Source organism: Solwaraspora sp. WMMD792 (assembly GCF_029626105.1).
Taxonomy (GTDB): domain Bacteria; phylum Actinomycetota; class Actinomycetes; order Mycobacteriales; family Micromonosporaceae; genus Micromonospora_E.
Window position 1 is genome coordinate 7,017,704 of the sequence record NZ_JARUBH010000009.1, and the last position, 56,584, is coordinate 7,074,287.

Sequence of the window (56,584 nt, forward strand, 5' to 3'; positions counted from 1 at the left end):
GTAGGCACCGATGTCCCGGGCGAAGCCGTACTGGATGTGCGGCGCGTGTTCGGGCAGTTCAAGTAGGTACGCGTAGCCCGGCGCGACCGGCAGCTCCGCGATGGTCAGCTGTTCGCCGCGGGCGGGGTCGAAGGTCGGCCGGATCTCCCGCAGCCGTAGCCCGGTGCCGTGCAGCAGCCGCAGCGCGGCCGTGTACCGCCCGGTCCCGGGGCCGCCGACCAGGATCACCCCGCCGCTGCGGCGGATCCGGGCGACCGCAGTCTCGGCGGTCAGCCGGTCGCCTGCGAGGGTGCGGTAGCCGGGGTCGACGAATCCGGCGAGCCGGTCCCGTACGTACTCCGCGCTGAGCTCGTGGTAGTCCCGTACCCGCTGGACGTACTGGTGCAGACCGCCGTAGACGACGTTGGCGACCTGCCCGTCGTTGTGGTCGATGGTCACGGCGGCACCGGTGCCGCCGGCCGGCAGGTCGGGACCGCCGCCGTCGAGGTCGTCCAGCGCGTCGAGGTCGTCGAGGTCGGCCAGCTCCGGCAGGTCCCGGTCGGCGAGCTCCGACCGGGCGGGCTCGGCGAGGTCCGGCAGGTCTTGGTCGGTACGGATCATCCGTGACGTCCGCCCCGGGACTGCCACATCCCACCGTTGACCTGGTTGGCCGCCTGCCCGGAGTTGCTGCGGATCCGCAGCTCGCCGGTCTGCGCGGGCAGTCGGCCGCCAGCGTTGCCGGTGGGTGTGCGCCCGCTGTCCGGTGCCGCCGGGCCGGCCGCTGACTCGGCAGCCGGTTCGGCCGTCGTCGGCTGCGGCGCGAACCGTGGCACCGCCAGTAGGCTGCCGGACGGCTCCGGCACGTACAGCCAGGCCTGCTGGCTGAAGCTCTTGCCCGGCACGGCCGCCGCGACCTCGATGAAGTGGTCCGGATGCCGGCTGGTGTAGCCGGCCCGGACGACGTCGGTGAAGACCCGGTCGGACAGGATCGCCGCGACGTGGGTGATCGTCGGCTGGGCCGAGTCGAGCATGATCCGGACCGCGTCGGAGTCGAGCAGCCGGTGCGTCTCGTTGCGGGCGGTGCCGTTGCCGGCCCGCTCCGGCCGGTCCGGGTCGACCGGCAGCGGCCCGACATGCAGGCTGGCGCGCAGCCGGATGACCGGCTGGCCACGTGGGACACCGGCGTTGTGCTCGGCCAGCACGTGCTGCAGCACCGTCAGGAACGGGTGCACCAGGGCGGGGAGCAGCCGGGTCGGTACGCCGATCGCGAGCCCGTCGCCGCTGTCGCCGTAGAACAGTGGGTCCTGCCAGGCTTCGCCGATCGCCGCCGCCTCGAAGGCCTGCCGGACCAATTGGGGAATGAGCTGGTTGATGTCCTGATGGGTGCCGCCGGGCTCGGCGGTGAAACCTTTGGCGTCGACGGCGAGGATGCCGGTGTACGGCGGCAACTCCCGGGTCACGGTGAATGGCGGAGGTGAGACGACCACCGGTGCTCCTGTCGAGGTCGAGTTTCGTCGGCTCCGCATCGTGCCCTGGTTACCCGGCGTTTTCTGCCAACCAGTGGGCAACACGGCCATCAATGGACCAAGGCGGTCGTCGGATGGCCGGTCCGCGACCCGGACCGAACTGATCGCGGTCCCGGCCCGACAATCGGTTTCCCGCCGTCTGCTGTTCGGTCGACAGGCATTCAGGCCGGCGGATACTCAGGTCGACGAGTGGCTGCCGGACCGTGGTCCGCTGTATCCGATCCGGGCGAGCCGGCCGAGGTCGAGCAGCACGAACCGGCGGGGTGCGGTTGCGATCAACCGGTCGTCGCGGAACCGGGTGATCGCGGTCACCACCGCGTTGCGGGACGCCCCGATCAGCTGGGCCAGGCCGTCCTGAGAGAGGCCGAGGTCGAGCGAGGCCTGGTTCGGGCCGTCCGGGGTGGCCTTGGCGAGCCGGAGCAGCGCCCGGGCGAGCCGTTGCGGCACCGGCAGCGAGGCGATCTCCACCCGCTGTTCGTCGGATTCGCGCAGCCGGGCATTGGTGTAGCGGCGCAGCGCGGGGTGCAGGTCGCGGTCGTCGACCAGCTTGAGGAACTGTTCGGTGGTCAGCTTCCGGGCGGTGACCGGGCGCAGCACCGAGACGCTGGCCGACCGGGGCGTGCCGTCCAGCGCCGCGATGTCACCGAGCAGATCCCCAGTAGACCGTACGGTCAGCATTGTTTCGCTGCCGTTGGCCTCGGTCCGGTACACCTTGACCGCACCGTGGAGCAGCACGAACACGTCGCGGCTCTGCTCGTCCTGAAGGAAGAGCCCATGTTTGCGGCCCAGCTGGACCGGCTGTCCGGCCTGTTGCAGTGCCTGCCAGTCGGCGGCGGTGACGTGATTGGTGAAGCTGACCCGGACCGGGTACGCGGCGGTCATGGGGACAATGTACCGATGTGGACCGTGCGGTGGGAATCACGGTGACGGATGTCCCGATGCGCCGGACGGTCAATGCCACCGGACGGTCAATCCCGCTGGACGGTCAATGCCGCCGGACGGTCAATCCCGCTGGACGGCGTCCGGGTTGGCCAACAGGTAGTCGTCCAGTGTGCCGGTCCGTACCGCGTCGAACATCTCCAGGCTCTCCGGCGTGAGCCGTTCGGCCGCCGTACTGCTGAATCCGGCCGGATTGAACTCGCCGCCGTTGGTCTTCACCATGATGAGGTCGTTCGAGGTGATCCCGCGCAGGGTGAATACGAAATCGGCGATCGGGACGCCCCCGGTGTCCAGTACGAAGGCCTTGCCGGCTGCGGTGATCACCCGGTCGATCTTCGCCGGGTTGGTCAGTACGCCGGTACTGCTCGCCTCCTGCACCATGGCCTTCAGCAGCTGCCGCTGGTGACGCTGCCGGTCGTAGTCCCCGTTCGGCAGGCCGTAGCGCTGGCGGGAGTAGTCCAGCGCCTCCCAGCCGGCCATCCGCTTGCAGCCCTCCTCGTGCCACAGTTCCTCGCCGCCACCGACCTCGCGGGCCTCGGCCAGCCAGGTGGGCTCGCCGTCGACCAGCCGCATGTGCTGCGACTTCACCCGCTGGTCGACGCAAATCCGGACCCCGCCGAGCGCGTCGATGACGTCCCGGAAACCGCCGAAGTCGATGATCGCCGCGCCATCGAACTCGATGCCGGTCAGGTCGTTGAGGGTGAGTGCGACGAGTTGCGCGCCGCCGGACCGGCCGACTCCGTTGCGCGAGCCGGCCCGGAACACGTCGGTGATCTTCGACTCGCCGCCGGGGTATCCGCTCGGCTCGAACGCCGGTGCCTCGACCCAGGTGTCCCGGGGGACCGACACCAGGTACGCCTGGTCGTGGGTGGCCGGCACGTGCAGGATGATGATCGTGTCGGAACGCATCTCGCCAGGCCGGCTGCCCCGTTCGTCCACGCCGAGCAGCAGCATGGTGATCGGGCCGTCCAGCGCCTCGCCCCCCTGCTCCTGCGGGACCTTCGCGGCACCGGCCAGCAGGTCCTGCTGCTGGATTCGACTCGTGTACCGGTCGATCAGCAGCTTGCCGCCGACAACCGCGGTCGCGCTGGTGGCCATCAGCAGCGCGCCGACGGCGATGGTCAGCACCGCCCAGATCGGGGTGCGGCGGCCCGGTCGGGAGGCTGTCGTGGCGGGTGCGTCCGGTGCCGACATGCCGATGCTCCAGTCGAGGGGTGACGAAGGGAGGACAGCTTTGTCTTACCCGAGAGATTATCGCGTCATGCTGCGAATCTGCTGAGAAGATCCAGCTCAGCGCGACTATCTACTGTGATTCATCGATGGCTGTCCGGTGCTTGACGCGATGGGCGTCGTTGCCCGGTTCTGGCATGGTGGTGGCAGAGGGTCGACAGTGCGGTAGGGCGGCCGACCGACCGGAACAGGGGGTATACGGTGGAAATCGACGGAATCTTCTCGGCGCTGATCATCGGTCTCATCGTCGGAGCGCTCGGGCGGCTGGTCGTCCCGGGCAAGCAGAAGTTGAAAATCTGGGTCACCCTGCTGATCGGTGTGGTGGCGGCGTTGCTCGGCACTCTGGTCGCCAGCCTGTTCGGGGTGGCCGAGACCCGGGGTGTCGACTGGATCGAGCTCGCATTGCAGGTGGCGCTCGCCGCACTCGGCGTGGCGGCCATCTCCGGCGCGGCCGGCAAGCAGGGGTAGCAGTCGGCAGGCCGCAAGGCGGCAGGCAGAAAGTCAGCAGGGCCGGCCGGTCAGCCAGGTGCGTTCGATGGCCCCGAGATAGCGGTCCCGGTGCTCCTCGCGAGCCAGTGACCGCAACAGGAAGTCCATGTGGTCGCAGATCTCCCGCGCCCGCCGACTCGACTGGCAGGTCTGGTAGAGCACCGCGGCGTGCAGGTCGGCCTCGGCGTAGTTGCCGCGCAGCACCTCGTCGGTCCACCGGATCAACGACGCCCACATGGGCTTGATCTTGGCCCGTCGTTCGCTGGAGTCGAGCCGGCTGATGGCTTCGGCGGAACGGTCCCGGGCATGTGGCAGCGCCTGGCCGTGGGCGGCGAGCAGCGCCAGGAAGAACGGGGTGGAGACGAGTTCCTGGTCCAACCGGTTGGCCTGCTGGTGGGCGTCCCGGGCGGCGGTGAAGTCACCATTGTCGCGCAGCAGCAGCCCGAGACAGTTCCAGTTCTGCGCGTCGTGCGGGCCGTGCTTGGTCGAGTTGCGGGCGTAGGCCAGCGCCCGGTCCGGCCGCGCGTAGCGGTGCAGCAGGGCCAACGCCCGGTCGGCGGCGTCGGCCGGCAACCGGTGCGACATGGCGGTGGTCAGCTCCTGCTCGGCGGCGGCGTCCTCGCCGAGGTTGGTCAGCGATCGGCCCAGCCGGTAGCGCACCCGGGGGTTACGCGGATCGAGTTCGACCGCCCGGCGCAGGCATTCCACCGCCTTCTCGTAGTAGCCCTCCCAGTACGCGGCCTCTCCCTGGTTGAACAGGTAGGAGACCTCGACCTGGGTGGTCAGCCGGTGATCGAAGTCGCTGAGCCGGGACCGCATGTCCTCGATCAGCAGGTGTACCTGCTCGGACTGGCGTTCGGCTCGGCCGACCGCCGTCTCCACCCGGCCGACCAGCGTGTCGGCCTGCTCGGAGAGGGTCTCCGCCTGGTCTATGGCCCGGTCGGCCTGTGCGACGATCTCCTCGGCGACCACCCGTTGGCGGTCGAGTTCCAGCCGGGCGCGGGCACCGGTGCGCCGGATGGTGCGCAGTTCACGGACACCGACGAAACCCGCGAAGACGAAGACCACCGTCAACGCAGTGACCAAAAGGGCAAAAGCCGCGATTATTCCACCGGACCAGGCGATCACCAGTTCGGCGATCTGGATCGGGTCGGGGGAGTCCGGCTCCATGTACCCAGAGTAACCACCTTGTGCGCCCATTTGACTACCCTGAGTGGTGGAAATCTGTTTCGGTCGGGTGGCGCGGGCGTGGCGATCGGGTCACCCTGGCCATAAGCTGATCATTATGAATATGAGAGATCCTCGATCTTTTGTGTTGGCTGGTTGGCGGGTCGTCGCGACGACACTCGCCGCTACCGCGCTGGTGCTTTCCGCAACCATGGCCCATGCCGCGCCGTACACCGACCCACACGCCGAGCCCGCCGACCTCGCCTCGGCGGCGACCTCGGCGGCCGCCGAGGTGCCGCTCGACCAACTCTCCGTCACCAGCACCCAGGTCGCCTTCGGGCTGCAACGACCGACCGCGATGGTGGCTCCGGACGACGGCAGCGGCCGGCTGTTCATCACCGAGAAGGCCGGCCGGGTGCGGGTCTACCATCCGGCCTCCGGCCTGGCCGAGACGGCTCTGCTGGACATCGGCGACCGGGTCGACACCTCCGGCAACGAACGTGGCCTGCTGGGCATCGCCACGACCCCCGGATTCGCCGCCGACCCGGCGATCTACCTGGCGTACACCGCGCTGCCCGACGGCGCGGTCACCCTGTCCCGGCTGCCGCTGGACGCCGCCGACCAGCAGCCGGTGCCGGCCGACCGGGAGGAGATCCTGCTCAGCCAGCCGCACGCCGAGTACGCCAACCACAACGGCGGGCAGCTCGCCTTCGGCCCGGACGGCCACCTCTACTGGAGCATCGGCGACGGCGGCGGCGCCGACGACGTGCTCGGCACCGGACAGGACCTCGGCACCCTGCTCGGCAAGATCCTCCGGCTGGACGTTTCGGCCGCCTGCGGCGACCTTGCGTACTGCGTACCGGCGGACAACCCGTTCGTCGGCGAAGCCGGCGCCCGCGCCGAGATCTGGGCGTACGGCCTGCGCAACCCGTGGCGGTTCTCGTTCGACCCGGCGGACGGCTCGCTGTGGATCGCCGACGTCGGACAGGGCAGCTACGAGGAGGTCAACCATCTGCGCGGGGTGGCCGGGGCCAACCTCGGCTGGTCCTGTCGGGAAGGTCCGGTCGAGTTCGACCCGCAGCGGTGCGACCCGGCGGCCGAGTACGTCGACCCGGTGTTCCACTACCAGACCTCGGTCGGCGGCTGCGCGGTGATCGGCGGCCACGTCTACCGGGGCAGCGAATCCGCCGCTACCGGCACCTACCTGGCCACCGACTACTGCTCGGCGACCGCGTACGCGATCCGGCCCGACGCGGACGGTGGGTACGACACTGCGGTCATCGGCGAGCTGCCGATCCAGCCGACCACCCTCGCGGTGGCCGCGGACGGCGAGTTCTACCTCGCCAACGACCTGCCCGGCCAGCTGCACCGGATCACCTTCGAGGCCGACGAACCGGATCCGGTCGCCGAGTGCCTGGTCGACTACCGGGTGGACAGCGACTGGGGGTCGGGTTTCACCGTGACGGTCGGCGTCACCAACACCGGTGACGAGCCGATCGACGGCTGGTCGCTCGGTTGGTCGTTCGCCGGCGCACAGCAGGTAGCGGTCGCCTGGAACGCGGTGATCACCCAGGACGCGGCGACGGTGACCGCCACCAACGCCGCCTGGAACGCGTCACTGCCGGCTGGCGGCCGGGTCGAGTTCGGCTTCCTCGGCGGCGGCGGGGCAGGCGCCGGACCGGTGCCGGCCGGGTTCACCCTCAACGGCCTGCCCTGCGACCCGGCGCCGGCGGTGACCACCGGCTAGAACCGGCTGACTGCCGGTCGTAACCGGTTGGAGCCGATTGAAGCCGATTGGAGGCCAACACCGTCCCGGGGTGGGGGTACCGGTCGAGCTTGATGCCGCAGGTGCATTCTGATGCACCTGCGGCATCAGCCCTGGCAGGTGCGGTCAGTTCAGTGGCCGGGCGACCACCGGCTCGCCGGGCGGGAACTCCTCCGGGTCGACCACGGCGATCGCCCCGCCGCCGAAGAAACCGTGGTTGACCAGGACCAGCCGGTGACAGTCCGGGTCACCGGTGCGGTCCGGCAACTGGCCGGCCAACGCCCGTACCTTGGTCGCGGACGTCTCGTCGAGGGTGAAGCCGTCCGGCCCCCACACCCCACGCACCTGGAAGAACTCCTGCTCGCTGCGCTGCACGTCGCCGTTGAGGACGATCATCCGGTCGGAGCCGGTCAGCGCGCTGGACGCCTCGTTCAGCCCCCACGCCGAGTAGGTCGCGCTGCCGGATTCGGGTGCTTCGCCGATCCCGATCCCGGTGCACCCGGCGATCGACAGCACGGCGACGGCCGTCGCCAGCCAGGCGGCGAGCCGCACCGCGACGGCGCCATGCGCGATATGCCCGTGATGCCGTTTGGCAACCATTTCGCGATCGTCGCACACGCCAGCGGGCCCCCGCTCGCTTGCCGGTCTACCGCGTCTCCGCCGGCCGGGGCGTAACGCCCAGTTGGGCACAGGCCTCCTGGTACATCCGGACCACCTCGTGGCGAACCTGGACCCGTTCGGTGAGCCGGTACGCGAACGGCACCCGGACCGGCACCTCGACGCCGGCCACGGTGGCGGTGAACTCGATGCCGTCGGCGTCCAGGCCGGTCATCCGGGCCGCCGTCGCCTGCGGGGTGCCACCTAGCGACCGGCAGATCAGCAACGAGTCGGCCGCGTGGTCGTCGTTCATGTGCCGAGCCACCTGGGCGACCACCTCGGCGGTGAACGGGCCGGTCACGCCGCCGACTCCATCGACTCCGGCGCCACCGGCTTCGGCTCCTGCTCCTGGCCCAGCTCGGCGAGGACCGCGGAGTTGTGCCGGTAGGCCACCGCCACCTCGCCGACCAGAGCCGCCTCGGCGGTGACGTCCAGCGGCAGGGCGTCCAGCCGGGCCCGGTACGCGTTCTTGTATCCACGCGGATCGTCGATGCCGGCGAAGTGGTAGAACGCCACGCCGCTCTCCTCGGTCAGCTCGTACGTCTGCGCCACCTGACGGCCGATGAACAACCCGCCGGACAGGTCACCGAGGTACCGGGTGTAGTGGTGGGCGATGAACGCTGGCGCGAAGGTGAAACAGACCTCCTGCATCCGGGCGACGTAGCGGCGGGTCGCCAGGCTCGGGGCGATCCGGCCGGCCCAGTCCGGGCCGAGCAGGTACGCCAGGTCGGCCTCCAACGCCGGCAACCGGGTCAACCGGTCGTCGACGAAACCGCCGGCCAGCGGATCGTCGCGCATCGCGTCGGCCGCCTCCTCCAGCACCTGGTAGATGAAGTAGTGCTGGGCGACCAGGTCGGCGTACCGCTGCCGGGGCAGCTCCCCGGCGACCAGCGCGGAGACGTACCGCTGGGACTCGGCCGCCTGGTGGTCCTGCCAACTTGCCGCCCGCAGCCGGGCGGAGAAGGTGTCACTCATGTCGGGGGTTCCTTTCCTTGCCGGGTGGGGTGCTGCCGTCGCGGAACAACCAGCGGGAGTCGGGTCTCGGGGTGCGGCAACACCTCGATGTCGTGCCGGTACACCTCACTGAGCAGTGCACCGGTGAGGACCTGGTCGGGTGGTCCGACGGCCCGCAGCCGGCCGGCCGACAGCAACGCGATCCGGTCCGCGTACGCACCGGCCAGACCGAGGTCGTGCAGCACCACCACGACGGCGTCACCGGCGGCGGCCCGCTGCCGGGCGAGCCGCAGCACCAGCTCCTGGTGGTGCAGGTCGAGGGCGGCGGTCGGTTCGTCGAGCAGCAGCGCGGCGGCCCGCTGGGCGAGCACCCGGGCCAGCGCCGCGCGGGCCTGCTCGCCGCCCGACAGCGAGGTGAAGGTACGGTCCGCGAACCGCGCCACGTCGGTGGCCGTCAGACACTCCTCGACGATCGGGTCGTCGGACTCCTCGGCGGGCAACCCGGCCCACGGTGCCCGGCCCATCCGGACCACCTCGGCGACGGCGAACGGGAAGGACAGCACGCTGCGCTGGGTCAGCACCGCCCGACGCAGCGCCAGCTCGGTCGAGGTCCAGGCGGACTGCGGCGCGCCGTCGATCCGGATCGCGCCAGCGGCCGCCGCGACGTCGCCGCCGATGGCGGCGAGCAGCGTCGACTTGCCGGCACCGTTGGGACCGACCAGGGCGACCACCTCGCCAGTGTGAACCACCAGGTCGACCTGGTCGAGCACCGCCCGCCCGCCGAGTTCGACCCGCAGCCGGTCGATCTCGATCAGCGCGTTGCCGGCCGGCCGGGCGGCCGGCACCCGGACGGGCCTGCGCCGGCCGAGCAGCCGCCCCGGACGCCCGCCGAGCAGCCGCCCCGGCGGGCTCATCCCCAACCTCCGGCCCGGCGCCGGGTACGGCGCAGCAGCCAGAAGAAGGCGGGTCCGCCGACCACCGCGGTGAGCACCCCGAGCGGCAGTTCCTGGTACTCGACCAGGGTCCGGGCGGCCAGATCGGCGGCGATCACCACTACCGCCCCGCCGAGCGCGCTGGCCGGTAGCAGCACCCGGTGCCCGGGTCCGGCGACCATCCGGACCAGGTGCGGCACCACCAGACCGATGAAGCTGATCACGCCGGTGAAGGCCACCGCGGCGGCACCGAGCAGCGCGGTGACGATGATCATGCGTACCCGGAGCCGTTCCACGTCCACCCCGAGGTGACGTGCGGAGCGTTCGCCGAGGGCGAGCAGGTCCAGCTTGCCGGCCGAGGCGAGTGCGGCGGCCAACCCGACGACCAGGCAGGGCAGGGCGACCGCCACCGCGTTCCAGTTGGCCTGGGCCAGGCTGCCGAGGTTCCAGAAGGCGATCGCCTGCACCCCGGCCGCGTCGGTGACGAACATCAGCAGACCGATCGCGGCACCGGCGACCGCGTTGACCGCGATGCCGGTGAGCACCAGGGTGACCACCTCGGTACGTCCGTCGGCGCGGGACAACGCGTACACCAGGTAGGTGGTGGCCAGCCCGCCGGCGAACGCGGCAGCGGCCAGCGTCCAGCCGCCGAGCGTGGAGATTCCGGTGACGATGGCCAGGGCGGCGCCGACCGCCGCACCGGAGGAGACCCCGATGACCCCGGGTTCGGCCAGCGGGTTGCCGAAGACGCCCTGCATGACGGCGCCGGCGCAGCCGAGCGACGCGCCGACGATTCCGGCCAGGACGACCCGGGGGAACCGGACGATCCACAGCGCGTTCTCGCCGTGCGGTGCGGCCGGCAGCGCGCCGATCTCCAGACCGAGCCGGTGCAGCACCGAGGCGACCACCTCGGCCGGGGCGATCTGCACCTGTCCGGAGCCGGCGGCGACCACGCCGACGACGAGCAGCGTGCCGGCGAGGCCGGTGAGCAGCAGCGGACGGCGGTTGGCGAGTACGGGAGCGGTCACGCCGTCACCGGCATTCGTGGATGGCGCGGGCGAGAGCCTGGATCGCCTTCCCGGTACGGGTGCCGAAGTTGAGCAGCACGGTGTCGTCCATGTCGATGATCCGTCGCTGCTGGCCGGCCGGGGTCTGGGCGACGCCGGGCATGGCGACCAGGCCGTCCACCCCGCCGACCGATTCGAGGCCCTTGGTCATCACCAGGATGACGTCCGGTGCGGCGTTGATCAGACCCTCGCTGGTCAGTGGCCGGAACCGGGCCAGTCCGATGGCGGTGCCGGCGTCCTCGCCGCCGGCTGCGGCGATCATCGCGTCCGAGCCGGCACCTTCGCCGCCCATCAGGTAGACGCCGGCGGTGCCGCGCAGGTAGAGGAAGGCGACCCGGGGTCGCTCGGCGTCGTCCGCGATGCCGTCGCGGGCGGCGGCGATCTCGCCTTCGACCCGGGCGACGAGTGCCTCGCCGGCGTCGGCGACGCCGAGCGCGGCGGCCACCTCACGGATGTGCACCGGTACGGCGGCCAGGCTCTGTTCGTCGCCGATCCGTACCACCGGAATGCCGGCGGCGCGGAGCTGGTCGAGCACCTCGGGCGGGCCGATGCTGTCGTCGAGCAGCACCACGCTGGGGTCCAGCGCCATGACCGCCTCGGTGGACAGATCGTGTCCGCCGGGGGTGACCAGCGGCAGGTCGGCGGCGGCCGGGAAGTCGGTGGAGGTGTCCCGCCCGACGACCCGGTCACCGAGGCCGAGGCTGAAGACGATCTCGGCGATGGAGCCGTACAGGTTCACCGCGAGGATGCGGTCGGCGTCGGTCACCGTGACCCGGTCGCCGGCGGCGTCGGTGACGGTGACCGGCAACGCCGGCTGCGGCGCCGGGTCCAGCGGGGTCACCGCGTCGTCGGCGACGACGGCGGTGACCGGCCCGCAGGTCGCCGGTTCCGGTGCCGCGCCTGGGTTGGCGGCGCTGTCGGCGCAGCCGGCCACCGGGCCGACGAGCAGCGCGGCGGCGAGCAGCCCGACCAGGGTCGGGCGGTTCACGACCAGCGTCGGGCGGTTCACGACCGGCTCCGGCGGTGCCGGCGGCGGACAGCGGACAGCCCGGCCAGCGCCAGTACGCCGAGCGCCAGCAGGATCAGCGTGCTGCTCCACCACCGGCCGGCCGGGCCGACGGTGCTGACCCGGGTGACCGCCAACCCGGTCGGTTCGGTGCCGGCGACGGCGGTCGGGCCGGCGGTGTCGTCGGTCGGTTGGCCGGTGGTGGCACCGGCGGCTGGTGCGGAGCCGCTGGGGTCACCGGCCGTACCGTCGGTGTCGGACGGGCCTGCGGCGTCGCCGGTTGCCGGGGCCGGTGGCGCGGTGGTCCGGTCCGGGCTGCCGGCAGCCGGGGCGGCGCTGGTGCGGGCGGGCGCGGCGGCGGCCGCGAAGCTGATCGGGACGCGTACGTCCTGACTGCGGTCGCTGGTCCGGGTGTGGTCGGCGCGGGTGACCACCGAGCAGGTGCGTACGGTGCAGTCGACGTCGCCGATCCTCGCGGTCAGCGGGACCCGGACCTGGAACGAGCCGCCGTCGCCGTACGGCACGGCCAGTCCTTCGCCGTACGACGGAGGGTTGCTGGAGATCCAGTGCGAGCTGCCGCTGCCGCCGGAGGTGTCCACCCCGCCGCCGCACGGTGTCGGCAGCGCCCCGTCGCCGTTGTCCACACAGAACCCGACGTAGATGCCCTTGTTGGTGTCGTACCCGGTGCCGGTAACCGTGACGGTCGCGCCGGAGCGACTGATGCCGGTGGAGTCGGAGACGGTGAGTCGCTGGCCGCCGGATCCGGTCGCGGAGGTGTCCGCGTGGGCCGGCGACGCCAACGGTGGTGCGGCGAGTACGGCGGCGGTCGCGACGACGGCGGTCGCGGCGGTGGCGGTTACGACCGCCAAGGTCGCGGTGACCCGGCCGCTGAGCAGCGGCGTTGGCATGGGTGATCCCTCCGACGATCGTCGGTTGAGTTCTCAATGAAGGTTTGCCTAACCTAAGTCACCGTCGCAGTTCGGGACAAGGGTCCGACCGGGTCGAAGATCAGGTACCCCTGCCGGAACCGCTTCTGGTTAGGCATGGCTAACCTAACCTCGATCGCATGCCGTGTCCACAGCAGAAGTGGAACACGGTGAGTAACTATCCGGAAAGGACCAGTCGATGATCACATCCAGAGCTGGTGCTCTGGGGCGACGGTCGGCGACCTGGGCGGCTGCGGCCGTGCTCGGCGCCGCGACCGCACTCGTCGGCGCCGCACCCGCAGTGGCTGCCCCTGCCGACATCACCGAGGGAAGCCTGAACTGGGGCTTCAAGGAGTCGTTCCGCAACTACGTGTCGTCCGGCGACGGCAACCCGCCGATCGCGGTGAGTGACGGTGCGTCGATCAACGCCGATGGCACGTTCGCCTTTCCGTCCACCGGTGGCAGCTACGACGCCGAGACCGGTGAGACGAACGCCACGTACGGCGGCACGGTCGTCTTCTCGTTCCCGGCGCACACGTTCACCATCACCCTGGCCAACCCGACGGTGGCCATCTCCGGCGGCACCGCCGTCCTCAAGGCAGACGTCGAACTGGAAAGCACCGCGTTCCCGTCGGTCGACGTCACCCAGGCGGTCATCGCCGACCTCACCACCACCGACGCCAACCTGGCGGCTGGTGCGGACGGCATCACCGGCACCGACCTGACCGCCATTCTGACCGCTGAGGGCGCCACCGCCTTCGCCGGCTTCTACCCGGCCGGCCAGGTCCTCGATCCGCTGTCGTTCGAGGCGGTCACCTCCGGCGGCGGTGGACCGACCGCTCCGTCGGTCGACGTCACCCCGGACACCGACGTCGACCCGGCCGGCGCCACCATCACCGTCGACGGCAGCGGCTTCGACCCGCAGGCCAATGACGCCGCCGGGATCTACGTGTCGTTCGGCCCGAAGGTCGACGAACACTGGACCAACGCCAGCGTCCTGCAGGTCACCAAGTGGGTGAGCAGCACCAACGAGCCGACCGATGCCCGGGACACGATGAACCCGGACGGCTCGTTCAGCACCACGCTGCCGATCAGTGCCCAGTACACCGACCGCAACGGCAACGCGGTCGACTGCACCGTCACCCAGTGCTATGTGATCACCTTCGCTGCGCGCGGGTCCGCCGACCGCAGCCAGGACACCTTCACTCCGATCAGCTTCGCGGCCCCGGCCGGCGGCGGCGACGCCAGCCAGCAGATCGCCGCGACCGTGCTGGGCGGCGGCCCGCTCACGCTCAGCGTGGCCGGTTCCTCGGTCACCCTGCCGCCGACCGGCAACGGCGCCGTCACCAGCGGCGAACTGAACACCGCCACCGTGTCCGACCTGCGCGGCACCAACGCCGGCTGGAGTCTGGTCGGTCAGGTGGGTGACTTCGTCGCCGCCGGCGGCGCGGTCATCGCGGCGGACAACCTCGGCTGGGCGCCCACCGCATCGGTGGTGGACGACCCGCTGGTCGGGCAGAGCGGCACGGTCACCCCGGGCGCGGTGGCCGACCCGGGTGCCGGACTCGGCACCGCCCGGGCATTGTGCACCTCGGCGGCCGGCGCCAGCGCCGGCAGCTTCACCTGCGGCGCGCAGCTCAACCTCGGCGTACCCGCTGCGGCGGCGCCGGGCGACTACACCGCGACCCTGACGCTGACCCTGTCCTGAGGATCAGCCCCACCGGCCGGTGCGGGGCCGCGACGGTCCCGCACCGGCCACCGGCCCGACTGGAGCGCCCGATGTCCGCCCCGCCCACCCGTCGCCCGCACCGCCGCCGCGCCGCCACCGGCCTGCTGGTGGCCGGACTGCTCGCGTTGCCCGGCGCCACCCCGGCCGCCGCTCAGCCGGCCGGTCCGGCTCCGGCCGACGCGGTCACCTGGGCGGTGCAGCCGTCCAGCGTGGACGGGCCGACCGGACGCAACTACTTCGTCTACGACCTCGCCCCAGGCGCGGAGATCACCGACCACGTCGCGGTGCGCAACCTCGGCGACCAGGACCGGACGTTCACCGTGTACGGCACCGACGGGTTCCTCACCGACGACGGCGCGTTCGCCCTGCTCCCGGCCGACGAACCGGCCACCGACGTCGGCACCTGGATCCACTTCGACCAGCGGGAGTACGCGGTGCCGGCCGGGGAACGGCTGGACATCCCGTTCCGCCTGACGGTGCCGGCCAACGCGACACCCGGTGACCACGCCGGCGGGGTGATCGGCTCCATCGCCCAGCTCCGTACCGACGCCAGTGGCCAGCAGGTCAACGTCGACCAGCGGGTCGCCGCCCGGGTCTACCTGCGGGTCGACGGCCCGGTCCGGCCGGCGGTCAACGTCGAATCGATGAGCATCAGCTACGACGACCCGGTCAACCCATTGGGCGACGGTGACGTGGAGGTCACCTACCAGGTGCGCAACACCGGAAACATCCGCGTCGGTGGTACGGGTGCGGTGCTGCTGGACGGCCCGCTGGGCTGGGAGCTGGCCCGCACCGATCCGGTCGACCTGCCCGAACTGCTGCCCGGCAGCACCTTCACGGTGACCGAGCGGATCACCGGCGTACCGCCGGCGCTGCGGCTGACCGCCACCGTCGACCTGGCCCCGACCACGGTGGACGAGGCGTTGCCACCGGTCACCCGTACCGCCGGTGTCTGGGCACCGCCGTGGTTGCTGCTCGCCGCGATCGCCGTCCTCGCCGGGTGGTTCGGGGTACGCCGCTGGCGTACCCGCCGCACGGTCTCCGGCACCGCCCCGACCAGCACCGCGCCGTGACCGGCCGGCGAACCTCGGTGTGCGCCCTGGCCCTGGTCCTGGTCGCCGGGGCCGGCGGCCTGCGGTCGGCACCCGCGACCGCCACCGCGCCCCAGGTCGCCGTCGCACCGGCCGACGCCCCCGTCGGTGCGCCGGTGAGCGTCACCCTGACCGGCTGGCCGACCGGCACCGTGCAGCTGGAGGTCTGCGGCAACCAGGCCCGCCGGGGCGCGCTCGACTGCGCCACCGGATCGGCCCGACAGCTGTACGTCGCCGACCCGCAGCCGGTCGCCGCCCAGCTCACCGTTGCCGCACCGCCGGTGGCCTGCCCCTGCGTGGTTCGCGCCCGGGCCCTCGCCCCGGACACGGAGGACGCGGTGGCGGTACCGGTGACCGGCACCGCCGCGATCGACGTCACCGACCTGACCGCGCCGGTTGCCCCGGCCGGGCTCGATCGGGCCGGGCTCCGGCTGGCCGGGGTGAGCGTGGCACCGGCCGAGCGGAACTGGTCGGCCCTGTTCGCCCTACGCGGCGAGATCGCCATCGACGTCGACCTGCGCAACGACGGCACCGCCGAGGTCGGTGCGGCGCAGCTGTCCCTGCTGACCGGCCGGCCCGGTCGCGCGACATCAGTGGTCGAGGCGACCGACATCGCGCCGCTGCCGGCGGGGCAGGCCACCACCGTCCGGATCGTGGTGCCGGTCGACGGACCGCTGTACGGCCGGTACGCCGTACTGGGGCGGTTGACCACGGCGGAGATGGTTGGCGGCTCCGCCGCGGTGGAGTTCGAGGTGCAGACCGAGCGGTACCCGTGGGGCTGGGTCGCCCTGGCCGGCCTGCTGATCCTGGTGCTGCTGGTACGGCAGTTCGTCGGGTGGCGGCGCGACGGTCACCTGAGCGGCTGAGCCGGCCCGGCGGCCAGCTGGCGGGGTGAGCCGGCGCGGCGGCACCCGCCGGTGCCGCCGCGCCGGCCGGCCGGTCAACAGCGGTTGATGGTCGAGTTGTTCAGCGCGATGTTGCGGATCACGATGTTCTGCCCGCACGGGTTTTCGTTGATCTGCGAATTGGTCAGCGTCAGGTTCTGCAGGGTGATGTCGCGCGACACCGGGAACTCGGTGCGCGAGGCGATCCGCACGTCCGAGCCGTTGACCGAACCGGAGACCGCCGCGATGTTCACGTTGTAGCAGTTCTCCAGCAGGATCGAGTTGCTGCCGGTGCCGGAGATGTCGATCCGGTCGATGACCGCGCCGCCGGACTCCGACACGCAGAAGATGCCCCGGCCGCCGCCCCGGGCGATCACCGTGCCGACCCGGATGTTCGTCGGGTAGCTGTCGCCGACCCGGCCGTTGCGGTTGGCCATCCGGAACCCGGCGTAGCCGGTGCCGGTGCCGGCGCCCTGCGCGTCGACGGTGCCGACGGTCGCGTTGATGGTGTCGTTGAGTATCAGGCCGGAGTAGCCGGTGTTGCGGGCGGTGACGGTGCCGACCGTCAGCCCGTCGACCCCGTACGTCTCGACGCCGTGCGCGCTGGTGCCCTGCACGTACACGTTGTCGATCCGCACGTTGCGGGACCGCTGGCTGCGGTCGCCGTGGTTGTCGATCCGGATGCCCAGGCCGGCGGTGACCCGGATGTCGATCTGGCCGAGGGTGATGTTGTTGCCGTTGCGGATGAAGATCCCGTACAGCGGGTTGCCGGTGATGTTGAGCCGGGTCACCTCGACGTCGGTGACGCCGCGGGCGTATACCACCGCCTGGTCACCGGAGCCGGAACCGGTCACGTTGACCGTGCCGCAGACCTCCAGGACGGTGTACGACGGCAGCGACAGCCGGGAGCCGGCGCTGATCGACCCGGAGCCACGCACGATCACCTTCTGCTTGCTGTTGCGCCCGGCGGACAGGCTGTTCACCGCCGCCTGCATGGCCGACAGCATGCTGGAGCCGGTGTAGACGGTGCTGCCGCCGTTGCGCGCCGTCCAGGTCGAGCCGTTCTGTACGGCCTCGGCGTTGAACGAGCCGGACCCGCAGCCGCCGGACGGCGGCGGGGTGGTCGGCGGCGGGCCGCCGCTGTCGACCCGGACCATCTGCCACTGCTGGTTCCAGCCGTTGAGGTCCTGGTACTGGGAGATGATCCCGCCGTCGGCGGTGGACCACTCCCACACGTCCAGCACCTTGCTGGTGTGCCGGTTGACGAACCGGACGTAACCGCTGTCCGAGTCCAGCACCCCGAAATGCTGGCGGGTGCTGCCGTTGTCGGGGTTCTGGACGAGCTGGGTGCCGTCGTTGGCGTTGGGCAGTTCCAGGTACTTGCCGCTGTGCCGGGACCGGATCTTGTAGTAGCCGTTGCCGGCCGCGACGAACTGCCACTGCTGAACGGTCTGGTCGTTGCGCGCCCACTGGACGATCGGCGCGCCGTCGTTGGTCGCCCAGTTGTACAGGTCGATCGCCTTGCCGCTGTGCCGGTTGACCAGCACGTACCAGGCGTTGGTGTCGACGGTGGCAGCGGCCGCGTGCTGGATGCCGACCGCTGCGCCGGTGGCGACCATGGCGGTCGTGGCGAGCGCCACGACGCCGGTACGCCAGCGCCGCCATCTGGTGGCTGTCATGGAACCTCCTGGGTTGTCGGAGACTGCTTCTGCCTGGTCGCGCCCCCACGGCGACGCGGGGAAAGGGTTTTCCCATTGTTACGGCAATGTATCGATCGCATTCAATAGAGTCAACAACGTCGATATTTTCCATGCCACGGCAAGCTGCTCCGGTGATCCCCCGAAGGGTTCCGCCGGGAGGTTTGCCGGGAGGGTCTGGGTCTGCAGGGAGGGCCCGTCGGGAGAAACCGTCGAGAGGATCTGGAAAAGCTGACGTCGGATGTCAGGTTTTGCTGGCACCGTCAGCGGCATGACCACACCACTGAACGGCAGGACAGCACTGGTCGCCGGGGCGACCCGGGGCGCCGGCCGGCGGATCGCCATCGAACTCGGCGCCGCCGGCGCCACCGTCTACGTCACCGGCCGCAGCACCCGACGGCAACGTTCCGAGATGGACCGCCCGGAAACCATCGAGGAGACCGCCGAACTGGTCGACGCCGCCGGCGGCACCGGAGTCGCGGTGCCGACCGACCACCTGGAACCGGACCAGGTCCGCACCCTGGTGCAGCGGATCGACCGTGAACAGGGCCGGCTCGACGTGCTGGTCAACGACATCTGGGGGGCCGACCATCTGACCGACTTCGAGTCGCCGATCTGGGAGCAGCCGCTGGACCGCGGCCTGCGGACGCTGCGGCTCGCCATCGACACCCACCTGATCACCAGCCACTACGCGCTGCCGCTGCTGATCCGCCAGCCGGGCGGGCTGGTGGTGGAGATGACCGACGGCACCGCCGACTACAACGGCACCCACTACCGCGAGTCGGTCTTCTACGACACGGCCAAGAACGCCGTCATCCGGCTGGCCTTCGCCCAGGCCGAGGAGCTGCGGCCGTACGGCGCGACGGCGGTGGCGCTCAGCCCGGGCTGGATCCGGTCCGAGGCGATGCTGGACCACTTCGGGGTGACCGAGGCGAACTGGCGCGACGGCACCGCCAAGGACCCGCACTTCGCCATCTCCGAGACACCGGCGATGGTCGGCCGGGCAGTGGTCGCGCTCGCCGCCGATCCGCAGGTGTCCCGGTTCACCGGGCGGTCACTGTCCAGTGGGCAGCTGGCCCGCGAGTACGGCTTCACCGACGTCGACGGCAGCAGCCCGGACGCGTACCGCTACATCGTCGAGGTCGTCGAGACCGGCCGGCCGGCGGACACCACCGGTTACCGCTGACCGGCGTTGTCGCCGTACAGCGCGGCGAGCCGGCGGGCGGCGTCGCGCATCCGCTCCCGTAGCGCGGGCGGGGCGAGCACCTCCACCTCCGGACCGAGCGCCTGCAGTTGGCTGTACGCCACGTCGGGCGACTCGACCGGCAGCCGGGTGTGCACCCAGCCCTGACCGTCGGGTGGCCCGGCCGCCTCGTGCGCTGCCTGGGCGGCCGGTGCCTCCACCGCCCAGCGCAGCGCCCGCAGCCCGGCCGGACTCAGCCGTACGACGATCTCGTCGACCAGGATGCTGCGGACGAAGTCGGCGGTGCCGGCCGCCCACACGTCGGCCAGGTCGAAGCGGTGGTCGCGGTCGAAGACGTCGCCGGTGGCCTCGACTGCGGCGATCCGGTCCACCCGGTAGATCCGGTAGCCGTCGTTGACCTGGCCGACGCTGTTGACCTGGCCGACCTCGGGGACTCTGCCGACCAGGTACCAGGTGCCGTTCTTGAGCACCAGACCGTACGGCTGCACCGTTCTGACCACCTCGGTGCCGCTCCGAAGGTAGTTGAGTCGGACCACCTGGTCCTGCCAGGTGGCGCGGGCCAGGTCGGCCAGGGCAGGCGGCGGATCGGCCTGCCGGAACCAGCCGGGCGCGTCCAGATGGAACCGCTGCCGGGCTCGGCCGGCGGCGTCGCGCAGCCCGACCGGCAGCGCGGCGGTCACCTTGAGCTGGGCTACCCCGAGTACGTCGGCGAGGCCCATCTCATCGGCCGGTCCGGGCAGCCCGGACAGGAACAGCGTCTCCGCCTCGGCCCGGCTCAGCCCGGTCAGCCGGGTCCGGTAGCCGTCCAGCAGCCGGTACCCGCCGGCCCGGCCCTGGTCGGCGTAGACCGGCACCCCGGCGGCGGACAGCGCCAGCACGTCGCGGTAGATGGTGCGCTCGGAAACCTCCAGCTCGCGGGCCAGCTCCGCGGCGGTCATCGTCTCCCGGGACTGCAGCAACAGGACCAGGGAGATCAACCGGGCGACCCGCACGGTCAGCGCCCGGCGGGTGAGCGCAGCGGGGATCCGTCAGCCACCCGCAACTGGTACGCCCGGTGCGGTGCCCAGCCGGCGACCAGGCTGAACCGGTCACCACGGACGAAGGTCTCCCGCCATTCGACGGGCCGCCCGTCGGCCCGGCCGATCCGTTCGACGGCGAGCAGACCGACGCCCCGGCCGATGCCCAGCCGCCGGCGCTGCTCGGCGGTGGGCACGATGGCATGGATGCGTTCCTCGCCGTCGGTGACCCGGACCCCGTGCCTGGCCAGCTCACTGTAGATGCCGGTACCGGTCAGGTCGGTGGTGAGCAGCGGCCGGGCCAGCTCGGCCAGCAGCCAGACCCGGTCGGTGGCCAACGGTTCGTCGTCGGCGAACCGGAGCCGCTCCAGATGTACGAAGCGGGTGTCCGCGTCCAGCCCGAGCCGGGCCGCGACGGCGACGTCGACCCGCAGGTCGCGGGCGAGTACCTCGCTGCGCTGGCGCATTCCCCGCGCCTGCACCTCGTGGAAGAGCGAGTAGAGGGCACCGAGCGGCTGCTCGATCCGCTGTTGATGGACGGCGGTACGTCGGCCCCGGGCCGAGTCCAGCACCCCGGCCTGGCGTAGCCGGCGCAACGCCTCCCGTACCGTGTGCCGGCTGACGCCGTACTCGTCGACCAGCTCGTGCTCGCCGGGGAAGCCGGCGGCGAACCCGCCGGCGGTCAACCGGCGGACCAGGTCGTCGTGCAGCTGGGCCCACAGCGGCATCGGGCTGTCCCGGTCGACCGGCCGGGCCTGGTCAGTCATCGTCTGCCCGATCGTCTCGCGTCTGGTGTCCGGTCTTCTGGTGCTGTCCGGTTGTCTGGACAAGGGTACGCCGCAGCAGGTACGTGTCCATGATCCAGCCCTTGTGCCGCCGGGCCTCGGCGCGTGCGGTGACGATCCGGTCGGCGGTCTCATGCACCGGGCCGGCGATCAGGATCTCGTCCGGGGTGCCGAGGTACGCGCCCCAGTAGATGTCGATGCCGTCGGCGGCGGTGAATTGGGTGAAGGCGCACTGCGCGTCGAGCATCACCACCAGGTCGTCCACGCCGGTCGGGAAGCCCTCGTCGGCGAGCCGACGGCCGGTGGTGATCTGCACCGGGCGGCCGATCCGGTTCAGCGCGATCCGGTGCCGGGCGGTCAGCACGGCGACGCTGCTGATCCCCGGGATCACCTGGTGGTCGAACTCGACGACGTCGCGTTCCCGCAGGTCGTCGAGGATGGCGAGGGTGCTGTCGTACAGCGCGGGGTCGCCCCAGACCAGGAAGGCGCCGCAGCCGCCGTCGGGTAGTTCGTCGCGGATCAGCTGGGCGAAGCGGTCGGCGCGGCGGCGGCGCCAGTCCTCGACCGCGGCCTGGTAGTCCGCCGCGGTCCGGTCCCGCTCCGGGTCGGCGATCTCGACCGCCCGGTACGCCCCGGTGGTGTGCCGGCGCAGGATCTCCTGCCGCAACGCCGCCAGGTCCTGCTTGACCGCGCCCTTGTCGAGCAGGAAGAACACGTCGACCCGACGCAGCGCCTCGATCGCCTGCACGGTCAGGTGGTCGGGATCGCCGGCCCCGATCCCGATGATCAGTATCTCTCGCACCCGGGGGAGTGTGCCGCACCTCCATCGGGCGGCGGTAGTCGCGGGCAGCAGCGAGCAGCGCAACGCGTGCCGGTGGGACTTTCGCCAAGATCTGCCCGTCTTAACCGTTTTCTTACGCCTCTTACGTATTTATTACCGATCATCACTGTCTGTGGGCTAATGACCACTTGTGCGGTTCGATGGAGGGGAAGCGCACCGTCCTTCTTGGCCGGTGCCCCGACATCGAGAAAGGGGCAGTCATGCCACAGCGAGGTTCCGCCCTCCCGGCGACCCGCTCCCGGGCCAGCGCCGTGCGGCAACGCGGCATTCCCGGCACCGCCGCCGTTGCGGTCGGCACCGGACCGTTGGTCAGCCTGTCCGAGCAGGACAGACAATTGTTCCGCCGATTCGGCTACGGCCCTGCTGGGCCGATCGGCTCCACCCACATCCAGCACGCGATCGAACAGTGGGCCGTCCTCACTCCTGACACGGTCGCCGTCGAACACCTCGACCAGCGAATCACCTACCGACAACTGGACCAGCAGGCGGACCGTCTCGCCGCCCGGCTGATCGCCCACGGGATACGTCCGGGCGACCGGGTCGGCGTGTTCATGCGCCGGTCGATCCCCATGGTGGTCGCGATCCTCGCCACCCTGAAGGCCGGCGCGGCGTACGTGCCCCAGCACGCCGGGGTGGCCACCGAGGCCCACCTGCGACACGTCACCGAGACCGCCGGGATCCGGATCGTGCTGACCAGCGCCGAGACGGTCGGTGAGCTGCCGCACCTGCCGGGCCGGGCGCTGATCACCGTCGACGAACTGCTCACCGAACCGCTGACGGACTCGGCGTACCCGGTCGTCCCGGCCGGCCCGACCAGCCCGGACGACGGCTGCTACGTGCTGTTCACCTCCGGTACCACCGGCCGGCCCAACGGGGTCACCGTCACCCACCGCAACGTGTGCAATCTGCTCCTGACCGCCCCCGGCGACCTGGGCATCCAGCCGGGATGGCGGGTCGGGCAGATTCTCAACATCGCCTTCGACATGGCCGCCTGGGAGATCCTCGGATGCCTCAGCCACGGCGGCACCCTGGTCGTCCGGGGACGGGACATCGCGGCGACGGTCGAGACGGTGGACGTGGTGATCGCCACCCCGAGCGTGCTGGGCACCGTCGACCCGGACCGGTGCCGCCGGGTCAAGACGGTCGCCGTGGCGGGTGAGCCGTGCCCACGGGAACTGGCCGACCGGTGGGCCCGGCAGGCGGTCTTCTACAACGGCTGCGGACCGACCGAGACCACCATCGTCAACACCATGCACCGGCACGACCCCACGTCCGAACGGCTCACCATCGGCCGGCCGACCCCGAACAACACGGTGTACGTGCTGGACGCAGACCGCCGACCCTGTGCGATCGGCGAGGTGGGGGAGATGTGGGCGGGTGGTGACTGCGTGTCGGTCGGCTACCTCGGCGATCCCGAACTCACCGGGCAGCGGTACGTCCCGGATCCGTTCCTCGGCGGTGGACGGATGATGTTCCGTACCCGGGACCTCGGGCGCTGGACCCCCGACGGTGAGCTGGAACATCTCGGCCGCACCGACGACCAGGTCAAGGTCCGTGGGTTCCGGGTCGAGCTGGATTCGGTCTCCGCCGTCCTGGAAGCGGTGCCGGGGTGCCGTCGGGCGGCGACCATCAAGGTCGACGACCGTACGCTCGTGTCGTTCGTCGCACCGGCGACCGTCGACCCGACGGCGGCGCGTGACGCGGTCGCCCTGACCCTGCCGTACTACTGTGTGCCCGAGCAGGTGCACGCCGTCGAGTCGCTGCCGGTGACCGATCGGGGCAAGATCGACAAGACGGCACTGCGCCGGCTGCTGGACCGCCCGACTCCGTCCGACCTGCCGGCTCCGTCCGATCCACCGGCTCCGTCCGGCCCTTCGGCCCGCCCGGCTCCGTCCGACCTGCCGGCTCCGTCCGACCTGCCGGCTCCGTCCGATCTGCCGGCTCCGCTGCCGTGGCCGCGCCGGATCCTCAGCCACCCCAGGCTGATGCCGTACCACCGGCTGGCCGCCCTGGTCCTGGTCGGCAACGCCGCGCTGCTGTACTACGCGCTGACCACCGGCGGCTGGTGGCGGGCGGCCGACGGCGGCCTGGCGAACCTGTCCTACGCCGCTCTGGCCAACGTCGCCCTGGCCGTGGTGATCCGTCAGCAGTACGTGATCAACCTGCTGTTCTGGTTGGCGACCCGGGCACCGACCCGGTGGCCGCTACGGGTGCGGTGGAGCCTGGGCAAGGTCTACCACTTCGGTGGGCTGCACGTCGGTGGCGCACTCGCCGGCACCGCCTGGTTCGCCGGGTACGTCGCCGAACTGACCCGGCAGGCGCTGGCCGACCGGGCCGTCACCGCCGTACTGGTGCTGTCCTACCTGCTGGTCGCGCTGCTGCTGGCGTTGGTGGCGACCGCGCTGCCGCCGATCCGCGGCCGCCGCCACGACCTGTTCGAACGGGTCCACCGGTTCGGCGGGTGGGCCGCGTTGATCCTCCTGTGGGCCCAGACGGTGCTGGTCGTCGACGGGGCCCGCGACGGTACGTCGTTGGCCGCCGCGCTGCTGGCCTCGCCGGCGCTGTGGACCCTGGCCCTGCTCACCGTGAGCGTCGCCCTGCCGTGGCTGCGACTGCGTCGGGTACCGGTGCAGGTGGACCGGCCGTCGAGCCACGTGGCCCTGCTGACGTTCGGCCACACCACCCCGTTCGCCGGCTCGTCCACCGCGATCAGCCGCCGCCCGCTGCTCGAATGGCACTCGTTCGCCAACGTGCCGGCACCCGGTGAGCGCGGCTTCCGACTGACCGTCTCCCGGGCCGGCGACTGGACCGGCGCGTTGATCGACGACCCGCCGAACCGGATCTGGGTCAAGGGCATCACCACCGCCGGCGTGGCCAACATCGAGACCCTGTTCACCCGGGTGGTGTACGTCGCCACCGGCAGCGGCATCGGGCCGGTGCTGCCGCACCTATTGGCCGGCAAGGTGCCGGCGCACCTGGTCTGGTCCACCCGCAGCCCGCGGACGACCTACGGCGACCAGTTGGTGGACGAGATCCTGCGGGTGCAGCCCGACGCCACGATCTGGGACACCGCGCGGCGTGGCAAGCCGGACATGGTGGCCCTGGCGCTCCAGGCATGGCGGGCCACCGGCGCCGAAGCGGTGATCTGCATCGCCAACCAGAAGCTCACCCGGCAGGTGGTGCACGGGCTGGAGCGCCGGGGGATCCCCGCCTACGGCGCTATCTGGGACTCGTGAAACCGGGACCGGCCGACCCACCATCCTGCGACCCGACTGGAGGAACCGACATGCACCTGATGACCGAGCGGGACGGTGGCGTGGTCACCGTACGGCTGCACCGGCCCGCGACCCGAAACGCACTCAGCACCGCACTCTGCGACGAACTCGTCTCCACCCTGCGACCACTGGACCGGGACCCGGACATCGGCTGTTTCGTGATCACCGGGTCGGACGGCTTCTTCTCCGCCGGTGCCGACATCCGGGAGATGGCGGCGATGAGCCCGGTGCAGGCGATGACGGCCGATCACTTCGCCGGCTGGGAGGAGTTCGCTGCGTTCCGGACACCGAAGATCGCCGCAGTCGCCGGCTACGCGCTCGGCGGCGGCTGCGAACTGGCCATGATGTGCGACCTGGTGTTCGCCGCCGAGGACGCCCGGTTCGGTCAGCCCGAGATCACCCTCGGGGTGATCCCCGGGATCGGCGGCACCCAGCGGCTGACCCGGTTGGTCGGCACGGCCAAGGCGATGGATCTGATCCTCACCGGGCGGATGATGCCGGCCCGGGAGGCGGAGCAGTGCGGCCTGGTGTCCCGGATCGTGCCGGCTGACCAACTGCTCGCCGAGGCCCGGTCGGCGGCGGCGGTGATCGCCGGGCACAGCCGGCTCGCGGTCACCGCCGCCCGCGAGGCGGTCCAGCGGTCGCAGGAGGTCGGACTGCGCGAGGGCCTGCTGTTCGAACGGAGGGTCTTCCACGGATTGTTCGCCACCGCCGACCGGGCGGAGGGGATGTCCGCGTTCCTGGAGAAACGGCCGGCACGGTTCACCGGCAGCTGAGCCGACCGGGCTTCACTGGCCGGCCGGGCTGTCACCGGCCGGCCAGCCAGCCAGCTGCGACGGACGGATCCGGCGGGATTTGATAGTTATTGTGCGTACGGATGAGGCGCGGGCTGGCTGAACCGGCAAGGATCGGCATATGAAGGTTCTCTTCCTGGGTGGCCCGTGGCATGACCAACGTCGCGAGGTGACGCCCCGCCGCCTCGCCGCTGCCGCGGACACCTTGCCAACGCAGTACACGGTGCCGCTCCGACCCGGGGTCAAGCCCGTCACCTACACCCGCCGTTACGCCCGCAGTCAGGGCGAGCGGCTGCCGGTCTACGTCGCCCCCGACTATTCCGGCCCGGCCCGCGCCTGACAACTGCGGCGCCGGCGCCCGAGCCGGCCACCGTCACCGGTCGAGCCCTCGCAGCCGGTCGGCCAGCTCCCGCTCGAAGAAGTCCAGGAAACCGTCCGGGTCGGGCCCGGCGTTCTGCAGCACGATGTGGTCGAAACCGGCGTTGACGTACGGTTTGACCGCCTCGAGGTGCACCGCCGGGTCCGGCCCTACGCTGAAATGCGCGGCGATGTCGTCGGCGTCGACCATCGCCGAGGCCGCCTCGAAGTTGACCGGGTTGGGCAGCTCACTCATCACCTTCCAGCCGGTCAGCGCCCAACGGCTGGACTCCCAGGCCGCCTTGATTGCCTGCTCCTCGTCCACCGCCCAGGCCATCGGCACCTCGGCGTAGCGCGGTCCGGCGCCCCCGGCCCGCCGGTAGTGCTCGACGATCGAGCCCTTCGGCTCGGTGGCGAACAGCCCGTCGCCGAGCTCGGCGGCGAGCCGGGCGGACTCCGAGCCGCTGGCGGCCACCGCGATCACCGGCGGGGTCGGCGGCAGGTCGAACACCCGCGCGTCGTCGAGCTGCAGGTGCTTTCCCTGGTACGTGTGGTAGCCGCCGGACCAGAGCAGCCGGATGATCTCCAGCGCTTCGCGGAGCCGCTCGTGCCGCCCGTGCACACTCGGAAACGGCTCCCCGGTGACGTGTTCGTTGAGGCGTTCGCCGGCCCCCACCCCGAGGGTGAACCGGCCGTCGGACAGCAGCGCCACAGTCGCTGCGGCCTGGGCGACGATCGCCGGGTGGTAGCGCAGGCTCGGGCAGGTCACGCCGGTGGCCAGTCCGATCCGTTCGGTACGGGCGGCGATCGCGCCGAGCACGCTCCAGGTGAACGGCGAATGGCCCTGGGAGTCCAGCCACGGGTGGAAGTGGTCGCTCATCTCGACGAAGTCGAACCCGGCCTGCTCGGCCCGGACCGCCTGGGCGATCAGTTCGGCCGGTCCGAACGCCTCGGTGGCCAACTTGTAGCCGATCCGCATGTCTCTGCCCTCCCCATGCTGGTCCCACCACGCCCGGTGACCGTGGCGCCGTCCGAGGTTTTCGTACCCTTGCCCGACGGATCTATTCGCGGTGGCGGTCGATCTGCGGTTCCCGTCCGAGGCTGAGTCGGGGAGATGACGGCGGCGGATCAGGGCGCCGATCTTCGGCTCCGCGACGGTGGCGTCCTGGGTGACCTCGATCCGTCCCTCGCTGTCGACCGGCCAGGCCGCGTAGGTGCTATCCGGCCGGACCGGCTATCGACACGTAGGGTCCGCCAGCGCAGCGGAGGCCGTTCGTCACGGGCACGAGGTCGCGCCGGCGATCTTGCCGCTATGGACAAGGGGCGGCCGACGTGGTGGACGGCGTGCTGTCACCTGGGGAGATCTTTAGCTGGGTGGCGTCGAGCAGGGCACGGACCGCTGTGGAGTCGCCGATGATGGCGACCGCTTCGGCGCCCTCGATCGGAGCTCCACCGATGACCAGAGCCTTCCACGCGAGGGTCGTCGCCTCGACTCGCGCGTCGACGTCGTCGGGGATCGGTTCCTTCGACACCGTGGTGCCGCCTGGGCCTACTGTCGCGAGGTACTCGACCGGCTCTTGCCCGGCGGCGCGGGAGTCCGTCAGGGTCAACGCGACGCGGCGGACGGGCTCACCTGCTGGTGCCGGCGACGCATGCGCCCGCATGGCGAGGACGAGTGTGTCCGGGCTCATGTCCGCCTCCAACGGCAGTCGCGGCGAGCGCACGGCCCACCGTGACAGGGCTGTGTTGACGGCCTCGAGGTCGTATCCCCACTCGGTGAGGTCGTAGACGGTGACGTCGGCGGGGCGGGGCAGGGCGCGCCGTACAACGATGCCGGACTCTTCCAGGTCCTGGAGCCGGCGTGAGAGCGTTCCGGGGCCGATGCCTGGAATGTCGCGCTGGATGTCGACGAAGCGCTTCGGTCCCAGCAACAGCTCGCGCACGACGATGAGGGCCCACCGCTCTCCGATCAGGTCGAGCGCGTGGGCGGAAGCGCAGCCGTCGTTGTACGAGCCGTATGTCCTTCGTGTCGCCACCGAGCCAGTGTAACTACTTGCCTAGTAGCGCGGACTACTGTTTTAGTAGTGCCATGGATGCCCGACACACCGATGTTTGGACTGCCGTTCACCGCGAACGCGCGGCTCTTGTCCACGACCTGGAGACTCTCGCGCCTGAGCAGTGGAACGCTCCGACCGCCTGCGGTGAGTGGGACGTGCACGATGTCGTGGCCCACCTCGTCGACACGGCGAAGACCACGAGAATCGGCTTCATCCGACACATGGTCACTGCCCGCTTCGACTTCGACCGCCAGAACGCCGCCGGTCTCGCCCGCGAACGGTGCGACGACCCGAAGGACACTCTCGACGCGCTGCGATCCGTTCTGACCCGCACCAGCACGCCGCCGGCGGCGATCGCCACACGCCTTGTCGAGGCCTTCGTCCATGGAGAAGACGTCCGGCGGGCGGTCGGGCTCACCGGCGACTACCCGGTCGACCAAGTGGCGAAGGCGCTGGAATTCCAACTTCGCACGACCGTGAAGATCGGCGGCGGCAAGGAGCGCGCGAGTGGCCTGCGGCTCATCGCCTCCGATGCACCCGTGGACGGTGGAACCGGACCGCTGGTGCACGGATCGGCCCTCGCCCTCCTGCTCGCGGTCTCCGGTCGCCCCGTTGAGCCCGATGAGCTCTCAGGCCCCGGCGCAGTGACTCTCGCCGAACGCGCTACCTCCTGAAGCCGCCGCGCCACCCGAATCTGCCGCTCCGGGTGGACTGGCGTTCATCACCGGCGGCGACGCACGGTGATATACGGCTGCTTCTCCGGTCACCTGGTCAGTGTGCGCCTCGCAACTCACCGGCCTACGGCCGGCCCGTTTCCGCCCAGACGCCGAACACTGGCCAACGCTCAGAACCCGGTATGCCGACATCCGGACTTTGCCGCTGGTCGGTGTGCGTGTTGACTGGTCTCGTCGGTCAGCTCGGCCGGAGTTCCGACGGGTTCGTCGGGTCCGGAAAGGCCATCGATAGCGAAGGGAGCCCCAGTCGGCGAGGAAGTCGTCATCGTCGACGGGACCCAGCAGCAGCGTCGCGGCGTCCCGGATCGGCCACCGGTAGAGCTCGTCCTGTGCCTGGAACCAGCGGGCCTCGTCGGTCCCGTACCGGGTTCAGCCCCAGGCCGGGTCGCGGCGCAGCACCAGGGCGCTGTTGAAGCCGTCGAAGCCACGGGCGGCGACCAGCGCGGCGTGCCCCGCGCACTCCCGTGGCGTACGGACGAAGTCCAGGTCGCAACCGGGGGCCGGGCGGCGTGGCGCGGCGGTCGGCGGCAACAGCCGGTGCCGCAGCGCCAGCAGCGCCGTCGCCACGTCCACCGCCGCACTGCCCTGGTGCGCCCGCCCGGTCAGCGGCTTCGGCGTGGTCACCGGCGGCGGCGTCGGACCGAAGACCGCCCGCACCGCGCCGGCCTCGGCCCGGTCGAAACGCGGTACGCCGAGCGCGTCCGGCAGGCAGACGTCCACCTGCGCCGGAGCCACCCCGGCGGTCGCCAGCGCCCGGCGCATCGCCCGGGCGTACTGGTCGGCGTCCCCGCCGGTGTGCCGGTCGGTGTGCCGGGCGTCGTGGCTGGCCCCCCAGCCGGCGACCTCGCCGTAGATCACCGGGGCGCCCCGGGCCAACGCGTGCCCCAACTCCTCGACGACCAGCACCGCGCCGCCCTCGCCCGGCAGGTAGCCGGCGGCGTCGACGTCGAACGGCAGGTACGCCGACTCCGGGTCGGTGCCGGTGCTGAGCAGCCCGCTCCGCAGCTGGCAGGCCAGCGCGTACGGGCTCAGCGCGCATTCGGTGGCACCGGCCAGCACCACGTCGGCGCCCCGGCGGATGGTCCGGGCGGCGTGCGCCAGGCTGTCCAGCCCACCGGCCGCCTCGGCGACCAGCACCCCGCAGGCGCCCTTGAACTGGTGGGCGATGGAGAGCTGGCCGACACTGGCGGCGTAGAACCAGGCGATCGACTGGTACGCCCCGACGGTACGGCCGGGCCGGCTCCACAGCCGCTGCAGCTCGCGCTGGCCGAACAGGTTGCCGCCGGACGAGCTGGCCAGCGCCACCGCGTACCGGTCGGGGTCGTCGGCGGTGTCCGGCAGCCCGGCGTCGGCCAGCGCCAGCCGGGTGCCGGCGAAACCGAGATGGGTCCACCGGTCGGTCTGCACCGCCCGCCGGTTGTCGGTCCACTGCAGCGCGTCGAAGTCGGCCACCTCGCCGGCCAGGGTGACCGGGTACGGCGCCGGGTCGAACAGGGTGATCCGCCCGGTGCGGACCTGCCCGGCCAGGGTCGCCTTCCAGTGCGCGTCGGCACCGAGTCCGGTCGGCGCCACCACGCCGATCCCGGTGACCACCGCCCGCCGGCCGGGCACCGCGGCCCGCTGACCGGGCACCGCAGCCCGGGGGCCGTCGGCGCTCACCGTACTGTCCTTTCCGGTCGGGCGAAGACCATCGCCGACTGGAATCCGCCGAATCCGCTGCCGACCGACAACGCGACGTCGACCGGTAGCTCACGAGCGGTGTTCGGGACGTAGTCCAGGTCGCATTCCGGGTCGCGGGTGCGCCAGTTCGCGGTCGGCGGGACCACCCCGTGCGCCATGGCGAGCGCGCAGGCCGCCATCTCGATCGAGCCGATCGCGCCGAGCGAATGCCCGATCATCGACTTGATCGAACTGACCGGCACCCGGTACGCCGCGTCCCCGAGCGCCCGTTTGAACGCGGCTGTCTCATGCCGGTCGTTCTGCCGGGTGCCGGAGCCGTGTGCGCTGACGTACGACACGTCGTCCGGGTTGAGCCGGGCCTGGTTCATCGCGTCCACGATGGCCAGCGCCATCTCCGCGCCGTCCGGGCGCAGCCCGGTCATGTGGTAGCCGTTGCTGCGGGTGGCGTATCCGCCGATCTCGCAGTAGATCCGCGCGCCGCGCCGCCGCGCGTGGTCCAGCTCCTCCAGCACCAGCACGGCGGCCCCTTCGGCGAGGACGAAGCCGTGCCGGTCGTTGTCGAACGGCCGGCTGGCGTGCGCCGGGTCGTCGTTGTCCGGGCTGGTCGCCCCGATCGCGTCGAACGACGCGACGGTGACCGGGGAGATCGGCGAGTCGGCGGCACCGGCGAGCATCACGTCCGCGTCCCCGTCGACGATCAACTGGTGGGCGTAGCCGATCGCGTCGATGCCGGAGGTGCAGCCGGTGGAGATCACCTGCGCCGGCCCGTGCAGCCCGTGCCGGCAGGCCACGTCGGCGGCCAGGCTGCTGGGCACCAGCGCCTGATAGAGGTACGGCATGGTGCAGTCCGGGTCGACCAGCCAGTGGCTGCCCGCGTCGCTGGCCACCACGTACTCCTGCTCCAAAGCCACGGTGCCGCCGACCGCCGAGCCGAGCGCCACCCCGGCCCGCTGCCGGCCGGCGTCGTCGAGGCACAGCCCGGCGTCGGCGACCGCCTCGATCGAGCAGGCGAGAGCGAACTGGACGTACCGGTCGGCCCGTCGCCGCTCGCGCGGGCCGAGCCCGGCGTCCGCCGGGTCGAAGTCGCATTCGGCGGCGATCTGGGACCGGAACGGGGACGGGTCGAAGACGGTGATCCGGCGGGTCGCGGTACGCCCGGCGGTGATCGTCGCCCAGAACGCCTCCCGGGTGGCGCCGCCCGGGGCGACCACCCCGACCCCGGTCACGACGGTCCGCCGGGGCGACCCGGCCGCGGTCACGGCCGGTGCCCGTTGGGTGTGGTGGTCCGGGTGCGCGGCACCGGCCGGGGGCCGGACCTGGCGGTGTCCCGACCCGTCCCGGCGGCGTCCGGACCGGGGCCGAGCACCGCCGGTCCCTCGGTGTCGACGTGGCCGAGTTCGGGGCGCGGCGCCAGCGGGCTGAGGTGGAAGACCACTTCGGCCGGCCCTTTGCTGACGTTGCGCAGCCGGTGCCGGGTGTTCATCGGCACGAACAGCCCTTCGGCGCGGCGTACCGCCACCGGCAGGTCGTCCAGGTCGACGACGATCTCGCCGCGCGCGACGTAGAGGAACTCCTCGCTGTACGGATGGTAGTGCTCGGCGATGCGTTCGCCGGGGCGCAGCACCGCCAGGCCGAGGAAGCCGGAGGTGCTGCCGACCGTGCGTGGGCCGAGCAGGACCCGGAGTTCGCCGCCGCGTCGCCGGTCGGCGGCGAGGTCGCGGGCGGCGACGAGCCGTGGATCGTTCATCGGGTGCCTCCGGCGGGGTCTGCGGTACGGGCGAGGGTTTCGATCCGGTCGCGGATGATGTCCAGCTGGATCCGGCTGTTGGTGTTGATCCGTTCGGTCATGCCGGCGTTGTCGAGCGGCGCGGTCGGTCGCATGGCGAAGTCCTGCACCCAGGTCATCCGGGTGCCGCCGGGGACCTCGGCGTAGTCCCAGCGGATCCGCATGTACTCGAACGGTCCGGTCTCCACCCGGTGGGCCAGCACCCGGCGGCGGTCCCGGTCGGCGGTGCGTTCGCTGACCCAGCTCCAGACCGTCCCGTTCTCGTCCGGGTGCATGGTCAGCCGGAACCGCACGGTGTCCCCGTGCCGGTGCACGATCTGCACCGACGCGTACTCGGTGAACAGGTCGGGCCACCGGTCGACGTCATTGGTGACCGCCCAGACGAGGTCCAACGGGGCGGCGATCACCACGCTGTTCTCGGTGTGCCCGGGAGGCGGCCCGGTGGCGTCCACAGCGGCCACTGTGGACGGGCCGGTGTCCGAGGCGGCCCCGGCGGCCGCGTCGCCGGCGATTTCGTCGGCGACCAGTTCGGCGATCTCGCCGATGGTCAGGCCCGCGCTGTCCGGCGGGATCCGCACCCGGTACCGGTCGGCCACCACGGCCTGCAGCTCCAGCAACGCCAGTGAGTCCAGGCCGAGCTCGGCCAGGGACGCCGCCGGGGTGTCGGCGGCGCCGGCCGGGTCGAGCCCGCAGTTGCGTACCAGGATCGCGGTGATGTCCGCGGCGGTGACCTTCGGCTGATCGTCGGTGATGCTCATCCGCTCCTCCTCGGGCGTGTGTGGTCAGGCCGTACGGGTCTGCGACGGCTCGTCGAGCAGCCGGCCGACCAGGCCGGTCGAGAGCCGTCCTTTGCGGAACATGGCGTCGTCCAGCACCCGGCGCAGGAACGGGATGGTGGTGTGGACGCCGGGGCCGCGTACCTCGAACTCGCTCAGCGCGCGTTCCATCCGGTTGAGTGCCAGTTCCCGGTCCGGTGCCCAGACGACGACCTTGGCCAGCAGCGGGTCGTAGTGCGGTCCGACGACGTACCCGGTGTGGCCGTGGGTGTCGACCCGGGTGAACGGGCCGCCGGGGATCTCGAAGCGGTCCAACCGGCCAGGTGTCGGGGTGAACCCGCGCTGCGGGTCCTCGGCGTTGACCCGGCATTCGACCGCGACGCCCCGGGGCCGGATGTCCGGCTGGCGCAGCCGCAGCGGGGTGCCGCAGGCGATGTGGATCTGTTCCTGCACCAGGTCCACCCCGGTGATCATCTCGGTGACCGGGTGTTCCACCTGGATCCGGCAGTTGATCTCGATGAAGTGGAACTGGTCGTTCTCGTCGACCAGGAACTCGAAGGTGCCGGCGCCGACGTAGCCGACCGCGAGCGCGCCGCGCAGCGCCACCGCGGCCATCTCGTCGAGCATCGCCGCCGGCAGCGTAGGCGCCGGACCCTCCTCGATCAGCTTCTGATGCCGGCGCTGTACCGAGCAGTCCCGGGTGCCCAGGTGCACCCCGTTGCCGTGGCCGTCGCAGAGCACCTGCACCTCGACGTGCCGGGCCTGGGTGAGGAACCGTTCCAGGTAGACCCGGTCGTCGCCGAAGACCGCCCGGGCGGTCTGCCGGGTCCGGTGGTACGCCGGCGCCAGGTCCGCCTCGTCGGTGACCACCGTCATGCCCCGGCCGCCACCACCGGCCGCCGCCTTGATGATCACCGGATAGCCGATCTCGGCGGCGACCGTGGCGGCATGGGCACTGCTGGGCACCGGCTCCCGGCTGCCCGGCGGCAGCGGCAGACCGGCCGCGCCGAGCACGTCCCGGGCCTTGGCCTTGTCCCCGAGGGCAAGCATGACCTGCGGCGGTGGGCCGATGAAGACCAGGCCGTTCTCCGCGCAGATGTCGGCGAAGTCGGCGTCCTCGGACAGGAAGCCGTATCCGGGATGGACAGCCTGGGCACCGGTGCGCCGGGCCGCTTCGACGATCGCCGCCGCGTTGAGGTAGCTGGCCCGGCTCGGCGGGGGGCCGATCTGCACCGCCTCGTCGGCGAACCGGACCACCGCCGAGTCGCGGTCCGCGGTGGAGTGCACCGCTACGGTCCGTACGCCGAGTTCCCGGCAGGCCCGGGCGACCCGCAGCGCGATCTCTCCCCGGTTGGCGATCAGAATCTTCTCGAACAAGGTCACCGCCTCCTCAGCCCGGTGCCACGGTGATCAGCGGCTGGTCGAACTCGACCGGTTCGCCGTCGCCGGCCAGGATCTCCACGACGACCCCTGGCCGGTCGGTGGTGATCTCGTTCATCAGCTTCATCGCCTCGACGATTCCGATCACCTGACCCGGCTCGATCGAGTCGCCGACATCGACGAACGGCGTTCCGCCGGGCTCTGCGGCCCGGTAGAACGTGCCGACGATCGGTGACCCGATCCGGTGCCCGGCCGCCGGTGCGGCCTGGCCGGGTGCGGCCGGGCTGGGTGCCGGTGCGGCCGCCGGCGGGTCGGCCGGGGACGACGGCGCGGCCGCGACCGGCGTAGTCCGGTCGTGCCACTCGATCTCGATCACCGTTTCGCCGTGCCGGACCTGAATCCGGCGCAGCGGACCGGTGATTTCGCCGACCAGCGCCCGGGTCTGCTCGGCGATCCGGCGCAGCTGACTGGCCGGCTCCGGCCCGGCCGGGGTTCCGTTGGCGGCGGCACTGGTCATCGCGGCATCACCTGGATCGTCCGGTCGGTGTCGGGCTGCGGTACGCCGGCGTCGACGATGCCCGCCCCGTACCGGCGGAACCGTCGGGATCGTCGACGCAGCAGGTCGGTGATGGGTACGGCGAGCAGGTCGGACAGCGCGGCGGTCAGCGCCGCCCGTACCCGGTCGGCGGCGCCGGCCGGATCGCGCTGCGCGCCGCCGGGTGGTTCGCCGACGATGCCGTCGGCGACGCCGAGGCGTACCAGGTCGGGCGCGGTGAGCTGGAGCGCGGCGGCGGCCCGGGGCGCGGCGGCCCGGTCGTGGAACAGGATCGCGGCGCAACCCTCCGGGCTGATCACCGAGTAGACGGCGTTCTGCAGCATCAGCACCCGGTCGGCGACGGCCAGCGCGAGCGCCCCGCCGCTGCCACCCTCGCCGGTGACGACGGCGACCACCGGGGTGGGCAGCCGGGCCAGGGTGCGTAGGCAGGTGGCGATCGCGGCGGCCTGGCCCTGTTCCTCGGCGTCGATCCCGGGGTGCGCGCCCGGGGTGTCGATCAGGGTGACCACCGGCAGTCCGAGCCGGGCGGCGAGCCCCATCACCCGCAACGCCTTGCGGTAGCCGGCCGGGCTGGCCATGCCGAAGTTGCGGGCCAGCATCTCCCGGGCGTCGTGGCCTTTCTGCTGCCCGATGACGGCGACCGGCTGGTCACCGAGCCGGGCCAGGCCGGCGACGATCGCCGGGCAGTCCGTACCGAGCCGGTCGCCGTGCAACTCGACGAAGCCGTCGAACGCGGTCCGCAGATAGTCCAGAGTGGTCGGCCGGGCCAGGTCCCGGGCGGTACGCACCGACTGCCAGGCGGTCGGCGTCGGTCCGGTGCGGGGCGTCGGCGCCGTGCGGTGTGCGGGCTCGGCCCGGCCGGCGGGCGCGGCCGGCGGACCTGCTCCGGCCCGGCCACCCGCGGCCAGCGCGAGCAGGGCGCGCAGCCGGGGGCGTAGGTCGTGCCGTTCGACGACCATGTCGACCTGGCCGTGCCGGAGCAGGAACTCCGCGGTCTGGAAACCGGCGGGCAACGCCTGGCGGATCGTCTCCCGGATCACCCGGGGGCCGGCGAACCCCATCCGGGCGCCGCGTTCGGCGATCACCAGGTCGGTGTTGGTGGCGAACGAGGCTGCGACGCCGCCGTACGTCGGATCGGTGACGACGCTGACGGTGAGCAGTCCGGCGGCGCGCAGTTCGGCGATCGCGCAGCTGACCGTCGCCATCTGCATCAGCGCCAGGACGCCCTCCTGCATCCGCGCCCCGCCGGAGGCGGTGACCAGCACCAGCGGATCCCGGGCGGCGAGTGCCTCCTCGGCGGCGCGGGTGATCAACTCGCCGGTGGCGCAGCCGAGGCTGCCACCGAGGAACCGGAAGTCCATCACCGCCAGGACGGCCCGATGTCCGCCGATCCGGGCGGTGCCGCACACCACCGCCTCCGCCAGGCCGGTCGCCGCGCGCGTCTGGGCCAGCCGTCGCCGGTACGGCATCGAGTCGACGAACCCCAACGGGTCCACCTCGGCGGCGCGGTCGGCGAGCCTGGTGAAGCTGTCCGGGTCGACCAGCTGTCCGATCCGTTCCGCCGCGGTCAACCGCTGGTGGTGTCCACACTCGGGGCAGACCTCCAGGTTGCGGTGCATCCGTCGCCGGTAGACCAGTGCGTGGCAGGCGCGGCAGCGCAGCCAGCGGTTGCGGCCCGGGGCCGCCACGGTGGTCATCGGGGCCGACCGGTGGGTGCGTCCCAGTGGTAGAACCGGTGCGCCATCGCGTCCCGGGGCGACCGCCAGGTCGCCAGGTACGGGCTGATGTAGGTCGCGAGCCGGCGGCTGACCTCGTCGAACTCGGGGTGTCGCCGGGCGGCGGCCACCGCGTCCGGTCCGGTCTCGTCGGTCTCGATCAGGTGCACGTACAGGTCGTGCAGCCGGTAGAGCGACCGGTGTCGTACCCCGGCCAGGTGGGGCAGGTCGGTCAGGTCCGATTCGGCGAAGATCTCCGCGACCTGCTGCTCCGCGTCGGGGACCACCTTGGCGATGATCAGCGAGCGATCCATGGTTCCTCCCAGCGGCGTCGGGCCCGGTCCTGGCCAACCTTGCCGCCGTCGGCGTCACCGGCGCGTTGTCCGTACCGCCCGGGTCATCGCCCGTCGGTGACGCCGACGTGACGGGCTATGAGTACAGTGCGTGATCGTTCTCGATGTGCGTCGGGATCACCGGCGGTCGTTGAGATTGACAAAATCCCAGTTCAGACGGGATTTAATCGATGGGTCGAGCGAATCGGGTAGCCGACTGCATGTTGACTGAGAGTAATCGTGATTGATAATCTTCGTGACGCGATGACGTGATGCAAGGGCGGCGACCGGTGACTGACGTGTGCAGGGGGTTCGGCCGTGACGTCAGAGGCAGGCAACGCGGGGGCATCATTCCGACTGCTGCTCCTCGGCGGCTTCCGTTTGATCCACCAGCACGAGACCGTGTCGATCCCCCGTGGACTGCAGCGGATCGTCGCGGTGATCGGGCTGCGACCCGGCGCCACCCGTGCCCACCTGGCCGGTCTGCTCTGGCCGGAAGCCGCCGAGGACCGCGCACTCTCCTCGCTGCGTACCGCACTGTGGCGGCTGCGTCAGGAGCCGAACTGCCCGCTGCGGACCGCCGGCGACACCGTCCGGCTCGACCAGCGGGTCCAGGTCGACGTCGACGACCTGGTCCGGACCGCCGCGCGGGTACGCGACGGTGGGGACCCGCGGCTGGCCGACGCGGTGCTCACCGCCGCCCGGCACGACCTGCTGCCCGGCTGGTACGACGACTGGGTGCTGCTGGAACGGGAACGGCTGCGGCAACTGCGGCTGCACCTGCTCGAGCACATCGCCCGCTCCCATCTGGACGCCGGTCGGCACGACGAGGCGCTGCAGGCCGCACTGGAAGCGGTCGGTGCCGAACCGTTGCGGGAGACCCCGCACCGGCTGATCGTGCAGATCCATCTCGCCGAGGGCAACGCCTACGAGGCGCTGCACGCCTTCTACGCGTACCGCGATCTGGCCCTGCGGGAGCTACAGCTGGAACCGTCCCCGGCGATGGCCGCGCTGATCGGCGACATCCTCACCCCGATCCGGGACGCGCCGGCCCGGCGCACACTCGACCGGCGTCGGCCGGGTGAGTCGGCGTCCGGCCCGGTCAGCCCTCGCCCGGCCCGCTGACCCGTCCGGCGTCACCGCCGAGCGAGACCCGGACCAGGGCAGCGGCGAACCGGGGCAGGTCGCGCTCACCCACCAGGGCGGCCAGCCGCTGCGGCGAGGTCGGCAGATCCAGCTTGCGGGCCCCGGTCACCACCCGCTTGTCCAGGTACGGACGCAGTCCGGGCCAGACTGCCTGCGCCTCGCGCAGAAAAATGTCCGCTCCGGTCGGGCCGATGCCGGGGAACGCGGTGAGCAACCGGCGCAGCGCGGCCGGGTCGTCACCGCCCTCAGCGTGCAGCCGCCGCAGGTCACCGCCCCACCGCTGGTGGCACAGCTCGGCTCCGTCGCCGAGCATCGTGGCGGTCCGTTCGTCGTACCGCCGGTAGTGGCCCCGGCCGAGCGCGTCGACCCGGTCCTGCCAACTGGCCCCGCACATCGCCGCCGGTGTGCGGTAGCCGGCCGCGAACAGTTCCCGGGCGCCGGCGACCGCGACCCCGGCCGAGATCCGGGCGCTGAGCAGGGTGGCCAGCACCAGCAGCTGGTACAGCGGTGCCGGTCGGTCGGCCAGGGCGATACCCGCCTCGGCGCTGAACGTCCGGCCCTGCCGGTCGAGCAGCGCGTCGACCGCGCGTACCTGCCGATCCGCCATCGTGGCACCCCCGTTCCCGGCCGACGAGGTACCCCCGGCGGCGCGGACCAAACGGAAGCAGCACGCCGCGCCCCCGACGGCGTCGTCGGTCAGTTCGGCGTCGGGTCAGCCCACGTCGCTCGGCACCAGATCCCCGGTGCCGACGCCGTCACCGTTCACCGGCCCGCCGACGCGGCCACCGTTCACCGGCCCGCCGGCTTGGGCGATCCGCAGCGCCTCCACCAGGTCGCGGTACAGCTCGTCGGTGGCCAACAGCGTCCGGTGGTCGCCGTACGCCCGGATCCGCCCGCTGTCCATCACCACGATGGTGTCGGCGTCGATGACGGTGGAGAGCCGGTGCGCGATGGTGACCACCGCGCCGTTGCCGGCCTGCTCCCGGATGCAGTCGTGGATGGCCGCCTCGGTGAGTCCGTCGACCTGGGCTGTCGCCTCGTCGAGCAGCAGGACGTCCGGCCGCCGCAGGATCGCCCGGGCCAGTGCGATCCGCTGCCGCTGCCCGCCGGACATCGACGACGGGGTGAGCGGAGTGTCCAGCCCGTCGCCGAGCGAGTCGATCTTCTCGGTCAGCCGGACCGCGTGCAGCGCGCGGCGGATCTCCCCGTCGGTGGCGTCCGGATGGGTGAACAGCAGGTTCTCCCGGATGGTGCCGGGGATCACCGGGGTGTCCTGCTCGACGTACGCCAGCCGGCTCCGGACCTGCTCGTGGCCCAGCGACGGGTACGGTCGACCGTCGAGCAGCAGCTCGCCCCGCTGCGGTACGAGGAACCGCAGGATCAGCGAGAAGAGGGTGGTCTTGCCGGCGCCGGACGGGCCGACGATGGCCAGGTGCCCACGGCGCGGCACGGCGAGGTCGATGTCGCGTACCGCGGCCGGTAGGTCGGGTCCGTAGCCGGCGGTGACCTGCCGCAACTCCAGCACCGGTCGGGCGGTGTCGGCGGTCGCCCGACCAGCCCGGCCGGCCGCCGGCTCCGGGCTTGTCCCCGGCTCCGGGCGGGCCGTCGGCGCCGGTGTAGCGGTCGGGTCGGCCTCGGCCGGCATCGCCTCGACCTGCCGGATCCGCCCGGCGGCGGCGATCCCGGACTGCAGCGCGGTGAGGTGCCGGCTCAGCGTGGTGACCGGCTCCATCAGCCCGAACGCGTACAGCAGGAACGCGATCAGGCTGGAGACCGGCAGTGCGCCGGTGCCGACCCGCCAGGCACCGAGACCGAGGATCGTGATGATGGCCAGCTGGATGCCGGCCCAGGCGACGGTCCAGGCCAGGGCTTCGCGGCGGATGGCCCGGATGCTCTGCCGGGCCGACTCGCGGGCCTCGCCGACGATCCGCTCCGACTGGCGCTGCTCGGCCCGGCTCACCTTGACCGTGCGGATCGCCCGCAACGTGCCCTCCAGCGCCGCGCCCAACTTGCCGACATGCTCCTGGGCGCGTTCGCGCGCCTTGGCGATACCCGGCAGCAACAGGCTGAACAGGACGGTCATCCCGGCGACCGAGGCGACGGTGGCGCCGAGCAGTACCAGGTCCAGCACGGCCATCAACACCAGCGTGCCGACGAGCCGCACCGAGCCGTTGATCAGGCCGATCACGCTCGACGAGGCGGCTTCGCGCAGCAGCACCGTGTCCGAGGTGACCCGGGTGACGAACTCGCCGGTGGGCCGGGCGGTGACGGCCGGCACGGTGGCCCGGAACAGTCGGCGCACCATCGACTGGCGGGCGTCGAGGATCACCCGTTCACCGACGGTGCCGAGCAGGATCCACTGCCACAGCCAGATCACGACACCCAGGACGAGCAGCCCGAGCAGCGCGAGCACCGGGCCGCGCAGCGACGCCGCCCCGGTCAGGGTGTCCAGCACCCATTTGGTGACCATCGGGGTGGCGAGGCCGGCGGCGGAGCCGACCAGAGCGAGGAACAGGCCGAGGCCCAGCGCGCGGCGGTGCGGCCGGGCGAACGACCAGAGCAGGCGTAGCCGGGGCAATCGGCGGTCGGCGACGGGGGGTTCGGCGGTCTGCGCGACGGTCACACCATCAAGTGGACCACGGCCCGTTCCAGCTGGACCCCGGCGGTTGCTGGCGCGGTGCCGCCCGGCCGGCGTTCAGGCGCCGCCCTTGACTCGCATCTGCGAGCTGAAATGGTCTTTCGCATCGCATGTGCGAGAGGATAACGTCTGGTTCGTGACGACCTACCGAATCGGCGACGCCGCCGACCTGCTCGGCGTCAGCGTCGACACCGTGCGGCGCTGGGTGGACGCCGGCAAACTCGCCGCTGCCCGGGACGGCAACGGTCACCGGATGATCGCCGGCGTCGATCTGGCGGCCTTCGCCCGCGCCCTCGCCGACGACCCCGACGAGGGCGTCGGCCGGTCGTCGGCCCGAAACCGGATGCGCGGCATCGTCACCGCGGTCACCCGCGACACCGTGATGGCCCAGGTCGACATCCAGGCCGGCCCGTTCCGGATCGTCTCGCTGATGAGCAGCGAAGCCGTCGACGAACTCGGCCTGACCGTCGGCACCACCGCCACCGCCGTCGTCAAATCCACCAACGTCGTCGTCGAACGGAGCACCTGATGCGCCGCCGCGCGGACTCCCTCACCCTGGTGGCCGCCACCGCGCTGCTGGCCGCCGGCTGCGCCACCGGCACCGGCACGGGATCAGTCTCCGACGGTGCTCGGGACGACGCCGTAGCCGGCGTCACCGGCCCACTCACCGTGCTGGCCGCCGCCTCGCTCACCGACGCGTTCACCCGGATCGGGGCCGACTTCGAGGCGGCCAACCCCGGGGTGTCCGTCACCTTCAGCTTCGCCGGCAGCTCCCAGCTCGCCCAGCAGATCACCGCCGGGGCACCCGCCGACGTGTTCGCCGCCGCCAGCCCGGCCACCATGGCAACGGTCATCTCCGCCGGCGAGGCAGCCGGCGAACCCGCCGTCTTCGCCCGCAACCAGTTGGTCATCGCGGTCCCAGACGGCAACCCGGCCGGGGTCACCGGGCTGGCTGACCTCACCAGGTCCGGCGTCAAGGTCGCCCTCTGCGCCGAGCAGGTGCCATGCGGGGCGGCCGCCCGTACCGCGCTCGACGCCGCCGGCAGCGACCTCGTCCCGGTCACCTTCGAACGGGACGTCCGCGCCGCGCTGTCCAAGGTCCGCCTCGGCGAGGTCGACGCCGCCGTCGTCTACCGCACCGACGCGGCCGTCGCCGCCGACGAGGTCGACGCCGTCGAGTTCGCCGAGTCCGGCCAGGCGATCAACGACTACCCGATCGTCACCCTGGCCGCCGCCGCCAACCCGCCGGCCGGGGAGGCCTTCGTCGGGTACGTCCGCTCCGCCGCCGGCCAGGCCGTCCTGACCGACGCCGGCTTCCAGAGTCCGTGACCGTGACCGCGCCGCCCGCCGTCAGCCGGCGACGTCGCCGCACCGACCGGCGGCCGCCGGTCTTCCTCGCCCTGCCCGCCCTGGCCGGACTGGCCTTCCTGACGCTGCCGCTGGCCGGCCTGCTGCTGCGTACCCCGTGGGGGCAGCTGCCGGCCCGGCTCACCGCGCCCGGCGTCCTCGACGCGCTTCGGCTGTCGCTGCTCACCGCCACCGCCGCCACCGTCCTGTGCCTGCTGCTCGGCGTACCGCTGGCCTGGCTGCTGGCCCGCACCCGGTTTCCCGGCCGGGGTCTGATCCGCGCCCTGGTCACCGTGCCGCTGGTGCTACCGCCGGTGGTCGGCGGCGTCGCGCTGCTGCTCGTCTACGGCCGGCGCGGCCTGGTCGGCGGCTGGCTGGACAGCGCATTCGGGGTGACCCTGCCGTTCACCACCACCGCCGTCGTGCTCGCCGAAGCGTTCGTTGCCATGCCGTTCCTGATCATCGCGGTCGAGGGCGCGCTGCGCGGTGCCGACCCCCGATACGAGGAGGCCGCCGCCACCCTCGGGGCCAGCCGGTGGACCACGTTCCGCCGGGTCACCCTGCCGATGGTCGGCCCCGGGATCGCCGCCGGTTCAGTGCTGTGCTGGGCGCGGGCGCTCGGTGAGTTCGGCGCCACCATCACCTTCGCCGGCAACTTCCCCGGCCGTACGCAGACCATGCCGCTCGCCGTCTACCTCGCCCTGGAGCAGGACCTCGACGCCGCGATCGTGTTGAGCCTGCTGCTGCTGACCGTCTCCGTGGTGATCCTCGCCGGGCTGCGCGACCGCTGGGTCGGTGGTCTGCGGTGACCACCCGGCGACGGGCCGACGACCCCGTCCCCGACCCGGGGCCGGCGGCGGCGCTCGACGCGCATCTGGTGGTCCGCCGCGCCGGGTTCACCCTCGACCTGCGGCTGACCGTCGCCGCCGGGGAGGTGGTCGCGCTGCTCGGGCCCAACGGCGCCGGCAAGACCACGGCGCTGCGGGCCCTCGCCGGACTGCAGCCGCTGCACGCCGGCCACCTGCGCCTCGGCGACCGGACGCTGGACCAGCCGGACACGGGGTTGCTGATGGCACCGGAGCACCGGCCGATCGGCGTGGTCTTCCAGGACTATCTGCTGTTTCCGCACCTGACCGCGCTGGACAACGTGGCGTTCGGGCCGCGTAGCCACGGCGTGCCGCGTCGCGTCGCGCGCGACACGGCGGCTGGCTGGCTGGACCGGGTCGGGCTGACCGGGCACGCCCGCCGCCGGCCCCGGGAACTGTCCGGCGGGCAGGCGCAGCGGGTCGCGTTGGCCCGGGCGCTCGCCGTACGCCCGCAACTGCTGCTGCTCGACGAGCCGCTCGCCGCGCTCGACGCCCGGACCCGCGCGGAGACCCGCGCCCACCTGCGGCAGCACCTCGCCGCGCACACCGGCGTCGCCGTGCTGGTCAGCCACGATCCATTGGACGCGATGATGCTCGCCGACCGGCTGGTGATCGTCGAGGACGGCCGGCTGGTGCAGTCGGGTGACGCTGCCACCGTCACCGCCCGCCCGCGCAGCGACTACGTGGCCCGGCTGGTCGGGCTCAACCTCTACCGGGGCAGCGGGGACGGGACCAGCATCACGCTGCCCGGCGGCTTCCGGCTGGTCGCCGCCGAGCCGCAGCGCGGCGACGTGTTCGTGGCGTTCCCGCCGTCGGCGGTGGCGCTCTACCGGCAGCGTCCGGACGGCAGCCCGCGCAACTCGTGGCCGGCCACCGTCAGCAGCGTCGCCCGCAACGGCGACCGGCTGCGGGTCGAGCTGGCCGGGCCGTTACCGGTCGGAGTGGACGTCACCGCGGCGGCGGCCGCCCACCTCGACCTGCGTCGCGGCGAGCAAGTGTGGGCGACACTCAAGGCGACCGAGGTGGCCGGATATCCGGCGGACCCGGACCGTACGATTCTCGGTGGAAGCCAGGCTTCCGACGGCAATTCGTCTCCAGGAGGGAATCCAGGTGAGCACCGGGGTCGAGACGCGTGAGTTCCAGGCCGAGGCGCGCCAGCTCTTGCAGCTGATGGTCCATTCGATCTACTCGAACAAGGACATCTTCCTGCGCGAGTTGATCTCGAACGCCTCCGACGCGCTGGACAAACTGCGCTTGCAGGCGCTGGTCGACAAGGATCTCGACGTCGACACGTCGGACCTGCACATCGAGATCGAGGCCGACCGCGAACAGCGCACCCTCACCGTGCGGGACAACGGCATCGGCATGTCCCGTGACGAGGTGGTCAGCCTGATCGGCACGATCGCCAAGTCCGGCACGGCCGAGTTGCTGCGCAAGATGAAGGAATCCAAGGAAGCCGCCGCGCAGGAGCTGATCGGGCAGTTCGGCGTCGGCTTCTACGCCACCTTCATGGTCGCCGACCGGGTCGTGCTGACCACCCGGCGGGCCGGGGAGACCGAGGCGACCCGCTGGGAGTCGTCCGGCGAGGGCACCTACACCATCGAGACGCTCGACGAGGCGCCTCAGGGCACCACGGTCACCCTGCACCTCAAGCCCGAGGACAAGGACGACCAGCTGCACGACTACACCGACGAGTGGAAGATCCGGGAGATCGTCAAGCGGTACTCGGACTTCATCGCCTGGCCGATCCGCACCACCACCGAGCGTCCCGGTGAATCCGACGGCGAGACCACCAGCGAGGTGGTCACCCTCAACTCGATGAAGGCGCTGTGGGCGCGGCCCCGTTCCGAGGTCACCGACGACGAGTACAAGGAGTTCTACAAGCACGTCAGCCACGACTGGAACGACCCGCTCGACATCATCCACATGAAGGCCGAAGGCACCTTCGAGTACGAGGCGTTGCTGTTCGTGCCGGCGCAGGCGCCGTTCGACCTGTTCATGCGGGACGCCCGGCGCGGCGTACAGCTGTACGTCAAGCGCGTATTCATCATGGACGACTGCGAGGCGCTGATTCCGGAGTACCTCCGGTTCATCAAGGGTGTCGTCGACGCGCAGGACCTGTCGTTGAACATCAGCCGGGAGATCCTGCAGCAGGACCGGCAGATCCAGCTGATCCGGCGCCGGCTGGTGAAGAAGGTGCTCTCGTCGCTCAAGGAGCTGATGGACAACGACGCCGACCGGTACCGCACGTTCTGGACCCAGCTCGGCCGGGCGGTGAAGGAAGGCCTGCTCAACGACTACGAGAACCAGCGGGCGATCCTGGACATCTCGTCGTTTGCCTCGACCCACGACCCGGAGCAGCTGACCACCCTGGCCGGGTACATCGAGCGGATGAAGGACGGTCAGGAGGACATCTACTACATGACCGGCGAGTCCCGGACGATGATCGAGAACTCGCCGCACATGGAGGCGTTCAAGGCCAAGGGGTACGAGGTCCTGCTGCTCACCGACCCGGTCGACGAGATGTGGGTCGAGTCGGTCGCCGACTACGACGGCAAGAAGCTGCGGTCGATCGCCAAGGGCCAGGTCGACCTGGCCGGCGACGACGACACCGCCGAGTCCGACCCGGAGCGGGAACAGCAGAAGGAAACGTACGCCCCGCTGCTGTCCTGGCTGGGCCAGACGCTCGACGAGCAGGTCAAGGAGGTACGGCTGTCCACCCGGCTGACCACCTCGCCGGCCTGCCTGGTCGGCGACGCCGCGGACATGACCCCGGCGCTGGAACGGATGTACCGGGCGATGGGTCAGGACGGGCCGAAGATCAAGCGGATCCTGGAGCTGAACCCGACCCACCCGCTGGTCACCGGCCTGCGGGAGGCGTACGGTGCCCGCTCCGACGATCCGGCGCTGGCCGAGACCGCCGAGCTGCTGTACGGCACCGCGCTGCTCGCCGAGGGCGGTGAACTCGACGACCCGGCCCGGTTCGCCAAGCTGCTCGCCGACCGACTGGCCCGTACCGTCTGAACCGCCGGACGTCGGGATCCCCCGGTGGGTAGATGCCCGCCGGGGGACGCCCACCGAACGGACCCGCGACGGCTCAGACGGTGACCGCCGCCGCCTCAGCGGCGATCGCCTGGTCGACGGCGGCGGCGACGTGCAGCCGGCTGGTCGGGAAGAGCAGCAGCGGGGTGTCCTCCTGACGGACCAGCAGCTCGATCTCGGTGCAGCCGAGCACCACGCCCTGCGCGCCGGCGGCGATCAGCCGCTCGATGACCTTCAGGTACCTGGCCCGGGACGACTCGCTGACCACCCCGAGGCACAGCTCGTCGTAGATGACCGAGTGGACCATCTTGCGATCCGCGGCGTCGGGCACCAGGACGGTCAGGCCGTGACCGGCCAGCCGGTCGCGTAGGAAGTCCTGCTCCATGGTGAACGCGGTGCCGAGCAAACCGACCGTGTGCAGCCCGTGGCTGCGGACCGCGTCAGCGGTGACGTCGGCGATGTGCAGCAACGGGATGTCGATTGCGGCGGCGACCTGGTCGGCGACCTTGTGCATGGTGTTGGTGCACAGCAGCAGCAGGTCGGCGCCGGCCGCTTCGACCCGCCGCGCGGCGTCGGCGAGCAGGTCGGCGGCTTCGTCCCATTCGCCGGCTGCCTGCCGTCGTTCGATGTCGGCGAAATCGACCGAGTAGAGCACGCACCGTGCCGAATGGTGCCCGCCCAGCCGGTCGCGGACCAGTTCGTTGGCGAGCCGGTAGTAGTGCCCGCTGCTTTCCCAGCTCATGCCGCCGAGCATGCCGATCGTCATCATGCTGCCATCGTGCCACCGGGTGCCCGGGTACCGGGCGGATATTCGTCGGCGGACATCGACCCGGTTGGCAGCTGTCGCGGACGTCCAGTATTGACTATTGTGGACTCATCTTTCGCGGACTACCGGCAGCTGTCCGAACATCAGGCGTGCCACCTGCGATGACCCAGCGACGGGCGGGAGGGACCGTGGTGCCCAGGGACGTACCGGTACGACGGATCGGCATGCGTGAGGTCGCTCGGGCTGCTGGCGTATCGGTCTCTACCGTGGCCAACGTGCTGAGCCGACCGTCGATCGTCGCGCCGGCGACCCGCCGCCGGGTGGAGGCCGTCATCGAGTCCGTCGGCTATGTGCCGAACGGTCCGGCCCGGCAGCTGCGCGGCCGGCCCAGCCCGATCGTCGCCAGCGTCACCCTGGACCTGGCCAACCCGTTCTACGCCGAGGTCAACCGGGGCATCGAGGACGAGCTCGCCGAGCACGGCTGTCTGGTGCTGGCCTGCAGCACAGACCTGCGCCCGGCCAAGGAACGGCAGCTGCTGAAACTGCTGCAGACCCAGGCCGTACGGGGCGTCATCATCGCGCCGGTCGGTGCGGACCCGGCGCCGCTGTTGTGGATGAGCGAGCACGGGATGGCGGTCGTGCTGATCGACCATCCGCGCGCAGGGCTCGACCTGTGCGCGGTCGCGGTCGACGACGTCGCCGGTGGCCGGCTGGCCGGTGAGCATCTGGTCGGGCTGGGGCACCGCAGGATCGCGTTTCTCGGCGGCACCCGGGACGCCGGACCGGTGGCCCGCCGTCGCGACGGCGTACGCAGGGCGCTGGCCGCCGCCGGTCTCGACCCTGCGACGGGGTTGCTGGACGTCCGCGTACCGCTGCATCCGCCGCCGCTAGTCGAAGCCGCCGCCTCGGCGGCGGCGCTGATTCTCGCCGCGACCCCGCCGGTGACCGCGGTGGTCTGTCTCAACGACACGGCGGCGCTGGGCCTGCTGGACGGGTTTGCCGCAGCCGGTGTCCGGGTGCCGGCGGACATCTCGGTCGTCGGCTACGACGACCTGCCGTTCGCCCGCCGGCTGGCGCCTGCGCTGACCACGGTCAGCCAGCCGAAGTATCGGCTGGGCCGGGCCGCCGCCGAACTGCTGCTGGACGAGGCCAGGCCGGGGCACGTTCACCGGGAGATCGGGTTCCGCCCGACGCTGGCGGTCCGCGCCTCGACCGCCCCGCCGACGTCCGACGCGTCGAAACGCATCGACTGATAGCTATTGCTTTCGGTCGGGGTGCGGACGTAGCTTGTTGGCACACCGTAGAGCGCCGAGCCGGTCCTCGTACCCCCGGTTTACAAACGTTGCAATAGCGCGCCGCGCACGCCCCGCTCCGGGTCCGTGCGCTCGGGCAGGCGTGCCTCGCCCCGGGACTTCCCGGGCTCAACCTGAGGTAGGTCATGAGAAGAAGACTCTTCGTCCTCGGCGCTGCCCTGATCACCTTCGTCGCGTCGATCCTGCTCGTCGTGCGGCCGGCCAGCGCGGCCGTCGGCCTGCACATCAGCGGCACCGACATCGTCGAGGCCAACGGCCAGCCGTTCATCATGCGCGGGGTCAACCACCCGCACGTCTGGTACACCGGAGAGACCGAGTCGTTCGCCGACATCAAGGCGCTCGGTGCCAACACCGTACGGGTGGTGCTGGGCAGCGGCCAGCGCTGGGGTCCGTCCGACGACGTCGCCGACGTGATCGACCTGTGCAAGCGGAACCGGATGATCTGCGTGCTCGAGGTGCACGACACCACCGGGTACGGCGAGGAAGGTGCCGCTGCCTCGCTCGACCAGGCCGTCGACTACTGGATCAGCCAGAAGAGCGCGCTGGTCGGCGAGGAGAACTACGTCGTCATCAACATCGGCAACGAGCCGATCGGCAACGTCGACGCCGGTCAGTGGACCGCCGCCACGGTCGACGCCATCGGGCGGATGCGGGCCAACGGCTTCGAACACCTGCTGATGGTCGACGCGCCGAACTGGGGCCAGGACTGGCAGAACGTCATGCGGGCCGATGCCCAGACGGTGCTGGACGCGGACAGTCACGGCAACACCGTGCTGTCGATCCACATGTACGCGGTCTACAACAGCGCCTCGTCGATCGTGAGCTACCTCGACGACTTCGAGGCCAACGGGTGGCCGCTGGTGATCGGCGAGTTCGGCTGGCAGTTCAACTCCGGCGAGGTGGACCACGACACGATCCTGGCTGAGGCGCAGGCCCGTGGCCTCGGCTACCTCGGCTGGTCGTGGAGCGGCAACACCGACCCGATCCTCGACATGGTGCTCAACTTCGACCCGAACCAGATGACCACCTGGGGTGAGCGGATCTTCAACGGACCGAACGGCATCAGCTCCACCTCCCGGGAGGCCAGCATCTTCGGCGGTACGCCGCCGACCACGGCGCCGCCGACCACCGCCCCGCCGACGACGGCGCCGCCGACCACCGCCCCGCCGACGACGGCGCCGCCGACCACCGCCCCGCCGCCGACCACCGCCCCGCCCGGCAGCGGAGCCTGCACCGCCAGCTACCGGGTCGTCGGCCAGTGGCCGGGTGGCTTCCAGGGCGACGTCCGGGTCACCGCCGGCGGTTCGGCGATCAGCGGCTGGGTGGTGACCTGGACCTTCGCCGACGGCCAGACCGTCAACCAGGCTTGGAACGCCACCGTCACCAACAGTGGGTCCAACGTGACCGCCCGCAATGTCAGCTACAACGGCAGCCTCGGTGCCGGGGCCGGCACGACGTTCGGCTTCATCGGGTCCTGGAACGGCACCAACAGTGTTCCGACGCTGACCTGCGCCGCGGCCTGACCCAACAGCGCGGCACGCGGCCTGACGTGCAGCCTGGCCACCAGGTGCTGGTGGGTCGGGGGAGACGACAAGTCGTCCCCCGACCCACCAGCTCAGCCGCCGAGGGTGGTCAGCTCGGACACCACCACGTTGGCCAGTGCGCGGCCGTCGCGGCGGACCTGGCGCAGGTACCACTTCTGGATCGGGGCGTGGGTGGTCTTGGCGAACTGCCAGGGCCCGCGTGGGCTGGTGAGCTGCCCCAGCCCGGCGATCGCCGTGTTGATCTCCGCCGGTGTCGGGTTGACCCCGGCCGCGGTGATCGCCCGGTCCAGCACGGCCGCCGCGTCGTACGACGCCATCACGATCGAGGTGGGGGTCCGGCCGGGGTAGGTGGCGTTCCAGGCGGCGACGAACTCCCGGTTGGCCGCGTTGTCCAGGTCGGGGGAGTAGTTCAGCCCGTTGTAGATGCCTTCCGCCGCAGTGCCCTGCGCATCGAGGCTCGCCGGTTCGGTCACGAAGCCCGCCGCGTAGAGCGGCAGGTCGGCGACGTCCGACTCGGCGTACTGCTGGACGAAGGAGATGGCGCTCTGGGCGTCGAAGAAGCAGTAGATCGCGTCGGCACCGGTCTGGGCGATCTCGTCGAGGTACGGCCCGAAGTCGGTGGTGCCCGGGAATGGGGAGAAGACGGCCTGCCCGGTGGGGTTGGCGATCCGGCCACCGAGCGACTTGAAGGTGTCGACGAAGCCGCGCAGCTCGTCGCGGCCACCCTGGAAGTCCGGCCCGATGGCGTACACGCGGCCGTTGCCGACCTCCTGCTTGACGAACGGTGCCATGGCGACGCCGGGCTCTTCGGAGAGCAGGTTGGTGTGCCAGACGTACGTCACGTCGTCCAGCTCGGGTCGGCCCAGCCCGCCGACGAGCGGCACCTTGTGTTCGTTGATCAGCGGCAGGATGGCGGTGACGTTTCCGCCGTTGATGATGCCGGTGATCGCGGAGACGCCGTCCTGCTCCAGCAGCCGGGTGGCCGACTCGACGGCCACTCCGCTCTCGTACCCCTCGTCGCCGATGACCATCTCGGCCGGGTGGCCGCCGAGCTGGCCATCGTGCATGTCCAGGTAGAGCTGGAAGCCGTCGCGTAGCTCGTCACCGGGTGCTTCGAGCTGGCCGTCGATGTTGGCGAGCATGCCGATCTTGATCAGCTGCGGCGTTTCGCCCGATCCGCCGAAGCATCCGGCGGTGCTGACGGCCAGGACGCCGGTCAGGCTGGCGGCGAGCAGCCGGCGACGGTCGGCGCGGGCGGCGGCGGGGCGGCGTGTCCACCAGGTCGGACGTCGCATGCCGATCACAGGGCCCGTAGCAGTTCGGCGCGGACCGCCGGGGTGAGCGCCTCGCCCATCCGGTTCGCCAGGTCGGTCATTTCGTACGAGACCTGGCCGACGTCGCAGGTGGGGGAGGCGAGTACGAGCAGCGACGCGCCGTCGCTGAACGACATGCAGAACATGAATCCGCCGTCCATCTGGGTCACGTTGGAGATCACCGTTCCCGCCTCGAAGAAGCGGGCCGCCCCGACGAGCAGGGCGATGAGGCCGCTGCCGGTGGCGGCGAGCTGGTCGGCCCGGTCCCGGGGCAGGCCGTAGTTGTGCGCGAGGACCAGCCCGTCGGTCGAGATGGCAAGGGCGTGGCTGACCTCTGGGGTCTGACTGACGAAGTTCTGCAACAGCCAGCTCAAATCGTTCGGGCTCGTCACGGTGGCGCTCCAGGTCGCGAGAGGTGAAAGGGTCGACGTCAGGCGGAGGTGGGGGCGCGACGCCCGGCCACGCCCTTGGCGTAGGCAGACATCGCCGCCGATACGGCGCCCGGGTCGAGCTTGCGGGGCGCGTCGGATGCGGGCTGCGGCGCGTCGGGGATCAGGTGGTGCTGCGGTACGCGGCGCGGCAACCCGACCTGGTCGGCTGCGCTCGTGGCGGTGGTGGTCGCGGCGGTGGTGACTGCGGTCGTGGCAGCCGTCCACCGTTCACCTTCGTCGTTCGGCCAGGTGACGATCACCGAGTCGCCGTCCATCGCCGTCTTGAACCAGCCGTTGACCGAACGCCGGGCCTCGGTCACCGCCGTTCCCGCCGCGGCCACTGTCGCGGCCGTCGGTGGGGCTGACACCGGCCGCGTGGGGGCGGGTACGGACGCCGACGCGGATGCCACTGCCGGCACCGACGGCGGCGGAGCTGACGCGGGCGGCGGCACCGGGGTGAACGGCGGAGCTGACGCGGGCGGCGGCACCGGGGTGAACGGCGGCGCTGACGTGAGCGGGGGAGCTGACGCGGGCACCGGTGCCGACATCGGCGGCGGTGGAGGCGTCGACACGGGTGGTGGTGGCGGCGACGCGGGTGGCGGTGGTGGCGGCGACGCGGGTGGCGGTGGTGGCGTCGACGCGGGCGGGGGTGCCGGTGCCGACTCGGGTGCGGGTGCCGGGCGGAACAGCGGCGCAGGCGCATTCACCGTGGCCCGGCCGGCGTTGATCACCGGCCGGTCGCCGCCGAAGGCTGCCGGTACGATCGGCCGACCGCCGACCAGCGACGGCCGGGCATGCCCGGCGAGGGCTGGCGCCGGCTCGGGATTCTGCACCGGCCGGCGGGTGATGACCGAGGCGGGCATCATGATCTCGGCGACCGTGCCACCGGATGATCCGGGACGCAGCTCGACCCGGACGCCGTGCCGGGCGGCCAGCCGGGCGACAACGCTGAGACCCATCGCCCGTACGCCCGACACGTCCACCGTCCCAGGGCTGGCGAGCTGGGCACTGAGCTGGGCACACCGCTGCTCGGAGAGCCCGACCCCCTGGTCCACCACCTCGACGATGGCCCGGTCGGACAGCGCGTGCCCGGTGACCATCACCTCGGTCTCCGGCGGCGAGTACCTGGTCGCGTTGTCCAGCAGTTCAGCGAGCAGGTGCGCAACCTCGTCGACGGCCGCGCCGGCGACGGACAGCTCCCGGTCGACTGTGCCGATCCGTACCCGGGTGTAGTGCTCGATCTGGGAGAGCGCGGCCTGGATCACGTTGTCCAGCGGTACCGCTTCCCGCCGTACCCGGGAAATGCCGGAACCACCGAGCACCAGCAGGCTCTGGTTGATCCGCGCCATCCGGGTGGCGAGGTGGTCCAGTTGGTAGAGCTGTTCGAGCCGGTCCGGGTCGGTCTCGTCGCGCTCCACCCGGTCGACCTGGGCCAGCATCGCGTCGACCAGTCGCTGCTCGCGTCGGGACAGGTGGACGAAGATCTCCGAGACGTTGGCCCGCAGTACCGCCTGTACGCCGGCGACCCGTACCGCCTCGCGGTGCAGCGCGCGGGTCGCGGTCGCCACCTCGGCGATCTCGTCGGTACCGGTGATCGGGAACTCCGACACCGACCGGTCGGCGACCTCGTCGGGCTGGACGGTGCCGGGCGCGGCGGCGTCGAGTTCGCGGACCACGGCCGGCAGCCGGTCGTACGCCACGGTGGTCACGATGTTGCGGAGGCTGCGGAGCCGCTTGGTGATCCGCCGGGCCACCACACCGGTGAGCGCCGCGGTGAGGACCAGTACGAGGAGGATGCCGACACCCTGCAGCACCGCGGCATAGAGCCGCTGCTGACGCTCGGCCGCCACCGCGTCGGCCACCGCGGCGTCCATCTGGCGCTGGATCCCGAACAGCTGACCGATCCACCCCTCGGTGGCCTCGACCCAGGCGTCCGCGTTGATCCCGAACCGTTCGCCGGGCAGGGTCCGCCCGACCTGGTCCTGCAGGCGCTGACCGGCGACGACCTGCGGGTCGGTGCCGATCTGCTCCCAGCGCACCACCCACTCCTGCCCGGCCAGTTCGAGGAACGAGTTGCTGGCCTCGACGAACCGGGCCTGCGCGCCGGCGCTCTCCTGCTGGCCTGCGGCGGTCAGCGGGCTGCCGAGACTGCGCAGCACGATGATCTGCTGCTGCCCGATGGCCTCGCTCGCCTCCGACACCGCGACCGCCGCCCGGACCAGGTCGGCGGTGGCCGCCGAGTTCTCGGCGACCACCGAGGTGCGGAAGGCGAGCAGGTCGGCGATGAGGATTCGGTAGCTGAAGGCGATCGCGGACAGCGACACGCGTGGACTGGAGCGGACCTGTTCGCGAACGGTGGTCAGCGCGTCCAGCCCGGCGTCGACGCGGCGGAGCACGGGGTTGTCCCCGGTCACCTCGGTCCGTTGCTGCTGGAACGTGGCGATCGCCGCGTCGGTCCGGGCGACCTGCTGCGCGTAGCTGTCGCTGGCCGTCTCCCGGTCGGCGGTCAGCTCCACGGCGGCGACCACCCGCTCAGCCTGCAACGCGCGGGCGAGCGTGCCCGCCTCTGCGGAGAGCTGTACCAGGTCGGTGACCCGGTTGGTGTTGATCACCTGCCGGACGGTGCCCTGCAGGGCGATTCCGGCGAATCCGATGACGGCGACCAGCGGTACGGCCACCAGGAGCCGGAGCAGGCGGACGATGCTGCCGCGGGTCAACCACCGGCGGCGGTGGTCACCGGAGCGGGTGTGCGCCGCGCCTGCTGACAAGGCCCGTGTCACGCGAACTCCGTCCTCTTACGTTTGCGTTGTCGACGTCGGCCACCGCAGGAGCCAGGGAAGCGTGGGTCGATGGGTACATCGGCACGTCTACCCATGTCAGGGCGCATTCCTACCATGACGTTGATGGCGCCTTCTAGACTCCTGGTCGGCTCCCGGCCCGGATTAACGCGGTGGTTACGTCCGGGACGCGCAACGGCTGATGCTCGCCTCCACCGATCGATGGACCGATTGGCCGTACGGGTGAGCCCGTGCTGGCTGCGATCTTGTATGACGGCGCCGAGCCAGGAGGTTCTACCCTGCCGCAGGTGCGCAGAACGAACAGTCCGGTCGTCGGTCCGTGGCAGGCGCTCACCCTCGATATCGGACGGCGGCGGATGCCCGGTCTGCGGATGCGGGTGGCGGGGCGTGGCAGGCTGCTGCTGGACCAGTACGGCCCGGACCAGTGCGGCCCGGAGTGCGGCTGCGGTCTGCGCTGCGGCACGGTGCTGCTCGCCCTGGTGGCGCCGGACCACGGCGGCGTCGACTACCTGCGTACCGACCGGTTCGTGGCCCCGGTTCCGCCGGTCAGCGCGGCGCTGGCCCGGTCGATCGGGCCGGGTTCCGACGACGGGGCCTGGCACGCCCGGTGGGCGCACTGGTTCGCCACCGGGTTGGCCGCGGCCACCAGCGGCCCGTTGCACGACGGGCGCTGGGTGATCAGCCGGCTGCCGGCCGGTCAGGTGGTGACGCCGCTGCCGGGCAACCCCGGCGTCCTCGACTGGTTCGCGGCCCGCGACCCCGGTCAGGTGCTTCCGCTGCGGCGACTCGCGTCGCCGGACGACGGCCGGGTCAAGGCGTACCGTAAGCAGGTCCGTGACGGCATCCTCGCGCCGGTCCTGCTGTGGTGGATCAGCGGCCTGGACGGCTACGCGCTGCTCGACGGCCACGACCGGTTGGTCGCCGCGCACGCCGAGGGCAGCCAGCCGGAGCTGCTCGCCCTGTCGACCGCGCCGGCCCGCCGGGCCGCCGACGACACCGACGACGCGACGCGGCGTTACCGTCGGACAGCGGACCGGATGCGGCGGCTGGTCGAGGCCGGCACGCCGGGCGCGGCCGGCGCCGTGGTCGCGGTCAATCGGCGGTACGCCGCCGAGCTGCGGGCGATCGAGGCCGGTCACGGCGTCACCCGCGCCTGGCAACTGCCCGGCGGTACGCGACGCTGGGCTGAGGTGGCGTGCTGCTTCGCCCCCGACTGGTACGCCACCGTGGTTCAGCCGTGACGGTCGCACCGGCGGCTTGGGGTGCGTGGCGGTACAGCGGGTCAGCCGCGCTGCGTCGTCTCGTCGTCGAAGCGGCGGCGGGCCCGTTCCACCTCGGCGTAGTTGGCGGCGGTCCAGCCGAAGAGGGCGTCGACGAGGTCCTGCAGGGTCTTGCCCAGCGGGGCGATGCGGTACTCGACGGCGAGTGGGCGGGTGCCGGTGACGACCCGTTCGACCATGCCGTTGCGTTCGAGTCGGCGCAGCGTGGCGGTCAGCGACTTCTGGGTGACCGCCGGGATCTCCCGGCGGAGCTCGTTGAACCGCAACGGCCGCCCGCACAGCGTCTCCAGCACCCGTAACGACCATTTGTCCAGTACCTGGTCCAGTAGTTCCCGCTGCTCGGCATTGAGTGGGGAGTCAGCTTCCGCGAGGGTGGTTTCCGGCATGACACCTAGTATCGTTGAAGTTCCCTTCGGATACCAGGTAGAAGTTTGATACCACTATTCGTCGAAGAAGGGATCCGTCCGTGAGCGTGCAACTGCTGTCCCCGGAGGGGATGGCCCAGCCCGTCCCGTACCACCATGTGTCGATCGCCACCGGCAGTCGCCAGGTACACGTCGCCGGCCAGGTCGGGCGGGACGCCGACGGCAAGCCGGTCGGCGACACCGACGAGCTCGCCGACCAGGTGGCGCAGGCGTTGCGCAACACCGCGCGCGGTCTGGCCGGTGCCGGCGCGAGCTTCGCGGACGTGGTCCGGCTGCGGTTCTATGTCACCGACTGGACCCCGGAGCAGATGGACGACCTGATGGCCGGCGTCGGGCGGGTGGCCGACGA

52 protein-coding genes and 2 pseudogenes (2 of these 54 cut by a window edge) are annotated in these 56,584 nt (G+C 71.7%); 21 read left to right on the forward strand and 33 right to left on the reverse strand.

Going from position 1 to position 56,584, the window contains the following annotated elements; genetic code table 11:
* The 4 genes from O7629_RS32640 to O7629_RS32655 form a co-directional block, all read right to left on the reverse strand.
* A protein-coding gene (locus O7629_RS32640) for a hypothetical protein (RefSeq protein WP_278174174.1) crosses the window boundary here: on the reverse strand, positions 1 to 600 show its beginning. It extends 1,716 nt beyond the left edge of the window; the window shows 600 of its 2,316 coding nt (coding positions 1–600); the start codon lies at positions 598 to 600; the stop codon falls past the left edge of the window.
* Positions 597 to 1,466 (reverse strand): hypothetical protein, encoded by an 870-nt coding sequence (locus O7629_RS32645; RefSeq protein ID WP_278174176.1) that lies wholly within the window; start codon positions 1,464 to 1,466, stop codon positions 597 to 599. Before O7629_RS32645 ends, O7629_RS32640 begins: the two co-directional genes overlap by 4 nt.
* Before the next feature lie 216 nt (positions 1,467 to 1,682).
* Positions 1,683 to 2,387: a Crp/Fnr family transcriptional regulator gene (locus O7629_RS32650; protein ID WP_278174177.1), complete on the reverse strand. Its 705-nt coding sequence runs from the start codon at positions 2,385 to 2,387 to the stop codon at positions 1,683 to 1,685.
* 120 nt (positions 2,388 to 2,507) lie between these two features.
* Positions 2,508 to 3,638 carry an LCP family protein gene (locus O7629_RS32655; protein ID WP_278174178.1) on the reverse strand — a complete coding sequence of 377 codons (1,131 nt, stop codon included), beginning with the start codon at positions 3,636 to 3,638 and terminating at the stop codon, positions 2,508 to 2,510.
* 237 nt (positions 3,639 to 3,875) lie between these two features.
* Between O7629_RS32655 and O7629_RS32660 the strand changes: the two genes are divergently transcribed.
* Complete coding sequence (locus tag O7629_RS32660; RefSeq protein WP_278174180.1) at positions 3,876 to 4,142, forward strand: GlsB/YeaQ/YmgE family stress response membrane protein; 267 nt, start codon at positions 3,876 to 3,878, stop codon at positions 4,140 to 4,142.
* A 33-nt stretch (positions 4,143 to 4,175) separates the two neighbouring features.
* Here O7629_RS32660 and O7629_RS32665 read toward each other — a convergent pair whose 3' ends face one another.
* A complete protein-coding gene (locus tag O7629_RS32665) occupies positions 4,176 to 5,333 on the reverse strand; it encodes a tetratricopeptide repeat protein (protein WP_278174181.1) in 1,158 nt (385 codons plus the stop codon).
* A 121-nt stretch (positions 5,334 to 5,454) separates the two neighbouring features.
* Here O7629_RS32665 and O7629_RS32670 point away from each other — a divergent pair, with 121 nt between their 5' ends.
* Positions 5,455 to 7,077, forward strand: coding sequence for a PQQ-dependent sugar dehydrogenase (locus tag O7629_RS32670; protein ID WP_278174182.1), 1,623 nt, complete (start codon positions 5,455 to 5,457; stop codon positions 7,075 to 7,077).
* A 144-nt stretch (positions 7,078 to 7,221) separates the two neighbouring features.
* Here O7629_RS32670 and O7629_RS32675 read toward each other — a convergent pair whose 3' ends face one another.
* The 7 genes from O7629_RS32675 to O7629_RS32705 are packed head-to-tail and all read right to left on the reverse strand — an operon-like array spanning position 7,222 to position 12,619.
* The gene (locus O7629_RS32675) at positions 7,222 to 7,695 is read right to left on the reverse strand and encodes a hypothetical protein (protein ID WP_278174184.1); all 474 of its coding nucleotides are present in this window, start codon (positions 7,693 to 7,695) and stop codon (positions 7,222 to 7,224) included.
* 46 nt (positions 7,696 to 7,741) lie between these two features.
* Entirely contained in the window at positions 7,742 to 8,053 is a 312-nt protein-coding gene (locus tag O7629_RS32680; protein ID WP_278174185.1) for a DUF2470 domain-containing protein, read from the reverse strand.
* On the reverse strand, positions 8,050 to 8,727 hold the full coding sequence (locus O7629_RS32685) for a biliverdin-producing heme oxygenase (protein ID WP_278174186.1): 678 nt from the start codon (positions 8,725 to 8,727) through the stop codon (positions 8,050 to 8,052). The genes O7629_RS32680 and O7629_RS32685 overlap by 4 nt, the downstream gene beginning before the upstream one ends.
* Positions 8,724 to 9,620 (reverse strand): heme ABC transporter ATP-binding protein, encoded by an 897-nt coding sequence (locus O7629_RS32690; RefSeq protein WP_278174187.1) that lies wholly within the window; start codon positions 9,618 to 9,620, stop codon positions 8,724 to 8,726. Before O7629_RS32690 ends, O7629_RS32685 begins: the two co-directional genes overlap by 4 nt.
* The gene (locus tag O7629_RS32695) at positions 9,617 to 10,666 is read right to left on the reverse strand and encodes an iron ABC transporter permease (protein WP_278174188.1); all 1,050 of its coding nucleotides are present in this window, start codon (positions 10,664 to 10,666) and stop codon (positions 9,617 to 9,619) included. Before O7629_RS32695 ends, O7629_RS32690 begins: the two co-directional genes overlap by 4 nt.
* A 4-nt stretch (positions 10,667 to 10,670) precedes the next feature.
* On the reverse strand, positions 10,671 to 11,714 hold the full coding sequence (locus tag O7629_RS32700) for an ABC transporter substrate-binding protein (RefSeq protein WP_278174189.1): 1,044 nt from the start codon (positions 11,712 to 11,714) through the stop codon (positions 10,671 to 10,673).
* Complete coding sequence (locus O7629_RS32705) at positions 11,711 to 12,619, reverse strand: hypothetical protein (RefSeq protein ID WP_278174190.1); 909 nt, start codon at positions 12,617 to 12,619, stop codon at positions 11,711 to 11,713. The genes O7629_RS32700 and O7629_RS32705 overlap by 4 nt, the downstream gene beginning before the upstream one ends.
* A 217-nt stretch (positions 12,620 to 12,836) precedes the next feature.
* Here O7629_RS32705 and O7629_RS32710 point away from each other — a divergent pair, with 217 nt between their 5' ends.
* The 3 genes from O7629_RS32710 to O7629_RS32720 all read left to right on the forward strand — a co-directional run bounded on the left by O7629_RS32710 (position 12,837) and on the right by O7629_RS32720 (position 16,323).
* A complete protein-coding gene (locus O7629_RS32710) occupies positions 12,837 to 14,345 on the forward strand; it encodes an HtaA domain-containing protein (protein WP_278174191.1) in 1,509 nt (502 codons plus the stop codon).
* Positions 14,346 to 14,416: 71 nt separating this feature from the next.
* Positions 14,417 to 15,439, forward strand: coding sequence for a DUF916 domain-containing protein (locus tag O7629_RS32715; protein WP_278174192.1), 1,023 nt, complete (start codon positions 14,417 to 14,419; stop codon positions 15,437 to 15,439).
* Positions 15,436 to 16,323 carry a hypothetical protein gene (locus O7629_RS32720; protein WP_278174193.1) on the forward strand — a complete coding sequence of 296 codons (888 nt, stop codon included), beginning with the start codon at positions 15,436 to 15,438 and terminating at the stop codon, positions 16,321 to 16,323. Before O7629_RS32715 ends, O7629_RS32720 begins: the two co-directional genes overlap by 4 nt.
* A 74-nt stretch (positions 16,324 to 16,397) precedes the next feature.
* Here O7629_RS32720 and O7629_RS32725 read toward each other — a convergent pair whose 3' ends face one another.
* On the reverse strand, positions 16,398 to 18,020 hold the full coding sequence (locus tag O7629_RS32725) for an RICIN domain-containing protein (RefSeq protein WP_278174195.1): 1,623 nt from the start codon (positions 18,018 to 18,020) through the stop codon (positions 16,398 to 16,400).
* 289 nt (positions 18,021 to 18,309) lie between these two features.
* On the opposite strand from O7629_RS32725, the gene O7629_RS32730 reads away from it, so the two are divergent.
* Positions 18,310 to 19,224 carry an SDR family oxidoreductase gene (locus tag O7629_RS32730; RefSeq protein ID WP_278174196.1) on the forward strand — a complete coding sequence of 305 codons (915 nt, stop codon included), beginning with the start codon at positions 18,310 to 18,312 and terminating at the stop codon, positions 19,222 to 19,224.
* Here O7629_RS32730 and O7629_RS32735 read toward each other — a convergent pair.
* From O7629_RS32735 to cobF, 3 genes are read right to left on the reverse strand one after another with little or no spacing between them, the layout of a single operon-like run.
* Complete coding sequence (locus tag O7629_RS32735; protein WP_278174197.1) at positions 19,215 to 20,234, reverse strand: YafY family protein; 1,020 nt, start codon at positions 20,232 to 20,234, stop codon at positions 19,215 to 19,217. The two genes, O7629_RS32730 and O7629_RS32735, sit on opposite strands and share 10 nt — an antisense overlap.
* A 2-nt stretch (positions 20,235 to 20,236) precedes the next feature.
* Complete coding sequence (locus tag O7629_RS32740) at positions 20,237 to 21,025, reverse strand: GntR family transcriptional regulator (RefSeq protein ID WP_278174198.1); 789 nt, start codon at positions 21,023 to 21,025, stop codon at positions 20,237 to 20,239.
* Positions 21,018 to 21,845 carry a precorrin-6A synthase (deacetylating) gene (gene cobF, locus O7629_RS32745; protein ID WP_278174199.1) on the reverse strand — a complete coding sequence of 276 codons (828 nt, stop codon included), beginning with the start codon at positions 21,843 to 21,845 and terminating at the stop codon, positions 21,018 to 21,020. Before cobF ends, O7629_RS32740 begins: the two co-directional genes overlap by 8 nt.
* A 353-nt stretch (positions 21,846 to 22,198) precedes the next feature.
* Here cobF and O7629_RS32750 point away from each other — a divergent pair.
* The 4 genes and pseudogenes from O7629_RS32750 to O7629_RS32765 form a co-directional block, all read left to right on the forward strand.
* Positions 22,199 to 23,704, forward strand: a pseudogene (locus tag O7629_RS32750) (amino acid adenylation domain-containing protein); the annotation flags it as partial.
* A gap of 78 nt (positions 23,705 to 23,782) precedes the next feature.
* A complete protein-coding gene (locus O7629_RS32755; protein WP_278174803.1) occupies positions 23,783 to 25,120 on the forward strand; it encodes a hypothetical protein in 1,338 nt (445 codons plus the stop codon).
* A gap of 50 nt (positions 25,121 to 25,170) precedes the next feature.
* The gene (locus O7629_RS32760) at positions 25,171 to 25,935 is read left to right on the forward strand and encodes an enoyl-CoA hydratase-related protein (protein WP_278174200.1); all 765 of its coding nucleotides are present in this window, start codon (positions 25,171 to 25,173) and stop codon (positions 25,933 to 25,935) included.
* A gap of 139 nt (positions 25,936 to 26,074) precedes the next feature.
* Positions 26,075 to 26,293 (forward strand): hypothetical protein, encoded by a 219-nt coding sequence (locus tag O7629_RS32765; protein WP_278174201.1) that lies wholly within the window; start codon positions 26,075 to 26,077, stop codon positions 26,291 to 26,293.
* 33 nt (positions 26,294 to 26,326) lie between these two features.
* Here O7629_RS32765 and O7629_RS32770 read toward each other — a convergent pair whose 3' ends face one another.
* Together O7629_RS32770 and O7629_RS32775 are read right to left on the reverse strand one after the other, a co-directional pair.
* Entirely contained in the window at positions 26,327 to 27,289 is a 963-nt protein-coding gene (locus O7629_RS32770) for a TIGR03557 family F420-dependent LLM class oxidoreductase (protein ID WP_278174202.1), read from the reverse strand.
* A gap of 331 nt (positions 27,290 to 27,620) precedes the next feature.
* The gene (locus O7629_RS32775) at positions 27,621 to 28,346 is read right to left on the reverse strand and encodes a helix-turn-helix domain-containing protein (protein WP_278174204.1); all 726 of its coding nucleotides are present in this window, start codon (positions 28,344 to 28,346) and stop codon (positions 27,621 to 27,623) included.
* A gap of 53 nt (positions 28,347 to 28,399) precedes the next feature.
* Here O7629_RS32775 and O7629_RS32780 point away from each other — a divergent pair, with 53 nt between their 5' ends.
* On the forward strand, positions 28,400 to 29,041 hold the full coding sequence (locus O7629_RS32780) for a maleylpyruvate isomerase family mycothiol-dependent enzyme (RefSeq protein ID WP_278174206.1): 642 nt from the start codon (positions 28,400 to 28,402) through the stop codon (positions 29,039 to 29,041).
* Between the two features lie 429 nt (positions 29,042 to 29,470).
* Here the strand turns inward: O7629_RS32780 and O7629_RS32785 are convergent, their stop codons facing one another.
* The 8 genes and pseudogenes from O7629_RS32785 to O7629_RS32820 all read right to left on the reverse strand — a co-directional run bounded on the left by O7629_RS32785 (position 29,471) and on the right by O7629_RS32820 (position 37,308).
* The gene (locus O7629_RS32785) at positions 29,471 to 30,712 is read right to left on the reverse strand and encodes a beta-ketoacyl synthase N-terminal-like domain-containing protein (protein WP_278174804.1); all 1,242 of its coding nucleotides are present in this window, start codon (positions 30,710 to 30,712) and stop codon (positions 29,471 to 29,473) included.
* A 44-nt stretch (positions 30,713 to 30,756) separates the two neighbouring features.
* A complete protein-coding gene (locus O7629_RS32790) occupies positions 30,757 to 32,040 on the reverse strand; it encodes a beta-ketoacyl-[acyl-carrier-protein] synthase family protein (RefSeq protein WP_278174207.1) in 1,284 nt (427 codons plus the stop codon).
* A 116-nt stretch (positions 32,041 to 32,156) separates the two neighbouring features.
* A pseudogene (locus tag O7629_RS32795) lies at positions 32,157 to 32,528 on the reverse strand (cupin domain-containing protein); the annotation flags it as partial.
* Positions 32,525 to 33,325 carry an SRPBCC family protein gene (locus O7629_RS32800; protein WP_278174208.1) on the reverse strand — a complete coding sequence of 267 codons (801 nt, stop codon included), beginning with the start codon at positions 33,323 to 33,325 and terminating at the stop codon, positions 32,525 to 32,527. The pseudogene O7629_RS32795 and the gene O7629_RS32800, both read right to left, overlap by 4 nt.
* A 24-nt stretch (positions 33,326 to 33,349) precedes the next feature.
* Positions 33,350 to 34,720 carry an acetyl-CoA carboxylase biotin carboxylase subunit gene (locus O7629_RS32805; protein WP_278174805.1) on the reverse strand — a complete coding sequence of 457 codons (1,371 nt, stop codon included), beginning with the start codon at positions 34,718 to 34,720 and terminating at the stop codon, positions 33,350 to 33,352.
* Between the two features lie 13 nt (positions 34,721 to 34,733).
* Entirely contained in the window at positions 34,734 to 35,240 is a 507-nt protein-coding gene (gene accB, locus O7629_RS32810) for an acetyl-CoA carboxylase biotin carboxyl carrier protein (RefSeq protein WP_278174210.1), read from the reverse strand.
* Positions 35,237 to 36,976, reverse strand: a complete 1,740-nt coding sequence (locus O7629_RS32815) for an acetyl-CoA carboxylase carboxyltransferase subunit alpha (protein WP_278174212.1) — start codon at positions 36,974 to 36,976, stop codon at positions 35,237 to 35,239. The genes accB and O7629_RS32815 overlap by 4 nt, the downstream gene beginning before the upstream one ends.
* Entirely contained in the window at positions 36,973 to 37,308 is a 336-nt protein-coding gene (locus tag O7629_RS32820) for a TcmI family type II polyketide cyclase (protein WP_278174214.1), read from the reverse strand. Before O7629_RS32820 ends, O7629_RS32815 begins: the two co-directional genes overlap by 4 nt.
* Positions 37,309 to 37,644: 336 nt before the next feature.
* On the opposite strand from O7629_RS32820, the gene O7629_RS32825 reads away from it, so the two are divergent.
* Entirely contained in the window at positions 37,645 to 38,451 is an 807-nt protein-coding gene (locus tag O7629_RS32825; protein WP_278174216.1) for a bacterial transcriptional activator domain-containing protein, read from the forward strand.
* Here the strand turns inward: O7629_RS32825 and O7629_RS32830 are convergent.
* Complete coding sequence (locus tag O7629_RS32830) at positions 38,429 to 39,079, reverse strand: hypothetical protein (protein ID WP_278174217.1); 651 nt, start codon at positions 39,077 to 39,079, stop codon at positions 38,429 to 38,431. The two genes, O7629_RS32825 and O7629_RS32830, sit on opposite strands and share 23 nt — an antisense overlap.
* Before the next feature lie 105 nt (positions 39,080 to 39,184).
* A complete protein-coding gene (locus O7629_RS32835; protein WP_278174220.1) occupies positions 39,185 to 41,095 on the reverse strand; it encodes an ABC transporter ATP-binding protein in 1,911 nt (636 codons plus the stop codon).
* Positions 41,096 to 41,246: 151 nt separating this feature from the next.
* On the opposite strand from O7629_RS32835, the gene O7629_RS32840 reads away from it, so the two are divergent.
* Genes O7629_RS32840 through htpG form a run of 5 tightly spaced genes read left to right on the forward strand, consistent with a single transcriptional unit; the run spans position 41,247 to position 46,347 of the window.
* Positions 41,247 to 41,639: a helix-turn-helix domain-containing protein gene (locus O7629_RS32840; RefSeq protein WP_278174221.1), complete on the forward strand. Its 393-nt coding sequence runs from the start codon at positions 41,247 to 41,249 to the stop codon at positions 41,637 to 41,639.
* Complete coding sequence (gene modA, locus O7629_RS32845) at positions 41,639 to 42,439, forward strand: molybdate ABC transporter substrate-binding protein (RefSeq protein ID WP_278174222.1); 801 nt, start codon at positions 41,639 to 41,641, stop codon at positions 42,437 to 42,439. Before O7629_RS32840 ends, modA begins: the two co-directional genes overlap by 1 nt.
* Positions 42,440 to 42,441: 2 nt before the next feature.
* Positions 42,442 to 43,266 (forward strand): ABC transporter permease, encoded by an 825-nt coding sequence (locus O7629_RS32850; protein WP_278174225.1) that lies wholly within the window; start codon positions 42,442 to 42,444, stop codon positions 43,264 to 43,266.
* Positions 43,263 to 44,459 carry an ABC transporter ATP-binding protein gene (locus O7629_RS32855; protein ID WP_278174226.1) on the forward strand — a complete coding sequence of 399 codons (1,197 nt, stop codon included), beginning with the start codon at positions 43,263 to 43,265 and terminating at the stop codon, positions 44,457 to 44,459. Before O7629_RS32850 ends, O7629_RS32855 begins: the two co-directional genes overlap by 4 nt.
* Before the next feature lie 34 nt (positions 44,460 to 44,493).
* Positions 44,494 to 46,347 carry a molecular chaperone HtpG gene (htpG, locus tag O7629_RS32860; protein ID WP_278174806.1) on the forward strand — a complete coding sequence of 618 codons (1,854 nt, stop codon included), beginning with the start codon at positions 44,494 to 44,496 and terminating at the stop codon, positions 46,345 to 46,347.
* A gap of 73 nt (positions 46,348 to 46,420) precedes the next feature.
* Here htpG and O7629_RS32865 read toward each other — a convergent pair whose 3' ends face one another.
* Positions 46,421 to 47,134 carry an aspartate/glutamate racemase family protein gene (locus tag O7629_RS32865; RefSeq protein ID WP_278174229.1) on the reverse strand — a complete coding sequence of 238 codons (714 nt, stop codon included), beginning with the start codon at positions 47,132 to 47,134 and terminating at the stop codon, positions 46,421 to 46,423.
* A gap of 221 nt (positions 47,135 to 47,355) precedes the next feature.
* Between O7629_RS32865 and O7629_RS32870 the strand changes: the two genes are divergently transcribed.
* On the forward strand, positions 47,356 to 48,384 hold the full coding sequence (locus O7629_RS32870) for a LacI family DNA-binding transcriptional regulator (RefSeq protein ID WP_278174230.1): 1,029 nt from the start codon (positions 47,356 to 47,358) through the stop codon (positions 48,382 to 48,384).
* A gap of 185 nt (positions 48,385 to 48,569) precedes the next feature.
* Positions 48,570 to 49,967, forward strand: a complete 1,398-nt coding sequence (locus O7629_RS32875; RefSeq protein ID WP_278174231.1) for a cellulase family glycosylhydrolase — start codon at positions 48,570 to 48,572, stop codon at positions 49,965 to 49,967.
* 92 nt (positions 49,968 to 50,059) lie between these two features.
* Here the strand turns inward: O7629_RS32875 and O7629_RS32880 are convergent, their stop codons facing one another.
* Genes O7629_RS32880 through O7629_RS32890 form a run of 3 tightly spaced genes read right to left on the reverse strand, consistent with a single transcriptional unit; the run spans position 50,060 to position 54,512 of the window.
* Positions 50,060 to 51,283 carry an ABC transporter substrate-binding protein gene (locus O7629_RS32880; RefSeq protein ID WP_278174233.1) on the reverse strand — a complete coding sequence of 408 codons (1,224 nt, stop codon included), beginning with the start codon at positions 51,281 to 51,283 and terminating at the stop codon, positions 50,060 to 50,062.
* Positions 51,284 to 51,288: 5 nt separating this feature from the next.
* Positions 51,289 to 51,693 carry a roadblock/LC7 domain-containing protein gene (locus O7629_RS32885; RefSeq protein ID WP_123603540.1) on the reverse strand — a complete coding sequence of 135 codons (405 nt, stop codon included), beginning with the start codon at positions 51,691 to 51,693 and terminating at the stop codon, positions 51,289 to 51,291.
* A gap of 38 nt (positions 51,694 to 51,731) precedes the next feature.
* Entirely contained in the window at positions 51,732 to 54,512 is a 2,781-nt protein-coding gene (locus O7629_RS32890) for a nitrate- and nitrite sensing domain-containing protein (protein WP_278174235.1), read from the reverse strand.
* Between the two features lie 305 nt (positions 54,513 to 54,817).
* Between O7629_RS32890 and O7629_RS32895 the strand changes: the two genes are divergently transcribed.
* On the forward strand, positions 54,818 to 55,771 hold the full coding sequence (locus O7629_RS32895) for a hypothetical protein (RefSeq protein WP_278174236.1): 954 nt from the start codon (positions 54,818 to 54,820) through the stop codon (positions 55,769 to 55,771).
* 41 nt (positions 55,772 to 55,812) lie between these two features.
* Here the strand turns inward: O7629_RS32895 and O7629_RS32900 are convergent, their stop codons facing one another.
* Positions 55,813 to 56,196, reverse strand: a complete 384-nt coding sequence (locus O7629_RS32900; RefSeq protein WP_278174238.1) for a helix-turn-helix domain-containing protein — start codon at positions 56,194 to 56,196, stop codon at positions 55,813 to 55,815.
* An 80-nt stretch (positions 56,197 to 56,276) separates the two neighbouring features.
* Here O7629_RS32900 and O7629_RS32905 point away from each other — a divergent pair, with 80 nt between their 5' ends.
* Positions 56,277 to 56,584: the 5' portion of a RidA family protein gene (locus O7629_RS32905; RefSeq protein ID WP_278174240.1), read on the forward strand. Its footprint extends 106 nt past the window's final position; the window shows 308 of its 414 coding nt (coding positions 1–308); the start codon lies at positions 56,277 to 56,279; the stop codon falls past the right edge of the window.

Bases quoted from the DNA above. Each gene is read 5' to 3' on its own strand.
- O7629_RS32830 (WP_278174217.1), bottom strand. From the start codon at position 39,079: ATGGCGGATCGGCAGGTACGCGCGGTCGACGCGCTGCTCGACCGGCAG.
- O7629_RS32780 (WP_278174206.1), top strand. From the start codon at position 28,400: ATGGATGCCCGACACACCGATGTTTGGACTGCCGTTCACCGCGAACGC.
- O7629_RS32740 (WP_278174198.1), bottom strand. From the start codon at position 21,025: ATGACTGACCAGGCCCGGCCGGTCGACCGGGACAGCCCGATGCCGCTG.
- O7629_RS32760 (WP_278174200.1), top strand. From the start codon at position 25,171: ATGCACCTGATGACCGAGCGGGACGGTGGCGTGGTCACCGTACGGCTG.
- O7629_RS32650 (WP_278174177.1), bottom strand. From the start codon at position 2,387: ATGACCGCCGCGTACCCGGTCCGGGTCAGCTTCACCAATCACGTCACC.
- O7629_RS32675 (WP_278174184.1), bottom strand. From the start codon at position 7,695: ATGGTTGCCAAACGGCATCACGGGCATATCGCGCATGGCGCCGTCGCG.
- modA (WP_278174222.1), top strand. From the start codon at position 41,639: ATGCGCCGCCGCGCGGACTCCCTCACCCTGGTGGCCGCCACCGCGCTG.
- O7629_RS32815 (WP_278174212.1), bottom strand. From the start codon at position 36,976: ATGACCACCGTGGCGGCCCCGGGCCGCAACCGCTGGCTGCGCTGCCGC.
- O7629_RS32655 (WP_278174178.1), bottom strand. From the start codon at position 3,638: ATGTCGGCACCGGACGCACCCGCCACGACAGCCTCCCGACCGGGCCGC.
- htpG (WP_278174806.1), top strand. From the start codon at position 44,494: ATGGTCCATTCGATCTACTCGAACAAGGACATCTTCCTGCGCGAGTTG.
- O7629_RS32715 (WP_278174192.1), top strand. From the start codon at position 14,417: ATGTCCGCCCCGCCCACCCGTCGCCCGCACCGCCGCCGCGCCGCCACC.
- O7629_RS32770 (WP_278174202.1), bottom strand. From the start codon at position 27,289: ATGCGGATCGGCTACAAGTTGGCCACCGAGGCGTTCGGACCGGCCGAA.
- accB (WP_278174210.1), bottom strand. From the start codon at position 35,240: ATGACCAGTGCCGCCGCCAACGGAACCCCGGCCGGGCCGGAGCCGGCC.
- O7629_RS32820 (WP_278174214.1), bottom strand. From the start codon at position 37,308: ATGGATCGCTCGCTGATCATCGCCAAGGTGGTCCCCGACGCGGAGCAG.
- O7629_RS32665 (WP_278174181.1), bottom strand. From the start codon at position 5,333: ATGGAGCCGGACTCCCCCGACCCGATCCAGATCGCCGAACTGGTGATC.
- O7629_RS32730 (WP_278174196.1), top strand. From the start codon at position 18,310: ATGACCACACCACTGAACGGCAGGACAGCACTGGTCGCCGGGGCGACC.
- O7629_RS32670 (WP_278174182.1), top strand. From the start codon at position 5,455: ATGAGAGATCCTCGATCTTTTGTGTTGGCTGGTTGGCGGGTCGTCGCG.
- O7629_RS32710 (WP_278174191.1), top strand. From the start codon at position 12,837: ATGATCACATCCAGAGCTGGTGCTCTGGGGCGACGGTCGGCGACCTGG.
- O7629_RS32725 (WP_278174195.1), bottom strand. From the start codon at position 18,020: ATGACAGCCACCAGATGGCGGCGCTGGCGTACCGGCGTCGTGGCGCTC.
- O7629_RS32765 (WP_278174201.1), top strand. From the start codon at position 26,075: ATGAAGGTTCTCTTCCTGGGTGGCCCGTGGCATGACCAACGTCGCGAG.
- O7629_RS32705 (WP_278174190.1), bottom strand. From the start codon at position 12,619: ATGCCAACGCCGCTGCTCAGCGGCCGGGTCACCGCGACCTTGGCGGTC.
- O7629_RS32690 (WP_278174187.1), bottom strand. From the start codon at position 9,620: ATGAGCCCGCCGGGGCGGCTGCTCGGCGGGCGTCCGGGGCGGCTGCTC.
- O7629_RS32870 (WP_278174230.1), top strand. From the start codon at position 47,356: ATGCGTGAGGTCGCTCGGGCTGCTGGCGTATCGGTCTCTACCGTGGCC.
- O7629_RS32865 (WP_278174229.1), bottom strand. From the start codon at position 47,134: ATGATGACGATCGGCATGCTCGGCGGCATGAGCTGGGAAAGCAGCGGG.
- O7629_RS32880 (WP_278174233.1), bottom strand. From the start codon at position 51,283: ATGCGACGTCCGACCTGGTGGACACGCCGCCCCGCCGCCGCCCGCGCC.
- O7629_RS32685 (WP_278174186.1), bottom strand. From the start codon at position 8,727: ATGAGTGACACCTTCTCCGCCCGGCTGCGGGCGGCAAGTTGGCAGGAC.
- O7629_RS32900 (WP_278174238.1), bottom strand. From the start codon at position 56,196: ATGCCGGAAACCACCCTCGCGGAAGCTGACTCCCCACTCAATGCCGAG.
- O7629_RS32875 (WP_278174231.1), top strand. From the start codon at position 48,570: ATGAGAAGAAGACTCTTCGTCCTCGGCGCTGCCCTGATCACCTTCGTC.
- O7629_RS32800 (WP_278174208.1), bottom strand. From the start codon at position 33,325: ATGAGCATCACCGACGATCAGCCGAAGGTCACCGCCGCGGACATCACC.